Annotated in this window: 56 protein-coding genes, 3 tRNA genes, 1 rRNA gene and 1 riboswitch (1 of these 61 cut by a window edge); of the genes, 22 read left to right on the top strand and 38 right to left on the bottom strand. The window is 60.6% G+C overall.

Features of this window, described 5'->3' with window-relative positions; all coding sequences use genetic code 11:
* Nucleotides 1–1,293 carry the 5' portion of an MFS transporter gene (locus FH975_RS13570; protein ID WP_162321808.1) on the bottom strand. 318 nt of this gene lie to the left of the window's left edge, so the window shows 1,293 of its 1,611 coding nt (coding positions 1–1,293); the start codon lies at nt 1,291–1,293; its stop codon lies off the left edge, out of view.
* A gap of 102 nt (nt 1,294–1,395) precedes the next feature.
* Nucleotides 1,396–2,016 (bottom strand): methyltransferase domain-containing protein, encoded by a 621-nt coding sequence (locus tag FH975_RS13565; RefSeq protein ID WP_162321807.1) that lies wholly within the window; start codon nt 2,014–2,016, stop codon nt 1,396–1,398.
* A gap of 90 nt (nt 2,017–2,106) precedes the next feature.
* Between FH975_RS13565 and FH975_RS13560 the strand changes: the two genes are divergently transcribed.
* Complete coding sequence (locus FH975_RS13560; protein WP_162321806.1) at nt 2,107–2,694, top strand: helix-turn-helix domain-containing protein; 588 nt, start codon at nt 2,107–2,109, stop codon at nt 2,692–2,694.
* A 266-nt stretch (nt 2,695–2,960) separates the two neighbouring features.
* Here the strand turns inward: FH975_RS13560 and FH975_RS13555 are convergent, their stop codons facing one another.
* Nucleotides 2,961–3,266 carry a hypothetical protein gene (locus FH975_RS13555; protein ID WP_162321772.1) on the bottom strand — a complete coding sequence of 102 codons (306 nt, stop codon included), beginning with the start codon at nt 3,264–3,266 and terminating at the stop codon, nt 2,961–2,963.
* Here FH975_RS13555 and FH975_RS13550 point away from each other — a divergent pair.
* Nucleotides 3,194–3,886 (top strand): isocitrate lyase/phosphoenolpyruvate mutase family protein, encoded by a 693-nt coding sequence (locus FH975_RS13550; protein ID WP_162321805.1) that lies wholly within the window; start codon nt 3,194–3,196, stop codon nt 3,884–3,886. The genes FH975_RS13555 and FH975_RS13550 overlap by 73 nt on opposite strands.
* Nucleotides 3,887–3,899: 13 nt before the next feature.
* Here the strand turns inward: FH975_RS13550 and FH975_RS13545 are convergent, their stop codons facing one another.
* Nucleotides 3,900–5,117: an MFS transporter gene (locus tag FH975_RS13545; RefSeq protein ID WP_202923261.1), complete on the bottom strand. Its 1,218-nt coding sequence runs from the start codon at nt 5,115–5,117 to the stop codon at nt 3,900–3,902.
* Between the two features lie 138 nt (nt 5,118–5,255).
* Between FH975_RS13545 and FH975_RS13540 the strand changes: the two genes are divergently transcribed.
* Entirely contained in the window at nt 5,256–5,810 is a 555-nt protein-coding gene (locus tag FH975_RS13540; protein WP_162321804.1) for a TetR/AcrR family transcriptional regulator, read from the top strand.
* Between the two features lie 104 nt (nt 5,811–5,914).
* Complete coding sequence (locus FH975_RS13535) at nt 5,915–6,355, top strand: carboxymuconolactone decarboxylase family protein (RefSeq protein WP_153078425.1); 441 nt, start codon at nt 5,915–5,917, stop codon at nt 6,353–6,355.
* Here FH975_RS13535 and FH975_RS13530 read toward each other — a convergent pair.
* The 3 genes from FH975_RS13530 to FH975_RS13520 all read right to left on the bottom strand — a co-directional run bounded on the left by FH975_RS13530 (nt 6,352) and on the right by FH975_RS13520 (nt 8,918).
* Nucleotides 6,352–7,290, bottom strand: a complete 939-nt coding sequence (locus FH975_RS13530; RefSeq protein WP_162321803.1) for a sigma-70 family RNA polymerase sigma factor — start codon at nt 7,288–7,290, stop codon at nt 6,352–6,354. The two genes, FH975_RS13535 and FH975_RS13530, sit on opposite strands and share 4 nt — an antisense overlap.
* Before the next feature lie 69 nt (nt 7,291–7,359).
* Nucleotides 7,360–8,028 (bottom strand): NAD(P)-dependent oxidoreductase, encoded by a 669-nt coding sequence (locus FH975_RS13525; protein ID WP_162321802.1) that lies wholly within the window; start codon nt 8,026–8,028, stop codon nt 7,360–7,362.
* On the bottom strand, nt 8,025–8,918 hold the full coding sequence (locus FH975_RS13520) for an EamA family transporter (RefSeq protein WP_328821902.1): 894 nt from the start codon (nt 8,916–8,918) through the stop codon (nt 8,025–8,027). Before FH975_RS13520 ends, FH975_RS13525 begins: the two co-directional genes overlap by 4 nt.
* Nucleotides 8,919–9,011: 93 nt before the next feature.
* Between FH975_RS13520 and FH975_RS13515 the strand changes: the two genes are divergently transcribed.
* Together FH975_RS13515 and FH975_RS13510 are read left to right on the top strand one after the other, a co-directional pair.
* Nucleotides 9,012–9,905 (top strand): LysR substrate-binding domain-containing protein, encoded by an 894-nt coding sequence (locus tag FH975_RS13515; RefSeq protein WP_202923260.1) that lies wholly within the window; start codon nt 9,012–9,014, stop codon nt 9,903–9,905.
* 144 nt (nt 9,906–10,049) lie between these two features.
* A complete protein-coding gene (locus FH975_RS13510; protein ID WP_162321799.1) occupies nt 10,050–11,462 on the top strand; it encodes a glycosyltransferase family 2 protein in 1,413 nt (470 codons plus the stop codon).
* Nucleotides 11,463–11,472: 10 nt separating this feature from the next.
* On the opposite strand, the gene FH975_RS13505 is transcribed toward FH975_RS13510, so the two are convergent.
* Nucleotides 11,473–12,306 (bottom strand): response regulator transcription factor, encoded by an 834-nt coding sequence (locus FH975_RS13505; RefSeq protein ID WP_328821901.1) that lies wholly within the window; start codon nt 12,304–12,306, stop codon nt 11,473–11,475.
* A gap of 74 nt (nt 12,307–12,380) precedes the next feature.
* Between FH975_RS13505 and FH975_RS13500 the strand changes: the two genes are divergently transcribed.
* Together FH975_RS13500 and FH975_RS13495 are read left to right on the top strand one after the other, a co-directional pair.
* Nucleotides 12,381–14,093: a sensor histidine kinase gene (locus tag FH975_RS13500; protein ID WP_162321798.1), complete on the top strand. Its 1,713-nt coding sequence runs from the start codon at nt 12,381–12,383 to the stop codon at nt 14,091–14,093.
* 60 nt (nt 14,094–14,153) lie between these two features.
* The gene (locus FH975_RS13495; RefSeq protein WP_162321797.1) at nt 14,154–16,337 is read left to right on the top strand and encodes an MMPL family transporter; all 2,184 of its coding nucleotides are present in this window, start codon (nt 14,154–14,156) and stop codon (nt 16,335–16,337) included.
* A gap of 71 nt (nt 16,338–16,408) precedes the next feature.
* Here FH975_RS13495 and FH975_RS13490 read toward each other — a convergent pair whose 3' ends face one another.
* From FH975_RS13490 to idi, 7 genes are all read right to left on the bottom strand, one after another.
* Complete coding sequence (locus FH975_RS13490; protein WP_162321796.1) at nt 16,409–17,599, bottom strand: ferrochelatase; 1,191 nt, start codon at nt 17,597–17,599, stop codon at nt 16,409–16,411.
* Between the two features lie 67 nt (nt 17,600–17,666).
* A complete protein-coding gene (locus FH975_RS13485; RefSeq protein ID WP_328821900.1) occupies nt 17,667–18,524 on the bottom strand; it encodes a prenyltransferase in 858 nt (285 codons plus the stop codon).
* Nucleotides 18,514–18,852, bottom strand: a complete 339-nt coding sequence (locus FH975_RS13480) for a lycopene cyclase domain-containing protein (RefSeq protein WP_162321795.1) — start codon at nt 18,850–18,852, stop codon at nt 18,514–18,516. Before FH975_RS13480 ends, FH975_RS13485 begins: the two co-directional genes overlap by 11 nt.
* Nucleotides 18,849–19,187 carry a lycopene cyclase domain-containing protein gene (locus tag FH975_RS13475; protein ID WP_328821899.1) on the bottom strand — a complete coding sequence of 113 codons (339 nt, stop codon included), beginning with the start codon at nt 19,185–19,187 and terminating at the stop codon, nt 18,849–18,851. The genes FH975_RS13480 and FH975_RS13475 overlap by 4 nt, the downstream gene beginning before the upstream one ends.
* Nucleotides 19,177–20,739 carry a phytoene desaturase family protein gene (crtI, locus tag FH975_RS13470; protein WP_162321794.1) on the bottom strand — a complete coding sequence of 521 codons (1,563 nt, stop codon included), beginning with the start codon at nt 20,737–20,739 and terminating at the stop codon, nt 19,177–19,179. The genes FH975_RS13475 and crtI overlap by 11 nt, the downstream gene beginning before the upstream one ends.
* The gene (locus tag FH975_RS13465) at nt 20,736–21,623 is read right to left on the bottom strand and encodes a phytoene/squalene synthase family protein (RefSeq protein ID WP_328821898.1); all 888 of its coding nucleotides are present in this window, start codon (nt 21,621–21,623) and stop codon (nt 20,736–20,738) included. Before FH975_RS13465 ends, crtI begins: the two co-directional genes overlap by 4 nt.
* A 2-nt stretch (nt 21,624–21,625) precedes the next feature.
* A complete protein-coding gene (gene idi / locus FH975_RS13460) occupies nt 21,626–22,192 on the bottom strand; it encodes an isopentenyl-diphosphate Delta-isomerase (RefSeq protein WP_162321792.1) in 567 nt (188 codons plus the stop codon).
* Between the two features lie 68 nt (nt 22,193–22,260).
* Here idi and FH975_RS13455 point away from each other — a divergent pair, with 68 nt between their 5' ends.
* Complete coding sequence (locus tag FH975_RS13455; RefSeq protein WP_235928736.1) at nt 22,261–22,812, top strand: MarR family winged helix-turn-helix transcriptional regulator; 552 nt, start codon at nt 22,261–22,263, stop codon at nt 22,810–22,812.
* A 127-nt stretch (nt 22,813–22,939) separates the two neighbouring features.
* Here FH975_RS13455 and FH975_RS13450 read toward each other — a convergent pair whose 3' ends face one another.
* The 5 genes from FH975_RS13450 to FH975_RS13430 form a co-directional block, all read right to left on the bottom strand.
* Nucleotides 22,940–23,149, bottom strand: coding sequence for a cold-shock protein (locus FH975_RS13450; protein WP_138252554.1), 210 nt, complete (start codon nt 23,147–23,149; stop codon nt 22,940–22,942).
* 213 nt (nt 23,150–23,362) lie between these two features.
* Nucleotides 23,363–23,866 carry an HNH endonuclease gene (locus tag FH975_RS13445; protein ID WP_153078438.1) on the bottom strand — a complete coding sequence of 168 codons (504 nt, stop codon included), beginning with the start codon at nt 23,864–23,866 and terminating at the stop codon, nt 23,363–23,365.
* A gap of 184 nt (nt 23,867–24,050) precedes the next feature.
* Nucleotides 24,051–24,914, bottom strand: a complete 864-nt coding sequence (locus tag FH975_RS13440; protein WP_235928747.1) for a C40 family peptidase — start codon at nt 24,912–24,914, stop codon at nt 24,051–24,053.
* 230 nt (nt 24,915–25,144) lie between these two features.
* Nucleotides 25,145–26,086, bottom strand: a complete 942-nt coding sequence (locus FH975_RS16975) for a C40 family peptidase (protein WP_162321790.1) — start codon at nt 26,084–26,086, stop codon at nt 25,145–25,147.
* 254 nt (nt 26,087–26,340) lie between these two features.
* Entirely contained in the window at nt 26,341–27,063 is a 723-nt protein-coding gene (locus FH975_RS13430) for a metal-dependent transcriptional regulator (RefSeq protein WP_153078441.1), read from the bottom strand.
* 138 nt (nt 27,064–27,201) lie between these two features.
* On the opposite strand from FH975_RS13430, the gene serC reads away from it, so the two are divergent.
* Nucleotides 27,202–28,320: a phosphoserine transaminase gene (gene serC, locus FH975_RS13425; protein WP_162321789.1), complete on the top strand. Its 1,119-nt coding sequence runs from the start codon at nt 27,202–27,204 to the stop codon at nt 28,318–28,320.
* Here the strand turns inward: serC and FH975_RS13420 are convergent.
* The gene (locus FH975_RS13420; protein ID WP_153078443.1) at nt 28,302–28,649 is read right to left on the bottom strand and encodes a DUF3027 domain-containing protein; all 348 of its coding nucleotides are present in this window, start codon (nt 28,647–28,649) and stop codon (nt 28,302–28,304) included. The two genes, serC and FH975_RS13420, sit on opposite strands and share 19 nt — an antisense overlap.
* A complete protein-coding gene (locus FH975_RS13415; protein ID WP_153078444.1) occupies nt 28,646–29,029 on the bottom strand; it encodes a cold-shock protein in 384 nt (127 codons plus the stop codon). The genes FH975_RS13420 and FH975_RS13415 overlap by 4 nt, the downstream gene beginning before the upstream one ends.
* A gap of 66 nt (nt 29,030–29,095) precedes the next feature.
* Here FH975_RS13415 and FH975_RS16675 point away from each other — a divergent pair, with 66 nt between their 5' ends.
* From FH975_RS16675 to FH975_RS13395, 4 genes are all read left to right on the top strand, one after another.
* A complete protein-coding gene (locus FH975_RS16675; RefSeq protein WP_153078445.1) occupies nt 29,096–29,320 on the top strand; it encodes a hypothetical protein in 225 nt (74 codons plus the stop codon).
* A gap of 90 nt (nt 29,321–29,410) precedes the next feature.
* Complete coding sequence (locus FH975_RS13405) at nt 29,411–30,151, top strand: response regulator transcription factor (RefSeq protein ID WP_153078446.1); 741 nt, start codon at nt 29,411–29,413, stop codon at nt 30,149–30,151.
* 75 nt (nt 30,152–30,226) lie between these two features.
* The gene (locus FH975_RS13400; RefSeq protein ID WP_153078447.1) at nt 30,227–31,819 is read left to right on the top strand and encodes a sensor histidine kinase; all 1,593 of its coding nucleotides are present in this window, start codon (nt 30,227–30,229) and stop codon (nt 31,817–31,819) included.
* Between the two features lie 204 nt (nt 31,820–32,023).
* Nucleotides 32,024–32,314, top strand: coding sequence for a WXG100 family type VII secretion target (locus FH975_RS13395; RefSeq protein WP_162321788.1), 291 nt, complete (start codon nt 32,024–32,026; stop codon nt 32,312–32,314).
* Between the two features lie 57 nt (nt 32,315–32,371).
* On the opposite strand, the gene groL is transcribed toward FH975_RS13395, so the two are convergent.
* Both groL and FH975_RS13385 read right to left on the bottom strand, forming a co-directional pair.
* The gene (gene groL / locus FH975_RS13390; RefSeq protein WP_153078448.1) at nt 32,372–34,018 is read right to left on the bottom strand and encodes a chaperonin GroEL; all 1,647 of its coding nucleotides are present in this window, start codon (nt 34,016–34,018) and stop codon (nt 32,372–32,374) included.
* Between the two features lie 279 nt (nt 34,019–34,297).
* Nucleotides 34,298–34,936 (bottom strand): LytR C-terminal domain-containing protein, encoded by a 639-nt coding sequence (locus tag FH975_RS13385; RefSeq protein ID WP_162321787.1) that lies wholly within the window; start codon nt 34,934–34,936, stop codon nt 34,298–34,300.
* 84 nt (nt 34,937–35,020) lie between these two features.
* Here FH975_RS13385 and FH975_RS13380 point away from each other — a divergent pair, with 84 nt between their 5' ends.
* Nucleotides 35,021–35,719, top strand: a complete 699-nt coding sequence (locus FH975_RS13380; protein ID WP_328821896.1) for a uracil-DNA glycosylase — start codon at nt 35,021–35,023, stop codon at nt 35,717–35,719.
* Between the two features lie 46 nt (nt 35,720–35,765).
* On the opposite strand, the gene FH975_RS13375 is transcribed toward FH975_RS13380, so the two are convergent.
* The 4 genes from FH975_RS13375 to FH975_RS13360 form a co-directional block, all read right to left on the bottom strand.
* Entirely contained in the window at nt 35,766–37,760 is a 1,995-nt protein-coding gene (locus tag FH975_RS13375; protein ID WP_162321785.1) for a threonine/serine exporter family protein, read from the bottom strand.
* Between the two features lie 114 nt (nt 37,761–37,874).
* A tRNA-Val gene (locus tag FH975_RS13370) sits at nt 37,875–37,948 on the bottom strand.
* A gap of 43 nt (nt 37,949–37,991) precedes the next feature.
* The gene (locus FH975_RS13365) at nt 37,992–38,681 is read right to left on the bottom strand and encodes an SDR family oxidoreductase (protein ID WP_162321784.1); all 690 of its coding nucleotides are present in this window, start codon (nt 38,679–38,681) and stop codon (nt 37,992–37,994) included.
* A gap of 34 nt (nt 38,682–38,715) precedes the next feature.
* Nucleotides 38,716–39,402 carry a TenA family protein gene (locus FH975_RS13360; protein ID WP_162321783.1) on the bottom strand — a complete coding sequence of 229 codons (687 nt, stop codon included), beginning with the start codon at nt 39,400–39,402 and terminating at the stop codon, nt 38,716–38,718.
* Nucleotides 39,397–39,509: riboswitch (TPP riboswitch) on the bottom strand. (Overlaps the previous gene by 6 nt.)
* Before the next feature lie 287 nt (nt 39,510–39,796).
* Between FH975_RS13360 and FH975_RS13355 the strand changes: the two genes are divergently transcribed.
* Entirely contained in the window at nt 39,797–40,660 is an 864-nt protein-coding gene (locus FH975_RS13355) for an alpha/beta hydrolase (RefSeq protein ID WP_162321858.1), read from the top strand.
* A 16-nt stretch (nt 40,661–40,676) separates the two neighbouring features.
* Here FH975_RS13355 and FH975_RS13350 read toward each other — a convergent pair whose 3' ends face one another.
* The 4 genes from FH975_RS13350 to FH975_RS13335 all read right to left on the bottom strand — a co-directional run bounded on the left by FH975_RS13350 (nt 40,677) and on the right by FH975_RS13335 (nt 44,959).
* On the bottom strand, nt 40,677–42,164 hold the full coding sequence (locus tag FH975_RS13350) for a DHA2 family efflux MFS transporter permease subunit (protein ID WP_162321857.1): 1,488 nt from the start codon (nt 42,162–42,164) through the stop codon (nt 40,677–40,679).
* A 171-nt stretch (nt 42,165–42,335) separates the two neighbouring features.
* Nucleotides 42,336–42,408, bottom strand: a tRNA-Thr gene (locus FH975_RS13345).
* Nucleotides 42,409–42,481: 73 nt separating this feature from the next.
* Complete coding sequence (locus tag FH975_RS13340; RefSeq protein WP_162321782.1) at nt 42,482–43,843, bottom strand: heparan-alpha-glucosaminide N-acetyltransferase domain-containing protein; 1,362 nt, start codon at nt 43,841–43,843, stop codon at nt 42,482–42,484.
* A 189-nt stretch (nt 43,844–44,032) separates the two neighbouring features.
* On the bottom strand, nt 44,033–44,959 hold the full coding sequence (locus FH975_RS13335; protein ID WP_162321781.1) for a DsbA family protein: 927 nt from the start codon (nt 44,957–44,959) through the stop codon (nt 44,033–44,035).
* Between the two features lie 115 nt (nt 44,960–45,074).
* Between FH975_RS13335 and FH975_RS13330 the strand changes: the two genes are divergently transcribed.
* The 3 genes from FH975_RS13330 to FH975_RS13320 all read left to right on the top strand — a co-directional run bounded on the left by FH975_RS13330 (nt 45,075) and on the right by FH975_RS13320 (nt 48,857).
* On the top strand, nt 45,075–46,586 hold the full coding sequence (locus FH975_RS13330; RefSeq protein WP_153078463.1) for an alpha,alpha-trehalose-phosphate synthase (UDP-forming): 1,512 nt from the start codon (nt 45,075–45,077) through the stop codon (nt 46,584–46,586).
* Nucleotides 46,587–46,701: 115 nt separating this feature from the next.
* Nucleotides 46,702–47,478, top strand: a complete 777-nt coding sequence (otsB, locus tag FH975_RS13325; protein ID WP_162321780.1) for a trehalose-phosphatase — start codon at nt 46,702–46,704, stop codon at nt 47,476–47,478.
* 56 nt (nt 47,479–47,534) lie between these two features.
* On the top strand, nt 47,535–48,857 hold the full coding sequence (locus tag FH975_RS13320; protein WP_162321779.1) for a DUF4032 domain-containing protein: 1,323 nt from the start codon (nt 47,535–47,537) through the stop codon (nt 48,855–48,857).
* Here the strand turns inward: FH975_RS13320 and ctlX are convergent.
* Both ctlX and FH975_RS13310 read right to left on the bottom strand, forming a co-directional pair.
* Nucleotides 48,819–49,823: a citrulline utilization hydrolase CtlX gene (gene ctlX, locus FH975_RS13315; protein WP_162321778.1), complete on the bottom strand. Its 1,005-nt coding sequence runs from the start codon at nt 49,821–49,823 to the stop codon at nt 48,819–48,821. The genes FH975_RS13320 and ctlX overlap by 39 nt on opposite strands.
* Nucleotides 49,824–49,825: 2 nt before the next feature.
* The gene (locus tag FH975_RS13310; protein ID WP_162321777.1) at nt 49,826–50,854 is read right to left on the bottom strand and encodes an ornithine cyclodeaminase; all 1,029 of its coding nucleotides are present in this window, start codon (nt 50,852–50,854) and stop codon (nt 49,826–49,828) included.
* A gap of 133 nt (nt 50,855–50,987) precedes the next feature.
* Here FH975_RS13310 and FH975_RS13305 point away from each other — a divergent pair, with 133 nt between their 5' ends.
* Nucleotides 50,988–51,419, top strand: coding sequence for an Lrp/AsnC family transcriptional regulator (locus FH975_RS13305; RefSeq protein ID WP_153078468.1), 432 nt, complete (start codon nt 50,988–50,990; stop codon nt 51,417–51,419).
* A gap of 26 nt (nt 51,420–51,445) precedes the next feature.
* On the opposite strand, the gene FH975_RS13300 is transcribed toward FH975_RS13305, so the two are convergent.
* Nucleotides 51,446–52,231, bottom strand: coding sequence for an IclR family transcriptional regulator (locus tag FH975_RS13300; RefSeq protein WP_162321776.1), 786 nt, complete (start codon nt 52,229–52,231; stop codon nt 51,446–51,448).
* A 70-nt stretch (nt 52,232–52,301) separates the two neighbouring features.
* Between FH975_RS13300 and aceB the strand changes: the two genes are divergently transcribed.
* The gene (aceB, locus tag FH975_RS13295) at nt 52,302–53,906 is read left to right on the top strand and encodes a malate synthase A (protein WP_162321775.1); all 1,605 of its coding nucleotides are present in this window, start codon (nt 52,302–52,304) and stop codon (nt 53,904–53,906) included.
* Between the two features lie 8 nt (nt 53,907–53,914).
* On the opposite strand, the gene FH975_RS13290 is transcribed toward aceB, so the two are convergent.
* Nucleotides 53,915–54,565, bottom strand: coding sequence for a hypothetical protein (locus FH975_RS13290; RefSeq protein WP_162321774.1), 651 nt, complete (start codon nt 54,563–54,565; stop codon nt 53,915–53,917).
* Nucleotides 54,566–54,631: 66 nt separating this feature from the next.
* Here FH975_RS13290 and FH975_RS13285 point away from each other — a divergent pair, with 66 nt between their 5' ends.
* Nucleotides 54,632–55,375 (top strand): hypothetical protein, encoded by a 744-nt coding sequence (locus FH975_RS13285; protein WP_162321773.1) that lies wholly within the window; start codon nt 54,632–54,634, stop codon nt 55,373–55,375.
* A gap of 64 nt (nt 55,376–55,439) precedes the next feature.
* Here the strand turns inward: FH975_RS13285 and FH975_RS13280 are convergent.
* Together FH975_RS13280 and rrf are read right to left on the bottom strand one after the other, a co-directional pair.
* Nucleotides 55,440–55,516 (bottom strand) — tRNA-Pro (locus FH975_RS13280).
* Nucleotides 55,517–55,638: 122 nt separating this feature from the next.
* A 5S ribosomal RNA gene (gene rrf / locus FH975_RS13275) occupies nt 55,639–55,755 on the bottom strand.
* Nucleotides 55,756–55,879 lie beyond the last annotated feature (124 nt).

Here is a 55,879-nt window from a genome sequence, read left to right as displayed (position 1 = left end):
AGCCACGAGCAGGCCTCCGAGAAGCGCGATGCCCAGCGCTGCGCCTAGTTCGCGGGTGAGGTCGTTGAGCGCGGAGGCAACGCCCTGCGCCTCGCGTGGGAGCGAGGAGGTGATGGCTTCAGTCGAGGGTGTCATAGCGAGCCCTGCACCAAGGCCCATAACGATCAGCCCGGGCAGTACGCTGAGGTATCCGCCGGAGGTCGAAACGAGCCCTGCCATGAGTGCGAGCCCCGTGGTGGCGACACTCAGACCGCCGACCATGGTTGCGCGGGAGCCGATGCGTGCAGCGAGCCGTGGCGCCAGGCCGGAGGCCAACATCATGAGCAGCGCCATTGGCATCATTCCGAGAGTCGCGAGCAGACCGCTCCATCCAAGAACGACTTGGAAGAAGGGGTACAGCACCAGCGAGACGCCGCCCAGCACACCAAACAGAACGAGCAGGAGCGTGGTGCCGGAGGACAGTCCCCGGGTACGGAAGTATCTGATATCCAGCAACGGGAACGGAGTGCGCAACTCCCAGACCACGAACACAACAGTGGCAGTGACAGCCGTGAGAAGTGGGACCAGCACGAGCGGGTCGCTCCAACCCAGAGAAGGCGCCTCATGCAGGGAGAAGGTGAATCCGACCGCCGCCACAATCGAGGCCACCGCCCCGAGAGCATCGAATCGCCCTGGTGGCATCTCACGGGAGTTTGGCACCGCTCGGAGACCGATCATCAGCGAGACGACGGTGAGCACGATAGGAAGCGCGAACAGCCATCGCCAGGATGCGAGATCCACCAGTAGGGCAGAGAGGTACATGCCGAGGATGCCGCCGCCACCGGCGACCGCAGTCCACATCCCGATCGCCTTGGAGCGCTCTTTGTCCGGGAACGAAGAGGTGATCACCGACAAGGTCACGGGCATGATCATCGCCGCACCGACACCGCTGAGCAGACGAGCCGCGATCATGATCTCCATAGCAGGGGCAACTGCTGCTGTGAGATTCGCGAGGCTGAAGATCATGAGCCCCGCCACCAAAACCGGCTTGCGCCCCAGACGGTCGCCCATCGCCCCAAGCGGCAGGAGCAGGGCGGCCAGGGTGAGAGTGTAGGTGTTGATGACCCAAAGCACCTGCCCCTGCGAGGCGTCAAAGGTGAGTGAGAGCTGAGGCTGGGCGACGTTGAGTCCAGAGACGGAGGCGACCACGGCCATTAAGGCGATGCAGACGGCCCACAGAATGGCACGGCGTCGCTGTGGATCATCGATGACCGGCGTGTTCCCTTCGGCGCCGGGCTGAGTTGATAAGGGCATGGTCACGGTAGTTCCTTTCAGAGTGTTTTCTGCCCGGCCGTGCGGGCGGACAGAAGGAAGAAGCATCGAGGGCAGGCCTCGATGCACAGAGGCAAAGTGCGATCAGAGAAGACGGCGTGCGCGCACGATCACGTCACGCAGCTGCACCGAGTCGCCGTATAGGTCAACTGTGCGGGTGTTCTCGTAGGCGGCTTCGATGGTCCATCCCGTGTTGGTGAACAAGTCGGTGATCCCGTTCAGCGTTGCTGTGGCATCTTCCGGATGGTGATGCCCATGATGCCCCGGGCCATGGAGGTGTCCCACGATGAGCAGCGTGCCGCCCGGGCTGACCCAAGCCGCGATACGTTGGTAGAAGTCGAGCTGGCCCAGATCTGAATGCGCGTAGTGTGTGACCACAAGATCCCATGTACGTGCCGGTTTCCATCGGGACAGGTCAGCCTCCACCCACTCGATGCGGTCTTCGGCGTCGCTGCCGGTTGCGCGACCCCGGGCTCTCGCGAGCGCAGTCGCTGAAATGTCGGCGGCGGTGACGCGCCATCCTTGCTCCGCCAGCCAGAGCGCTTCGGTCCCCGCTCCGCAGCCGGCGTCGAGGGCAGTGCTGGGTTGCAGAGCTGCTGTTTCGGACTGGAGATACGGATTGACCGGGAGAGTTCGAGCATCAGGTCCAGGTTTCGGGCCCGGCGTCCAATGGTCTTCCCAGTAGTTTTTGTCGAATTGGGTCACGCTGTCTCCTTAGGTTCGTCATATCACCAATAGAATGACCCCAGCTCCGTCCCCTGGCAAACATTCTTGCCAAATGGCAAAATTGGCGACATGAATGAATCCTCAGATCAGACCCTCGATACTGTCGGCCCCAGGCTGAAGCATTTGCGTCTACGCAGAGATGTCACACTCACCAGCCTCGCCGAAGAGACGGGAATCTCAACCAGCACCCTGTCCCGACTCGAAGCCGGGCTGCGCCGCCCAACGCTGGAACAACTCCTCCCCCTGGCGCGCTACTACGGGGTAACGATCGACTCCCTCGTCGACGCTCCGCGGACCGCAGACCCTCGCATTGACCTGCGTCCGATGTCTTGTACGGACGGGTCGGCCATCATTCCTCTCACTCGCCGTCCCGGCGGAATACAGGCCTACAAGTTCGTCGTCCCCACCGGCCATGACGACACTACTCCTGACCTGCGAACCCATGAAGGATACGACTGGGCCTATGTTCTCAATGGCACACTCCGGCTCGTGCTCGGCGACCAGGATCTCCTGCTGCAAGCCGGGGAAGCCGTAGAGTTCGATACCCGCACCCCACATTGGTTCGGGGCCACCAGTGCAGGACCAGTCGAATACCTCAGCCTTGTCGGACGGCAGGGGCAACGGGCTCACATCCGAGCCACCACCGACCCCCACTAGCGAGTCCCACCCCCTGCAGCTTCTATTCCATGTCCCAGAATGACTGTGCCTGTTCCTCCGCCCTGAACGAGCCACAAGTGGATCTCAATGCCGTCACTGGTGGCGACATTCGACTCCCGATCCGGTGAGCAAACGCTGTGCTGATCATCTCGCCGGCTATTGAGGGTTCAGCGCCGCCAATGACGCCGCGATCACTGTGTGTTCCAGCCGTGGTGGCGTGCTTTCCACACTGAGGAGGTGCCGAACGGCAGCGTAGGGAATCTCGATCAGCGCAAACCGTGTCCTCGCAAGAGTCTCAGCATTGACCTCCCGAAATGCGCCGCCGTGAACGCGACCACAGCGCCCTTGACGGAGTCGTTGAGCGTGGCGAGCTCGTGGCCAAGTTCGTCAGGCCAGAGCGAGAGGAGCTCCTCACGACGATACATGGCCAGCACCTTCGCCTCTCTCCGATGCGCTGAGGACATGCAGCTGCGGACACTGTCCATGGGACCTCTGAGCCGTGGCATCCACAGCACCACGCTCAACTGGCACCGAGAGTCGACGGCCTGCTCTATCCGGTATTCGACCGTCATGGCACCAAAGGCTCTTGTGGGCCACCCTTGAAGTGCCTGTTTCCGTCGACCTGGAAAACGGCTTCTCACACACCCCTGAGGATGTCGCTGAGACTGTGCGCATGGCCCTCTCTACTGGACTGGCGGGCGTGTCTATCGAAGACTGGAGCGGCCATCACCTCTACGAGAAGGAACTCGCAGTCGAGCGGGGACATGCCGCAGTGGAGGCCGCAGACTCACAACTTGTTGTCACCCTACGTGCAGAAAACCACTTACACGGAGTCGATGATTTTGATGACACCGTTGCGCGCCTGAGCGCTTGTGGACGGGCCGGCGCCGATGTGGTCTATGCCCCGGGCCTCTCCACAACGGAGCAGATTGCCACTGTTGTGAGTGTCGTGGAGACACCGGTCAACGTGCTTGTTCGACCCGGGGTGCCAAAACTTTCAGAACTTACTGAGATCGGGGTAGGGCGCGTGTCAGTGGGAGGAAGCTTCGCATTTGCCGCCTACCAGGCACTGGCTGAGGCTGCCAGTGAGTTCATGCACATGGACACCTATGGTTTTCTCGACGCCGCCTCCACCGGGAGTGCATTATTCCAGGAGGCGTTCCCCCACCGCCCGGAGACTGACACCGCGTAGCGGAAGGAAGCCCTTATTGAGATGGGCTCCCTTCAGCGCTAGCTCGAGTCAGGCGCTGAGCACTGTAGGAGAACCCTAGGGCGAGCAATGCAAAAGTAGCGGCCAGAAGGCTGACGTACTGGTTGCCGAGCAGTTCGATGCCGAACGCGCCGACAAGGCCGGACATCGCGATGGCCAGGTACAACACGCTTTGATTCAAGGAGATCACGACCGGGGCAGTGTCCGGTCGGATACTAAGAAGCCTGTGCTGTTGAGGAGTAGTGATCGCAAAGGCTCCCATCGCATAGAACCCGACAACCGCTAGCGCGGCACCGAAGTTGTCGGTGACCAGCGGCACGAGAAGCAGACCCACACCCAACCAGATGAGCGCTAGCGCGACAACCCGAGCCCCACCGAAACGATCGGTGAGATATCCGGCGGCGAGATTGCCCACTGCACCAGCGATGCCGCCAGTGAGCATCAGTGCCGCCAATGCCACACCATCCCCGCGGGTAGCCGGAGCGTAGATGACACCAATGTAGGTGTAGGGGACAAACACTGCGGTAAAGGCCACCAGTGTAGTGATCAGAAGCATCACCACGCGGCGGTCTCCCAGCGGTCGCAGTCTCGCCCGAAGACCGCCTGCCGAAGGTAGCTGAATGTCCTTGGGAATGAACCGCCAGACACCCGCCAGTCCCAGAATCGCTAAGGAAGCAGCGAACCACATCGTCACACGCCAGTCCAACAGTCCCCCAAGGGCCGTACCTAGCGGTGCACCGAAGGCGACAGCAGCGGTGAATCCGGTGACAACAAGCGCAATCGCTCGGCCCTGCAGTTGTGGGGCGACCAACGTTGCTGCAGTTGCCGCGGCGTTCGGGATAAACAACCCGACCCCGGCGGCGGCAATGATCTGAGCCACGACGATCTGAGCGTATGAACCCGCCAACGCAGTTCCGACTGCTCCACACAGATAAATCACCGTGGCCACGACCAGCACCGTCCGTCTCCGCCACGCCGCGGTCAACGCAGTAAGTACCGGCGCGCTCACCGCGCACGTCAGCGCGAACACGGTGACCACCTGTCCAGCGCGCGCTACAGAAATCCCGAGATCTTCGACCAGCATCGGCAGCAACCCTGCTAACACGAACTCACCGGTACCAACGGCGAATACTCCTATGGCGAGAATTGCCACCCGCGCCATTCCGCCAGTAGCCATCTGCCGAATTTCCTGAGTTTGCGACGAATTCCCCATGCGCTCTACACCTTTCGCGCGCAGACCTGTCGACACGACCGTCCGCACGACCTAAAATGGTAATGATCAGTTCCGTTTTAAGACGGTACCGATCGGTTCCATTAGTGTCAAGACGTCGAAGCCGAGGTGTCCAGAACTATGCCTACAAACGCCCGCCAGCGCCTTATTGATGCTGCGGAGAAGCTCTTCTATGCCGAAGGCATCCATGCCGTGGGTCTGGAACGGCTGCTCTCGCTCTCCGGTGTGGGACGAGCGTCGTTCTACCGGCACTTCTCCAGCAAGGACGACCTCGTGGTGACTATGTTGGACGCCTACGACCAGGCGTACCGCACCTGGCTGACTGAACGTACTGACGCTTTGGGCGCGACTCCACTCGCGGCCTTCGATGCACTGATCGAATACGCCGAGACGTCCGATTTCAGGGGCTGCGCCTTCATCAACGCCATCGCCGAAGTCGCCGAACCCGGCAGCCAAATCCGTGCGATGGCCCGTCAGCACAAGGACGCAGTTGCCGATTACCTGCGCATGCTCCTCATTGAGACCGGCTACCCCGATGATGTTGATCTGGCCAAACAGCTGCTCCTTCTCATGGACGGCGCCTCCGTGACAGAGCTCTACGAACGTTCCGACCAGGCCGCCAAGCGCGCAAAAGCTACGGCTCAGGTCATTCTGGAAAAGGCTCAGCGCGCATGACCTGATCTGTCACATATGAGGGTTCTCGCGCGACAACCTCTGCGAGGGGAACAACTCCCCTACTGGCCCAGAACGCCTGGGTGAGGTGACTACGAGGAGTACCAATGACCAGACTGGCAATCAACCAACATGCCCCTGAGGGATACAAAGCGATCGCACAGCTTGACGGCTACGTACGGCGCAACCTGGATCACGAACTGCTCGATCTGGTCAAGCTTCGCGCTTCTCAGATCAACGGTTGCGCATTCTGCATCGACCTGCACGCCACCGACCTGGAAAGACAGGGTGTGCCGACGCGGAAGATCTACGCTGTAAATGCATGGAAGGAAACCAACTTCTTCACTGCGACTGAACGTGCCGCCCTGGCCCTGACAGAGCAGATCACGCGCATCACTGGAGGGGTAGATGATGACACGTGGCAGGTGGCTGCCGCCGTGTTCCCGGAGCGGGAACTGTCTGACCTGGTGCTGGCCATCGGCACCATTAACCTCTGGAACAGAATCGGTATTTCCACGCACCTCGCCCCTCCAGCACTGGAGGGTTAGGACGTACCGAGCATCGTTACCGGCTCCATCTGCTTCAGCGTCGTGTGCTTGTCCGGGTTGCAGACATCGAATAAACGGTAGATGCGGCCCTGGCGCGCCTCGACTGAGAAAACATGGCACACGTTCGAGAGCATAAGAATCACGCCGGGGGCTCCGTTGACGTTGACAAACACAGCGGAGCCCCCGGCGCGGTGCAGCGCGGCGACCCCGGTGGCGAAACGAGCCACGTTCTGCGCCCCCATAAGGACACGCAGTGCAGCCCGGGTCTTTCCTCCGCCATCTTGATAGGCCTTCACATCAGCGTGGAGCAGCTCGGCAAGTCGGTCCGGGTCCCCATCCCGGGCTGCGTGGAGGAACGCCTTCAGCAGGGCCGACGTCTGCGCAGCGCAGTTTCCTACCGCCCCATCCAGGGCAGCAGGATTTCTCGATCGCGCCGGTGGATCTTCGACCTCCTCCAGACGCTGCATACCCCGCACTAGGTGTTGTCTCGAGGCGTTCGGTGAGACGCCGAGGATCTCTGCGATTTCAGAATGGGAATAGTCCAGCGACCGGAGGACCACCACGGCCCGTTGGGGCGGAGTAAGCGCCTCAGCGAGGACCAGAAAGGCAGTGGTCAGAGTGTCCCAACGTTCCACCATCTCGTGGGGCCCAGAATCCTCCGGCGCAGAACGGGCCGAGTCAACAAGCGGCTCGGGTAGCCAGGGCCCTGGGTATGTCAGCACCTGTTGTCTGGCGCGCAACACATCTATGGCACGGCGTACCGTCACCCTTGTCAGCCAGCCGGCGGGATTGTCTATCTCGGCCTGCACACGAAGCCATTCGACGGCGACCTGCTGGACAACGTCCTCTGCATCGGCCCAAGACCCACAGATCCGATACGCCAACATAACGAGTCGGTGCCGCTCAGCTGTTAGAACTCCGGCTCGCCCAGTCACGTCAGGAGCTCCCCACGGTGACGGGACAGTTGGCTCATTCGTCAGAGTCTATCCGCTGGGCAGGGTCACTCACCGGCTCCGAGACGGAGGTGTCAGGCTGTCTTGAGCAACGGTGAAGTGCCGTTCGGCGGCGGCGGCGTGCGCCAATTCATCTATCACCGCGACCGCCAAATCCGCCGCGGTAATCCGTGAATCTCCGTTGTCATCGGTAAGCAGTGTGGTGGTGCCGCGCCGGTAACGGCCGCTGCGAGGCCCTGGCTCGAGTACGGCCGGCGGACTCAGGTAAACCCATTTCCTGTATGGATGTTCCCGGCAGGCGCGGAACTGTTCCAGGCTGGCCCCCGCAATGATCTTCCACGCTTCAGGTACATAGTCAGGGTCATTGAGCACCAGTCGGTCGGGGCGGGTCGGGGAGCGCAGCGGTGCCGAACCTCCGACAATCAGCACCGGCACCTGGTGCCGCGCAGCACCGTGTAGAAAGCCACGGGTCAATGGCGCAAGCTGGGATTCTTCGCCCGGAGGGAGCCGGATGGTCAACACTGCGGCGTCTACTGCAGCGAGCACCGGGGCGAGCGCGTCAGAATCAGCAACATCGGCGGCTTGGGCAGTCAGCTGCTCCTGACCCCGGTCAGACTTCTGACGCCGGGATAGCGCAACGACGTGGTGCCCGCGCCGGACAGCTTCAGTCACGATGGCGCTTCCGGCCATGCCGGTTGCGCCGAAGACGGCGATTCTCATACTGGTGCCCTTTCCCTCCTGCTCGGAGGCGAGAGTTGGCCGGCGACCATCGCGGTCAGCGCGAAGGCGAAACCGACCAGTTGTAGCAGAGTGAGTCCTTCATGTGCGATCACAGCTCCGAGAACTGCGGCGACCAGCGGGGACAACAGGCCCAGCAGCGCAGTCGAAGTCACCGGCAACCGTCGGATACCTGAGAACCAGAGCGTGTACGTCAGCAGCGCACCAATCAGCCCCAACCACAGGTAGCCAGTGACCGCTCGGCCGTCAATGCCAGCGGGAATGCCGTCAACCAAGAATGCCGGGATGAGAAGCAGGACACCGGCGGCAGTCAGCTGCCACCCAACCAGACCCACCGCCGATACGCCTTCAGGACGGCCCCACCTTTTCATGAGCACGACGCCGCACCCCATAGACACTGCCCCACCGAGACCCGCAAAGATACCGATGAAATCCAGACCAGCCGCAGGCCCTAGAACCACAAGAGCGACGCCGATCACCCCGATGACACCCCAGAGGACCCGCCAGATGGAGAATCTCTCCTGAAGAATCACCACAGCAAGGAAAGCCACCACCAGCGGTTGGGCTGCACCAAGGGTTGCGGCGACGCCTCCGGGCAGGTGTTGCGCAGTGAGGAACAGCAGCGGGAAGAACGCCCCTATATTCAGAGTGCCCAGCACCGCGCTCTTCCACCACCACGACCCGCGAGGCAGCTTTCGCGCGATCAGCAGGGCGATCAGACCAGCCGGCAGCGAGCGCATCAAAGCTGCGAACAAGGGATGCCCCTCAGGCAGCAGGTGCGTTGTCACAATGAACGTGCTGCCCCACACGGCTGGAGCGATTGCCGTCAGACCTGTCCAGCCCAAGCGCGCTGATGTTGGTGTCGTCTTCACAAATCTATCGTCAACGACTCCCAATCATGAGTCCAACACATTCTTCTCATTTTAATAATGAACTGCAATCATAGTTCTGTGGAGCTTCAACAGATGAGGTACGTCGTCGCCCTGGCAGAAGAACGCAACTTCACTCGGGCCGCCCAACGTTGTCACGTAGTGCAGTCTGCCCTGAGCCATCAGATCAAAGCCTTGGAGCACGAGCTAGGCGTCACCCTGTTCGCCCGAACCAGCCGTCGTGTCGAACTCACCACGGCAGGAGAAGCGTTTCTCTCTTCAGCTCGCGCAACCCTCGATGCGGCCGAGCGTGCAGTCGCTGACGCCTCCGCGGCCACCGGACAGGTTCGCGGCACGCTCACCATCGGTGTCATTCCCACCGTCACAGCGATCGATATCCCGAGCGCACTCGGACAGTTCCACCAGCAGCATCCGGAGGTCCGGATTCGTTTGCGCAACGGCAATAGCAATGAGTTCATCTCCGCGATTTCAGGCGGCACGATGGACGTCGCTGTGCTCGGACTGCCTGATTCCGCTCCGCCCCAAGGGATCAACGCGAATATCCTGGCCCGGGAAAGACTCGTAGCTGTAGTTCCCGCTGATCACGCCCTCGCCTCCGAGCACAGTGTGCGACTGCATCAGTTGGTGGGCGAAAAGTTTGTCGACTTCCCCGAGGGCACCCCGGGTCGGGTGCCGTCTGACCTCGCATTTCACTCGGCAGGTATTCAACGGGAAGTGGCGTTTGAGGCGATGAGCACCGACCTTATCCTGGGGCTGGTGAGCTCAGGACTCGTCATCGCGCTGCTATCGCCATCCGTTATTCCTGTTGATGACACCCTCCGGGCTGTTCCTGTGGCCGACGGCCCGACTCGAATTGAATACCTCGCGTGGAGCAGCTTCAATCCCACAGCTGCGGCTCAGGCATTTATCGATGGACTGCCCACCTCTCCAACCGAGACAACGGGACCAGCTGCCCCGGAAACCACCTAGGGGCGAGCTTCTGCACGTTTCCTTCCGGAAAATTGTCCAAATCCTGCGCTTTCGCAGGGAGCGGTCTTGAGCTGATGGTTGGAGACTCGTCAGTAAGAGCCTTCCAGTCGGGATGGCAGATGGGAGCGGAAATTGACCACCACGATGACAACGACGACCGACAGTGGGTTCGTGACCGTCTCGCTGCAGGACGAGGCCGCACAGGCGCAACGCCGCAGCACCATCGCCTGCGTTATTCCGGCCTATAACGAGGAGGAGACCATCGAACAGGTTCTCGACTCGCTGCTGACTCAAACCCGGCCTCCGGACGTGATCCACCTGGTCATCAACAACACCACTGATGAGACGTTCTACATCGCTCGACGGTACGCCGGAGAGCACTTCCACACCCACCACGACACCACATTCACCACCTACGTGTTCATCCATGACATCGGCAAGAACATCGACAAGAAAGTCGGCGCACTGAACTACGGCTTCGCCAAAGTCGCCGAAGACTTCGACTACCTGCTCGGCGTCGACGGGGACACCATCCTTGAAGTCGACACGGTTGAACGCCTCGAGGCCGAGGCGCGATCAGAGCCGCGAATCGGCGGAATCTCCGCCATCTATACCGTGGATCCCAACGCCAGCCGCGGCGTCGTGTCCTCCTTCCTCACCACAGGTCAGCGCGCCCAGTTCGCCGCCTTCACCATGGACAACCTGCTACGCGGCCGGAATATGGCAGTGCTGGGTGGTCAATGCTCACTCTTCTCCATCCAGGCTCTCAAGGACGTCATGGCAGCCAACCGCCAGGCCACACCTTGGGTCAGCGACAGTGAAGTCGAAGACTCCCTCCTTTCCCTCCAACTGCGCAACATCGGCGCAGCCACCAAAGTCAGCGCCACCGCCCGGGCATACGTAGGCGGGATGCACACGGTCCGCGCGCTCGACGGCCAACAGGTGAAATGGAATGTCGGCGCAATCGACCTCATGTGGCCAGGCCAGCGGTCCACGACAGCCGGCCAACCCTTCCACCCGAACCTGAGACTGCGGTGGATGGAAAACCTTTCCATGCTGTTCAACATCAGCATCCGCCTGGGTTTCGTCCTTTTGCTGGCAGCTTCATTGAGCATCGATGCCTTCATCTTCAGTCCCTGGTGGCTCATCCCTCCGGCAGTCGCGACCCTGCTCAATCTCCGCATCGCCCTGTCCATCAAGGGCCGCAGAGCTCGGGACATCTGGTTCGCACTACTGTTTATCCCGGCTGAGGTCTACCTCTGGATGAGGATGGGTCACTTTATTCGCGCGTGGGCCAAGTTCTTCGGCAAAGCCCAAACAGACAACTGGGCTGCTCAAGCCAATGCTGAGCGTGGACGCGGAATGGCGTTCCTGACACCAGTCTTAGTGGGTGCAGGAGTGATCAGCGGAGCCATGTACGCATGGTTCCAACAGTCGGCAGCCATCCAGTCGGCGATCCTCTCCCTAGGCTGGCCCGTCCTCTACATCACCACGATCGCCATGACGCTGATTATGGTCCGGAAAGCACTACGCCGGCACCGCGGATTCACGGTGTGAGCTGCGCACTCTAACGCTGGACGGCCATGCGGTAACCGACTCCGCGCACCGTTTCGATCCACATCGGTTCCTGGCCGCTCTGACCCAATTTTCGGCGAAGGTTCCCAATATGCACCTCGACCGCGCGCTCATCGGCTTCACTGACGAAAGTCTGCGCACCAACGTGGTCAGCGCGCAGGTGACGTACGAGGTTTGCCTTAGTTCTTACCCGCCGACCACTGCTCATCAGCGCCTCCAGCAAATCGAACTCAGTCCGCGTGAGGTTCAGCAGCTGATCATGGACACGTGCCGAACGGGTCGCAGGGTCCAGCGTGACGCCGTTGTGCTGGTAGACAGAGGCCTGGTCAGGCACGGTTGGGGGCTCGGTGTCAGCAGAACTCTTCGTCTGGGGCGCTGGAGTCGCAGCAGAGGCTGGCGACGCCGCGGCCGTAGGGCTGGCAGGGCTGAGCGCACGAGGACGGCGCATCATGGCATCAATACGTGCGCGCAACTCCCGAGGCCGGAACGGCTTCGTGATGAAGTCATCAGCTCCCGCGCCCAGGCCCATAAGAGTTTCAGCTTCATCAGTCCGGGCCGAAATCATGATGAGGTAACAGTCACTCACCGCACGAATGCGCCGAGCTACTTCGAATCCATCGATTCCCGGCAGTCCGAGATCCACGGTGACGATACTTGGAGAATGCACTCGCGCCGCCATCACTCCATTTTCGCCATCCATGGCACTGTGAACAACAAAACCGGCCCGCTCAAAAACTGTGATGATGAGATCACGAATATCTGGATCATCTTCAATCACAACTGCAGCGCTCAGGTGGCTGGCCTGCGCATCGTTAATGTGCTGCACGGAGCCCGTCCTTTGATTCGGATCATTCTCTCCAGCAGACTATCGCATGTATCTATTCAGCAAGAAGGGGCCGCATGATGACCAGCAGACTGAGGCACATGATGCGCGCCGTCGTGGGTGCAGACAGACGATTGCATGAGCTGATGGAGCGTCAACGCGCTATCAGTAACCAACGACCATTTTTCTTTGCTGTTGGGTTCGTTTGCCTGCTCATACTAATCCTCTCACCAGAAGCATATACAAATACCTTTTTTCTCACCGGCCTTGGGCTCACTTTGATCAGTGGCATCCCCGCAGCGGTTCTGTCCTGGGAGAAATTTGCTCTCGCGCTCTACTGGACCATACCGATGCTCCAGTTCGCTGCCATCGCTGCACTCCGCGCCGGCAGCGAGGGATACCTCGTCGGCTTGAGCCTAATCGCCGCTTTTCCGGTCATTTGGTTGGCATGGTTTATGCCAAACTCCTGGTTCGTTCACGCTGTTAACTTTGCGTCTACTTCAATTATTGTATCTTCTCATTTATTGTTTACCGCGCAACCCACCACCTGGCGGGCGCTGGCCGTTCCGCTGCTCGTGCCGGTGGTGTTGACAGTCATCGGCGTGTTCGCAGCCAATGTCAGCCGGAGCGTGGACGCCCACCAGCTCGAGCTGATGGAGAAGGATCACGAGCTGCGGGAGGCCATCGAAGAGAGTCATCGGCATGCGCAGTTGCTCAATACCATTATCGAAACCGTACCTGTGGGCGTGGTGGTGGTCGATGCCGAGGGCAACGATCTGCTGATGAACAGCCAGCAGCGCGCCATGCATCAAATGGGTATTCCAGACGACGTGCCAGACCCCCGGGAGGACCAGTTGCTGGTCTTCGACGAAGATAAAATCACACCGTTGCCTGCAGAGGATCGCCCAGTTCGCCAAGCCATCAATGGCGCTTCCTTCACCGGACAACTGATTTGGCTCGGCGACCAGCGTCGGCGCCGCGCGCTCTCGGTTTCCGCTAATCAGATCACTGATCACGAGGGAGAACCGGCCGGATCAGTCACGGTTTTCAGTGATGTCACAGAACTTGTCGAGGCTCTGGACGCGAAAGACGAGTTTTTGCAGGGGGTATCTCATGAACTACGCACTCCCCTGACGTCCATACTTGGCTATATAGATCTTGCTCTGGAGGAAGCCGAGCAGTCCTCGCAGGCCGAACCGCTGTGTGCCAACCTGCGAGTGGCTGAACGGAACGCCAGACGACTCCTGCATCTGGTCAATGACCTTCTGACCACGGCCTCGAGGCCCACCCTCAAGCTGCGAAACGCCGACCTGGCCGATACTGTCAGGTCGAGTGTGACCTCAGCGTATCCCCAGGCTGAAGCTGCAGGCCTGAGCATAACCGACCAAACATCCTCTCCGCTTTCTGGTCGCTTCGATCCCGACTGGCTGCACCAGGTGGTGGACAACCTGCTCTCCAATGCCACCAAATACACGCCCGTCGGAGGTTCGGTCACCGTGCAGGCGTGGAAGGATCAACAGCACCTTTACGTAAGGGTCGCTGATAACGGTCGGGGCATCTCTGAGGAGGATCAGCGTGACATTTTCGACAAGTTCTTTCGCACCTCTGAGGTGCGTCATTCGGCTATCCCTGGTGTGGGCCTGGGACTGGCAATCTCCAAGCAGATCATCGATGCGCACCACGGGTCGATCACGGTCGAAAGCACCCTTTCCCGCGGCACCACATTTACTGTCGCCATCCCTGTGGGGCAAGCCCGTTCTGACCACGACCAGGAGAGTCAACCCACGTAAGGCGCGTGTGCCTATGCCCGTAGACTTAGCACCACAAAGCCATGTATCGAGAGGCGACAATTGAAAACTCGGCGTGAGGGCGGCAAGGCCCTTCGTGTATTGCGGGTCGTACTGCCGGCTTTGGCCGTCATCCTCTGGGTGGCAGTGACAGCCGTAGGTGGTCAGACGTTCGGTAAAATCTCAGAAGTGGTCTCCAACGATCAGACCACCTTCCTGCCTGCCGACGCCGAGTCGACTCTCGCTCTGGAACTGAGCCAGGAGTTCTCTGACGACGACGCCGTCCCCGCGACAGTGATCACCGAACCCACCGGGAGTGACGTAGGTGATCAGCAGATGTCGGCTCTGGAGGCCGCCGCAGGAGAGTTTTCTGATCTTGACGGCGTCGTCCAGGTATTGCCGCCACAGGTATCTGATGATCAAGAGGCCGCCCAAATCCTGGTGCTGATGGATGAACAAGCTGTCGAAGAAGGCGCCGTGGACGGGCTGCGGACGGCTGTGGATGATCTCCTACCGGCGAGCGAGTGGACTTCGCATGTGACAGGTCCGGCTGCCCTCTCCGACGACTTTGCCGAGGCTTTTTCCGGCATCGATGGCCTGCTCCTGCTCGTCGCGGTGGTCGCGGTGTTCATCATCCTGATCTCGGTCTACCGCTCGGTGATGCTTCCGTTCCTGGTGCTGCTCTCCTCAATGGCTGCCCTGTGCGCTGCGATCGTCGTGATCTTCCACATGGCGCAGATGGGATGGATCCAGCTCAACGGCCAGGCGCAGGGCATCCTGTCAATCCTCGTCATCGGCGCTGCCACCGACTACTCGCTGCTCTTAGTCGCTCGGTACCGCGAGGAACTTCTGCACCGCAGTGATCGCTTCTCTGCGCTGTGGCAGGCATGGCGCCGTTCACTGCCAGCCATCCTCGCCTCCGGTGGAACGGTGGCCGTCGCCCTGTTGTGCCTGCTCTTCTCCGATCTGAATTCCAATCGTGCTCTGGGCCCGGTGGCCAGTGCAGGAATCGTGTTCGCCATGATTGCGACATTGAGTTTCCTTCCCGCCATGCTGGCCCTGCTTGGCCGGCCCGTGTTCTGGCCCAAGACTCCCCGGGTGGCTGAGGTTTCCGAAGAAGGGCCGAGTCGGCGCCAGCGCCGCCAGCAGCGAAAGCAGAACAAATTGTGGTCTGCGGCAGCCGACTTGGTCCGTCGTCGGCCGCGAACGATCTGGATAGTTGTCACACTGGTGCTGTTAGGCGGCTCAGCTGGTGTGCTGGACCTTAGGGCGGAAGGTGTCGCCCAGTCGGAATTGGTCCTCACTGAAACGGACGCTAAAGCTGGCCAAGAGATGCTGGAACGGCATTTCGACGCTGGCACAGGTGCACCCACGGACGTCTTTGCTCCGGTAAATGAGGGTGACGAAGCACTGAGCATTGTGCAGTCCATTGCCGGCGTCGGAGAAGCTTACGCAGTCTCTGAGCAGGGCTCGCCTGCGACTTCGGCCTCAGAGGCCGCTGAAGAGGAGGGCTACATCCAGTTATCGGTGACACTGACCAATGCTGGTGACTCCTTAGAAGCGGAAAACACCATTCGGGAGCTCAGAGACCAACTCGGAAACCTAGACGGCCAAGCCCTTGTGGGGGGCACAACGGCCACTCAATTGGACACCAATGACACGGCCCAAGACGATTTGCTCACTATCATTCCCCTCGTCTTGGCGGTGATTCTGGTCTTCCTCGTGGTCCTGTTGAGAGCCCTCGTGGCGCCGATCATCCTGCTGGTGACGACTGTGTTGTCGTATCTGGCAGCGTTGGGGATTTCCGCGTTGGTCTTCAACTACGTGTTCGGATTCCCCGGCGCTGATCCTACGGTGCCACTGTTCGGATTCGTGTTCCTGACCGCACTGGGCGTGGACTACAGCATCTTCCTCACGACCCGCGCGCGGGAGGAAACTCCCATTCGAGGACCCCGTGAGGGACTTCTCCATTCGCTGGTCATTACTGGCGGGGTGATCACCAGTGCCGGTGTTGTGCTCGCAGCGACTTTCGCCGCACTGGCGGTGCTGCCGCTGATGTTCATGGTCCAGCTCGCCTTCCTAGTGTCATTCGGCGTTCTGATCGACACGCTGATCGTCCGGACACTTCTGATCCCAGCACTCGGAGTAGATCTGGGTCGGCGATTCTGGTGGCCCTCCCGGATCTATAGGCCGTATGAGGAAGCTCAGGCCGCGCCCACCACGGAACAAGTCCCGGAGCGAGTCTAAAGGTGTTGGGCCGGTGCACCTTACGGTCCGCCGGCCCAACACTGCACGTAGATACGCACCCCTTTTGGTCCCTAGGGGGCGACTCCCGCGGCGGCAGGCCGGAAGCCCAGGCGCACGTTTTCGCAACAGCCGGGACGGCACACATCAAACCATGGGCCCAACTCGGTCACGTGAGGGCGGTCTTCAGGAGGAACGGCAGCCATCCGCTCCTGGATGAGGTCGACGGCGCTGCTGACGAAGGCGTGGTGGATACCTGGGGTGGGTGTCCGGGTCGCCTTCAGTCCGGCCTCCTCGGCTGCCTCCAGCGCCTCGTTGTCCAGATCCCACAGCACTTCCATGTGGTCGCTCAGGAACCCGAGCGGCACTACGGCGACAGCTTTGACACCCTCGGCAGGCAACTCGGCGATCCGGTCACACACATCCGGTTCCAGCCACGGCTGCGAAGGGGGACCGGACCGGGACTGGTAGACCAGTTCCCAGTTGGTCTCAGGGTCAGCGGTACCGTCCTCCGTCAACTGCTTCATAATCTGTGCGCCCACGGCTTTGTGCTGGGCTGCATAGGCGCCACCCTCACCAAGTCCTAGCTCGCGTGGACCGGACCGTTCTGCATCGGCGGTTGGAATGCTGTGAGTGGCGAAGAGCACGCGGATCTCGTGTGCAGCGATTCCTTCGGCGGAAAATTCTTGCAGTGCTGCCGCGACTCCCTCAGCGAATGGCTGGACGAAGCCGGGCACATCGAAGAACTGCCGGATCTTGTCGATGCGCACCACTCCGGACAGACCGGTGTCGTTGATGGCTCTGGCGAAGTCCTCCCGGTATTGCCTGCAGCTCGAGTAGGAACTGTAGGCGCTGGTCGCGAATGCCAGAAGACGGGTGTGTCCGTTGGCAGCTGCTTCCTTGACCGCATCTTCAAGGTAGGGGTCCCAGTTGCGGTTTCCCCAGTACACCGGGTGCGTCATCCCGCGTGCGCGCATTTCCTCCACCAACGCCTCACGAAGTTGGCGGTTATGTTCGTTGATGGGGCTGACGCCACCGAAGTGCCGGTAGTGGGTGGCGACTTCTTCCAAGCGCTCATCGGGTATGCCTCGACCCCGGGTCACATTACGGAGAAAGGGAATGACGTCCTCCTGGCCCTCCGGGCCGCCGAAGCCAGCCAACAGAATGGCGTCGTATTCCTGGGGCTTGGGCACGTGCGGCAGTCCCGCCGCCGACGCCTCATTGGCGTGCGGCACTTCTGAAGTACTTTGTGTTGTCTCAGTCATGCTCAGATTCCTTTCTGCATGTCGAGGGGTTGTGGTCTTAGACAGTCACACACATTGGACTGCCACATCAGGGAGAACCGAAGATCACGATGAGGAGCATGGTCAGCGCGGCACCGACGGCGTAATTGATCCATAGGAAGTGCTTCCATCCGCCGTTGGCTCGCTCCGCCTGATCGTCGGTCAGGTTCCAGTAGGGTCCCGCCGCCGCGAGATAGGGCAGCGCCAAGACAGCAGCCAGGGCCCCTGGCCACCCCACGCTTGTCACCAGCAGGCCTGCGGCTGACCAAAGCCCCACAGCGAGGCGGACGGTTCGTTTGGCACCCAATACCGTAGCAATGGAGCTGATCCCAGCCTCCCGGTCCGGGCCGATGTCTTGAACAGCGCCGAATGCGTGGCTGGCCATTCCCCAGAGCAGGAACGCTCCCAACACGCCGAATACTGCCGCGCTGGCACTCGCACCAGCCAACACAAGTCCATATGCGGCAGGGCTCACGAAATGCACACTCGAGGTCAGCGAATCCAGAACCGGGACTTCTTTGAAACGCATCGGAGGCGCGGAGTAGGCCACGACGGCAAAAAGACTGAGGCCAAGGACGATCCATGATTGCCAGGTTCCCAACAGGATCAGTACGGCCACAAACGGAAGGCAGACGGCGGCGGAGGCAAGAAGGACCGGCCTATGCAGACTGGGCGCAAGCAGGGCGCCTTCCGCCCCGCCCTTCCTGGGATTGGCGACATCGGATGCGTAGTCAAAGACATCATTGATGCCATACATCGCCAAGTTGTAGGGAATAAGGAAGAAAAGAGTGCCGATGATCAGAGCGGCGTCGATATCCTCTGCAACCAGTACGTACGCCACGGCGAACGGATAGGCGGTATTGATCCAGCTCACGGGGCGTGAGGATCGAAGCATGTCACTGAGCACGAGGTCTCCTCCGGCTCTGTGCCCGTCCGAGAAGCACCCACAGCGCGGGCAGCAGAATCACTGCGGCAATCGAGTAGCTGAAGTCCTCGATCGGCGCCACGCCAATCTTCAGGCCGGAAATCTGCTCTTCAGAGTAGTCAACGAGTCCTACCCCAATGATGACATTGTCGAAGATGGCGGTCAGAACCAGCAGCACCACTGCCGCGGCAGCTACCGCTTTCCAGGAGAAGTCCGCGTTTGACCCGTCACGACGTTGGACCGCGAACGCCCAGAGCCCCACGACGCCGGCAACTGCTACAAATCCCAAAGAGAGAATGACATACGTCATAATGCGGCCCTCCACGTCAGCACACGTTGAGCGCCCAATACGAGCACCATGGTGACATGGCAGAGAAACAGCAGGAACACCAGCTCTTCGAGAGGAAGCTCAGGAGCAAGCATGATTCCAGTCATATACGGCCCTGAGCCCTGGAAGAAGATGCCTAAGGCGATTCCGGCGATGTCCCACAGCAGAAAGAAAACTGCTCCGATGACGAGAATGATGGCCGCACGGAGAGGCTCCCGGAAGACAAACAAACGATGGCGCCAGTCTATGAGCAACATGCACACAGCAGAGATCAGCAGAGCAGCTAGGTAGAGCAGGCTCGTCGGCTCAAATGGCACGCAGGGCCTCCACCGGACCGGTGCCGTTGTCTCCCCGGACCGACTTGAGGACCAGCTCAGCACTTATCAAGCACATTGGCACCCCGATTCCAGGCATCGTAGTAGACCCAGCGTAGAAGAGTCCCGTGACTTTCGGCGAAGCGATGGGACCGCGGAAGAAGGCACTCTGACGCAAAGTATGGGCCGGACCAAGCGCCCCTCCTTGCCATGCACCGAATTCATGGGCGAAGTCTTCCGGACCGACACTCCGCCTGAGGACGACGCGTTCAGCCAGATCCGGAATGTCTGCCCACTGCGCGATCTGCTGAATCGACTCATCCACCACGCGTTCTACAGTCTCATCACCGCCTCCGTCTCTCCCTCCGGACCCCAAGGATGTGTCAGCGCGTAAGGGCACCAGCACAAAGAGATTCTCGTGCCCGGAGGGGGCGACGTCGTCTGAGGCGCTGGGACGACAAACATAAATTGACCGAGGGGGTCCTGCTGGTGGGGTCTTACCCGCGATTTCGTCGAAGCCCTGTTGCCAATCATCTGTGAACAGCAGCGTGTGGTGGGCCAGTTCGGGGAGGTCGCCCCGAACGCCCAGCAGGGCAAGGACGGCGCTTGGCCCGGGGTCTTTGCGATCCCAGGAGCGCTCTGACCGTGCCCTGTCCTGGGACGACAACAGCCTGGTCTCGGTGACATGCATGTCAGCGCTAGAGACGACAACATCAGCGGAGAGGAACTGCCGGGTTCCCTGCTCATCGGTGTAGTGGACGCCGGTGGTACGGCCTCGGGAGGTCGTGATGTGCTGCGCCCTGCTGTTGGTACGGAGGGTCACGCCCTGCCGCTCGGCCATGCGGGTCACGGCCCTCACCACGGCACTGAAACCTCCCTGGGGGTAGAGAACTCCTTGAGTGATATCGAGATGGCTCATGAGGTGGTAGAGGCTTGGAGCCTCGGATGGTGAGGTTCCAAGGAAGACCGCGGGGTAACCGAGTATCTTCTGCAACCGGTCGTCGCTCGTGTGCCGAGCGATAAACCTGTCCAGCGGCTCAGCGAGCAGACGCAACAACCGCGGAAGTCTCTTCAGCAGCGCGGGGTCGAGAAACGCTCTGACACTGGAGAAAGTTGAGTACAACAGCCTCTGAGTGGCCAAGTCATAGGTCTCCGCGGCCGATGATAAGTAATCGTCCAGTGCTTCCGGCGAGATGCCAAGAGAGAGCAGCGCAGCACGGCTTCGATGCGCAGGAAGGTCGAATGCTTCCCGACGGCCTTCAAAGAACACTCGGTAGGCGGGGTCAAGCTCTTGGAGTGTGAGCTCCTGCTCCACTGTGGTCCCAAAAAGCCTGAAGAAGTGTTCAAACACTTCGGGCATGAGGTACCAAGAGGGTCCGGTCTCGAAGCGGAACCCGTCCTGGGTCCATTCTGCAGCGCGCCCACCGAGTTGATCCCGCGCTTCCAGAAGGGTCACCTCGAGTCCGTCGCGCGCCAGCAGGGCAGCTGTGGCCAAGCCGGAGAAACCGCCTCCGATGACTACTGCTCTGCGAGCCGCTGAGCGTCGGCGCCTCATGATGCTCGTGCTGACGTTAGCGGGATGAGCGTCTCGGCCAGGATGCGGGCTTTGACACGATTCGGAACGGAGACCCGACAATGACGCAGCGCTGCCGCATCGGTGCGTCGCAGTCGTTCATTGAGCTCCGCGAAAAGGCCCGCAGCCAGGGCGGTGGCCCGACGCGGACCAGGGGGAAGCAACGGCAGAACGCGGCGTGCTTCTGCGAGGTCCGCATCAATGTCTGCGATGATCTCAGATTTCCTGTGGTCGTTGAGCTCACCCGGCGTGGTACTCGGGAAGTATGTGCGGCCCAGACGTTGGGAGTCTTCGGCGAAATCCCGGAGAAAGTTAATCTTCTGGAACGCTGCTCCGAGCCGAGATGCACCCGCTTCTAGACGCGGCAGCTCCTCTTCGCCAACCTGGTGATCCTGCAAGAACACGCGCAAGCACATGAGACCCACCGCCTCTGCGGATCCATGAACGTAGGTTCTGTATTGTTCTTCACTCAACGACACGACTGGATCAAGGTCGCGGCGCATAGAGCGGAAGAAAGCCCGCACCAGCGCTTCCTCTATGCCGGCGGCACGGCCGGTCACGGCGAAGGAGTGAACCACAAGATTCGCGCTGAATCCCCGCTCCAGCGCGGTGAGCGTCTCCTCTTCGAGCGCGTCCAGGACTCCGCGTCGCAGAGTACCGTCGAGACCAGCCTCTTCCGCAGTTCCGTCGACGATTTCATCGGCGATGCGCACCAAAGCGTAGACGTTGCAAATGCCCGCACGGGTGCTGGTCGGAAGCAGTCGCGTGGCCAGGCCGAAAGATGTTGAGTACTCACGGATGACTCGGGACGATGCTCTCTCCGCAGTTCGTGAGTACTGGCCCAAATGTGTGGAGTGCTGAGACACTTTCACAACCGTCTCCGACCAGCCGAGGAGGCGATTTCACCGTCCCGGTAGAGGGATAACTGCTCGGTCTGGCTGACCAGCCATGGAGAGAACGCCCAGGGAGCTGCCGCCACAGCAGCCGCGAGTGCTGCGGGGCGCACCCACTTTGTCTCCGCCACCTCAGCGGGGTTGGGCTCAGCCACTGAGTCGGCAACAGCTGTGAAAACTGGACAGATTTCATTTTCGACAATCCCGGAGGCGTCAGTGGCTCGATATTGAAAGTCGGGAAGCTCCAGCGACACCTGGGCCACTTTCATTGTCAACTCGTGCGCGGCATGCCGACGCACAGCATCTGTGATGTCTTCGGATGGCTGAGGGTGGCCACAGAACGAATTGGTCCACACCCCTGGCCAGGTGAGCTTGCCCAGTGCCCGGCGGGTGACCAGCACTTCTCCGTGGGAGTTGAGGACATGACAAGAAAATCCGAGGTGCAGTGGCGTTTGCGCCGAGTGAACGTGTTTTTTGAGTTCCGTGCCGCAGGGCTCACCAGTGTCGGTGAGGAGCACGACGTGACCTGCTGAGCTCTGCATTTTGGCAGCACCCCTATAGTTAACTTAGCTAGCATTGTGCTCATCTAATAGTAACCCAAGGAAGACTTATGGCGAAGCATCGATCAGGGCACGGGAACGCTGAGGAGTTCTCCATGGTTGACCCCCGGTTGCTCGACCCCGGCGAGGAAGTGGTCCAGCATGGGCGGCTCGATAGTGACGATCTGAACCAGACGGTCCGGGTGTTGGAATCTCTCAGGCGCTGGCACAGCGCCGAGCGTCGCATGAGCGAAAAAGCTCGGAAGGACATGGAGCTGGGCGAGACTGACATGCGTGCCCTTCGATACATCATCGCAGCGCAGGTCAACGAGCGGTTGGCGACTCCCAGCGAGTTGGCACATCACCTGGGCATCTCCACGGCAGCCGTCACAAAAGTACTCGACCGTTTAGCCGACCGTCACCATATCCGCAGGCTCCCTCACCCTCAGGATCGCAGGAGCACCGCGATCGAGGCGACTGAGGAGACGCGGCGTGCAGCTCGGAAGGCCGTGGGCCGTACCCACGCAGGACGGTTCAATGTGGCAGCCGCCCTGACCGCAGAGGAACGCGAGATCATTATCGGGTTCCTCGATGCGCTCTCCGCAACCGCACCTAGTGATTGAGTTGCGTCCAGCCGTGGTGCCTCTGGGTGCATATCCAGACGGTGGTGGTTGCTCCGCTCTTAACGGAGTCGGCCCCCGGTTCCGCCTCAATGGCGGGCCGGGGGCCGGTCCTTAGGAAGAGTGGGGGTCAGACAGCGCTGACGTTCTCCGCCTGCAGGCCCTTGGGGCCGGATGCAGTCTCGAACTGAACCTGCTGGTTCTCTTCGAGAGTCTTGAACCCACCGTTGCCGGGCTCAATTGCGCTGTAGTGGACGAAAACGTCGTCCGAACCGTCTGAGGGGGCAATGAAGCCGTATCCCTTTTCGGCGTTAAACCATTTCACGGTGCCAGTGGCCATGTGTGTTCCTAACTACTGTGTTACTTGCGATGCACCGATAGATTCACGGTGCTGAGCCGCACCGACCAGGCCAGGTCAGTGCGGAGTATTGTTGAGGCCACTGGGGTAAAGCAATGACGTTCAATGTCTCTAGCCTACGCTACGTATTGGATGAGGCCAATATTAGTGTCCCAAGTACGCGCTTCAGAGCGGCGCTCGGCCACACAGAAGCGTTCACGCCGAGAGCGCTGAAGGGTCCAGGAATGGCATCCATACGTCCCGCGGTGCGTCCAATTCAGCGGGGAGCCACATATGATGAGGCGGGACTTTGGGGGTGACCAGCAGTTTCCATCCCAGCTGGTCGAGAGTTTTGTCACCTTTGCGTACGTTGCACGGCCCGCAGCACGCCAGAAGGTTCTCCCAGCTTGAATCTCCGCCACGAGATTTCGGAATCACGTGGTCAACTGTGGCGGCGGATCTCCCGCAGTAGCCGCACTGCCGTCGGTCGCGGCGAAGAATCCCGCGTCGCGAGGGCGCTCCAGGACTTGTACGGACCACGCGCACATAGTGGTGCAGCAGAATCACGGCCGGACGCGGAATCAGCACCGAGGGAGACATGATCGGACTGCCGTCCTCGGCGAGAACACTGGCCTTTCCACGCATGACAAGGACAGCCGCGCGGCGTGATGTCACCACGTTCAACGGCTCATAGCCTGCATTGAGCACCAAGGTTCGCATGTGGGTTCCTCGGGTTTCTCACCGTGTGTCGCGCTTCTCTCAGGGCGTGTTGTTCCCAAATCACTATAAACCCCCTACGCGACTTCCGACGTTCTGCGTGCCCCAAGGTGAAACGCCTGTGGGGTGCGACTCTTGATGAGTCACACCCCACAGGCGGGAAGCGTTGTGTTTAGTCTGCGTAACCTCAGTATGGACGCAGGATGGCGACGACGTTGTGCCAGCTGTCGTGGTAACCGTGCGTGGTCACTCCGGACGCGGCGAGGGAGCCGATCATCTGTCCGTTGCCGACGTAGATTCCGGCATGATACTGACTGCGGATACCAGTGGCGACGACGATGTCTCCCGGCTGCGGCTCTGAGACTCGAGCGAACGAGGCAAGCATGCCATGGGTGCTGCGAGCACCACCCGGAAGCGGCTGCCCAGCCTGAGCGTATGCCCAGTTGATGAACCCGGAGCAGTCCATGCCTCCTCGTGTGGAACCGGCCCACAGGTATGGCGTGCCGATTGCACTGTAGGCGGCGCTGATCACTGAACTGTTGGCAGCTGGTGCAGGCTCGGGCTCTACTGTGCTGCTTGCTGCCTGTGTTGCCTCAGTGGTCTGAGCTGCGGGCGCCTCGGTAGGCTGTGCAGCCTCAGTGGCCTGCGTGCCGTCGCTGTATGACTGCTCGGTCGCTTCGGAGGTTGCAGGCTCTGCGGTTGCTGTGCTGCTGGTATCAGCCTCGGCGGGGCCCTCAGTGCTCACTGCCGGGCGGTCGAACGCCAGCTCAACCTCAGCCGACGCTGTTACGGCGGCGGGAGCGGCATGGGCGACCAGTTCGGTGCCACCGGCAGGCTCGACCGAGAGAGTTGCCTGTGCGCGCCCCTCAGACTGGGCGTCACCGTCGGCCATAGCTGCCACCGAGGTGGTGAGCAGCAGGCCGGAGGTTCCGAGCACAACACCAACCTTGCGTCCAGTCTTGGCGGCACGGGCTTTGGCGGTGCGGCGAGCGTGGGCTTCAGCGGCCATACGGCGCTCTCGCCGGGTCTGAGTTGGGGTCTGTTCGATCATCACGGGAAAACTTTATAACAGAACAGTCTCGATGTCACATTTAGGTCACGGTGCGCGTAACTTTTCCATCACTAGACCTGGGAGTGAGCTGGTTATCGTTACCTCGTAGAGCCACGTCAGGTCGATATGCAGTCCATTTACGGCCTCGATTTGTGTGCAGAAACGCGTGTGGGGCGCGGCTCGAGAAGAGCTGCGCCCCACACGCGTGGAGTGATGAAAAGTGTCGCGGTTTAGCCTGGGCGGTGGATGCTGGTGACGTTGTGCCAGCCATCGTTGATCCCGTGAACTCGCACACCAGCGGAGGCCGTGGTCGAGATGACCTGACCGTTACCGACGTAGATGCCACCGTGGGAATTGCCGTTGGACAACACGATGTCTCCGGGCTGCGGGCTTGAGACGCGCGGCAAGGAGGCCATGCCGTGGGTAGTCCGGGGAACGCTGATGCCTGCCTGTGCGTAGGCGTACTGGATCATGCCTGAGCAGTCGATTCCTGACCCTGGGGTAGTGCCACCCATCACGTGGGGGGTGCCCAATGTGGAGTAAGCCGCGGAGACTACGCTGCCGCGCCCTCCTGAACTCGACGACGGAGCAGACTGGCCCGATGAGCTAGAAGAGCCGGACTGGCTGGAGGAAGAGCTCGACTGGCTCGAAGAACCGGACTGGCTGGAGGAAGAGCCGGACTGGTTCGATGAGCCGGACTGGCTTGAAGATCCGGACTGACTGGACGATGTGCCAGTGTCGCTTGAGCTCTGAGCGGGCTGGCTGTTCTGCTGGGGCTGCGGTGCTTCCTGAGCGGGCTGCGCGGGCTGCTCAGGCTCGGCTGGCACCTCCGGAGTTGCAGGCTCGGCAGGCGCCTCTACTACGGGCTCTGGCTCTGGAATGCTCTTCGAAGAGACAGCGGGGCGGTCGAAGCTCACCTCTGCTGGTGCGCTGACCACGGATGCGGACTGGACGCTGGCCCGCTCGACGCTCAGAGTAGCTGCGTCGACATCGACCGTCGTGAGTGCGCGTCCCTCAGTGGCGGATGCATCGGCACTAGCTGCGACACCGGTGCCGATGACGAGACCTGCTGAGGCCAGTACTGCAGCAGCGGTACGACCTGCTGTCTTTGAACCGGTGTTCGTGTTGGCGCGGCGGTCACGGCGCGAAACGAAAGTGTTGTTATCTGTCACGTGAATAAAACCTTTCCCTGCAGTGGGCGGTAGTTATAGAAACATTCCTCTGACTGACATGCAGGGTTGGCGCCTGCCAGAGGATTTCGGGGCATTTCTACCAACTGCCCCGAGCACGCGACCGACTTTATAACAGATTGATATAAATGTCACGCTTAGGTCACGGAGGTTATGAAATCCGACCGAATCAGCGCACGATACTGTCACAGAATCGTCACGCGCGACAGCTCATACGGCTGTCTGTGCGGAATGTCTCAGGCGCCCTCATGAACAAAAATGTGCTGGGCGATCTCCAGCGGCAGCTCGACTTCCAGCCTGCCCTCTGACTCGTGCGTGACCACGAGTTCTGTATAGGCCTCGCTCAATCCCGTGACCTCTACGGCAACTCCGGGGCGCAGTCCCACATCCAGGAGCTGGCCCAACACCTCAGGCTCCACCTGGATGGACTCCGCCAGCCGTTGAACCTTCCACAATGAAGTCCCCGTGCCGGCATCGTGATCTTTTGCCACCTGGAGCAAGTTCTTACGTGCTGACTGCGCCGGGTGCGCGCCGACCTGAACTCCAAGCTCTTCCAGCCCGGGGATCGGATTACCGTATGGGGACACGACTGGATCATCAAGGAGCTCCACTAAGCGGCGCTCGACTCGTTCGCTCATCACATGCTCCCAGCGACACGCTTCCTCATGGATATAAGGCCACTCCAGCCCAATCACATCAGAGAGCAATCGCTCAGCCAGACGGTGCTTGCGCATCACCTGCACCGCCCTGGCCCTGCCTTCGTCAGTCAGTTCAAGGTGGCGCGACTCGGTCAGTCGCAGCAGACCGTCTCGTTCCATGCGCGCCACCGTCTGGGAAACTGTGGGGCCTGAATGTTCCAGTCGTTCGGCGATGCGGGCACGCAACGGAACGATCCCCTCCTCCTCGAGGTCCAGAATCGTCCGCAGATACATCTCGGTGGTGTCGATGAGATCAGTCAACGTCTGCGCTCCTTGGTACTGTGATCACCGATGGACGGTGTGCTCGGTCAAGCATATCCGTGCAACGGAATTCCACCATCTGCTTCCCTATATATATACGTCTGTTCGTTCAGACCCACGCTGACCCGAGGAGTGCCTGTGAGCCCTGAGAACATCACCATACCCGCTGAGCTGCTGCCCCAAGATGGACGATTCGGCGCTGGCCCCTCCCGCGTGCGTCCCGAGCAGGTCCGTGCACTGACTGCTGCAGGTCGCCGGCTGCTGGGAACCTCCCACCGCCAGGCCCCGGTGAAAAGTTTGGTCGGCAGCATCCGGGAGGGCCTTGGTGAACTCTTCACCCTGCCGGAAGGGTATGAAGTTGTTCTCGGCGTCGGCGGATCCACTGCATTTTGGGACATCGCTAGCTTCGGTCTCGTGGAGTCCAAAGCTCAGCACCTCTCCTTTGGGGAATTCGGCGGCAAGTTTGCCAAGGCAACAGACAGTGCTCCGTTTCTTGAACCGAGCTCAATCATTTCCTCGGAACCCGGCACCCGACCCACAGCTGAAGCTGAGCCAGGCATCGACGTCTACGCCTGGCCGCAGAATGAGACCTCAACCGGTGTCGCTGCTCCAGTGCACCGGGTACACGGAGCCGACGAGGGGTCGCTCATTGTGATTGACGCGACATCTGCCGCCGGCGGGTTAGCAGTGGACATTGCTCAGACTGATGTCTACTATTTCGCTCCGCAGAAGAACTTTTCCTCCGACGGCGGACTCTGGGTGGCCATCATGTCACCTGCCGCACTGGAGCGCGCCGAGAAACTCGCAGCGCAACGCTGGGTGCCTGCTTTCCTCAGTCTGACGACCGCGATGGAAAATTCTCGGAAGGACCAGACCTACAACACCCCTGCGCTCGCTACGCTGGTCACGCTGGAAGAGCAGATCCGTTGGATCAACGGTTCGGGAGGCCTGGGATTCGCCTCAGCCCGCACCGCTGAATCGGCAGGCCGGGTATACGAGTGGGCTGAGGGCCACCGCCTTGCGACACCCTTCGTGGCACAGCCCGAAGACCGCTCCAATGTCATCACGACAGTAGATTTCTCTGACGCGGTCGATGCGGCGGCAGTGGCCACCACGTTGAGAGCCAACGGAATCGTGGACGTGGAGCCCTACCGGAAGCTGGGCAGAAACCAGCTGCGCATCGCGACCTTCGTATCAACCGACCCAGAGGACGTCAGCGCGCTGCTGAAGTGCATTGACTACGTATTGGACGCCTGAGCCGCCTGGCCCGTCTCCGCCTCAGTCATGCGTTCAGACCAGGGCACCCACTGCGGCGCCGTAAGAGCATCCTCACCGGGAAGCATACCTAGCTCACACACTGTGACCTTCTTGCTGCGCGGAGCCCGGGCCAGGGTCACAAACCACTCCCACCCTCGGTAGCCGGGGCGGTGCGCGGCGAATCTGTGCGTGATGAGCCGCTCTCCGTCGGCCTTTACACCGAGGTGCTCACCGATCTGATCACTGGGCGCGAAGTCGACGATCGCCGAGCGGGCAACACTGACTGCTTCAACCAGAGCTGGGTCCTTCTTGTAGGAGACCATAGTCATGCGTCGAAATCGTCAGCTACACGGCGCAGCAGCGCAGCGATCTTCTTGGACTGCTCGGGCTTAGGGTAGTGGCCGTTGCGCAGCTGGCTCGTGGTGTTGTCCAGCATATTGACCAGGTCCTGGACTAGCTCGCCCATTTCTTCGGCTGGCTTGCGGGTGGCGCGCACCATCGAGGGAGCTTCACTCAGCATACGAACGCTCAACGCCTGCTTACCTCGGCGTCCGTCAGCAATGCCATACTCCAGGCGAGTCCCCGACTTCAGCGCACTGACCGACGATGGCAGAGCCGAGGAGTGCAGATACACCTCTTCACCGTTGTCACCGGTGACAAATCCGAAACCTTTATCAGCGTCGAACCATTTAACTTTTCCCGTGGGCACGTCTGTCCTACCTCCTTTTGAGCAAATACCAGAATACCCCCATTCGACGAGGGATAGAATTGGGGGATGTTCGCCTCCACACCCAGTGTGCTCTCCCGCGCGTCTCTCGTACTGGGCGTCATCATCTCTGCCGCCTCGTTCATCGCTCTGATTGCCATTCTTGGGTTCTACTTCGCAGGAACAGTTCCGCATCCCGGATTTTACTGGGCTGCGCTGTGGGGTTTCCCGATCGGATTCGTCCTCATGTGTGTGTACCTTCTGATCAACCTAGGCCGCCGTCGAGCGCACTGATTTGTCACCCGCCCCGCTGCCCAGGAAAACCAACGTTTCATTCAGCACATATACAGCTGCCGTCCAGTAAGCCGGTCGATACTGAGATTTGTGACTGATAAAACTCCGGAAGCTAAGTTGCTCGTCGTTGACGATGAGCCCAATATCCGTGAGCTGCTCGCCACGAGCCTGCGCTTCGCAGGGTTCGATGTAGCAGCCGCAGCCAACGGGCGCGAAGCCTTGGACATCGCTGAGAAGTTCCAGCCAGATTTGGCCGTTCTGGATGTCATGCTGCCAGATATGGACGGGTTCACCGTCACCCGCAGGCTCCGCGCCTCAGGCAAACACTTCCCCGTGTTGTTTCTGACAGCACGTGATGACACCGATGACAAAATCACCGGGCTAACCGTCGGTGGCGATGACTACGTCACAAAACCCTTCTCCCTCGATGAAGTCGTCGCGCGTATCAAGGCTGTCCTTCGACGCACCGCGCCGTACGACGATGAGGACGCGGTCATCCGCATCGACAATCTTGAACTCGACGATGATGCTCATGAAGTGCGCCATGAAGGCGAGATCATCGAGCTCTCCCCCACCGAGTTCAAACTCCTGCGGTATCTGATGATGAACCCTAACCGGGTGCTCTCCAAGCAGCAGATCCTGGACCATGTGTGGGAGTACAACTTCAATGGGGATGCGTCCATCGTGGAGTCCTACATCTCCTACTTGCGCCGGAAGATCGAATCAGGAGCCGACGGCGCGCCAGCTATTCAGACCAAACGCGGAGTAGGTTATGTGCTCCAGACATGGGAGCGCCGTCAGCGCTCTCAGGGAGCCACTGCTTCGCCATAGTCTCCCGGCGCGACGCCGTCAGCCCGTCCGGATCCCGTGACCACGGGTTTGCATTATGGGCCTAAACTCTTGTCTATGCGTCTGCTCTCCGCGATCTCACGAGCTTGGCGGAGAACATCTCTGCGAAGCCAGTTGGTCACCATCACTTCAGGCTTATTGCTGCTCACGTTGGTCGTGACCACGTTCGTCTCTGCGTCTCTGTACCGGCAGGAGCTTCTGAGAAGTGTCGATGAGGATCTCCGAAGCAACGCTCAAGCCTTGGCCTACTATTTTGAAGACATCCGCGGAGATGACCTGGGAGAAAACGAGGAACAGCCCAGACCGACCTGGGCTGAGTTCCAATCGATCTTCCGTTTCTACGGGTGGATGTTGGATGATCAGGGCGCCCCGATCCCAGGGTTGTCCCTTCGGACCAGCAACAGTGAATCGGCAGACGTTCCGCAGATTCCCCAGGTGACCCCGGAGGAAGCGGCGGACCTGGGTCCCGAGTCGTTCAATGTTCCTGGCACACTGGAAAACTCGCGTGGGTTCAGAGTCCAGGCCCACCCTCTGATGCACGGCGAAGAGACTGTCATCATTGCGCTGCCCCTGGACAACGTTGAGACCTCGGTGGAGCGAGCAAGTTTTCTGGTGGCGACGATCGGCTTGCTTGCGACCTTAGGGGCGTCGATCATCGCCTACTCCCTGACGACCCGAGCATTTAGACCTCTGCTCCGGGTGGAAAAGACGGCCGCGGCAATCGCCGCAGGTGATTTCGCGCAGCGGGTTCATACCACTGCACCCCCGGAGACGGAGATCGGGCGTCTAGCCTCCGCGCTCAATGTGATGCTGGAGCATATTGAGCAGGCCTTCGCGCAGAAGGAGGCGTCCGAGGAAAAGATGCGCCGCTTCATTCAGGATGCCTCCCATGAACTACGCACACCACTGGTCACGATTCGTGGATTCTCTGAGCTGTACCGCCAGGGCGGCCTCAACGACAACCCAGAGGCTGTAGGCACGGCTATGGGGCGGATCGAGTCTGAGGCGACGCGACTGGGCCAGCTCGTCGAGGATATGCTCACCTTGGCTCGCCTCAACGAGCAGCGCGCTCTCGAGCACAAGCCGCTGGATCTGAACATCATCGCCCACGAGGCAGTGATGGATATGACGGTTAATGCACCAGACCGCGAGGTCAAAGTGGTCGGTCTTGAGGGCGGCTCACCATCACCTGCGCCGGTGATCGGCGATGAAGGTCGAATTCGCCAGATAGTCACGAACCTAGTGACCAACGCTCTGCGCTATACCCCCGAAGGCACTCCAATGGAGCTTGCAGTGGGCACGGACAGTCTTGTTGAGGGGTCCGTGGAGTCCGTGCTGGAGGTACGCGATCACGGCGAAGGCATCGACCCCGAGGATGCGGAGAAGATCTTTGAGCGGTTTTACCGGGCTGATAACTCCCGTCAACGCGAAACCGGAGGCACCGGCCTAGGGTTGGCCATCTGTGCCGCCATTGCCGCGCAGCACGGCGGCAGTGTCCGCCATTCCGAGACTCCTGGGGGTGGTGCGACGATGACCCTCCGGCTGCCCACGGACGAGACCTTCGAATCTGACGATGAGCATGAAGTCGAACTTACCGAGGATGAGTTGGAACAGTTCCGCCTGGCTGCACGTAGCCACCAAGACGGTTGAGCGGCTGCAGTCCGGAGACGCTGGAGGATGTCTCACCGGGAGTACGGAGTTCTCCCCAGGTAGCGGTGTCACATCCCGACACGCCCTGCCATCCCCAGACCATTTTACTCTCCGGTGCGAAAGCGCGGGCGTTTCCTAGCCTGAGGAGCGGGAGGGACTTTTCCAGTTCTTCCGCTCCGCTCAGACAAGGAAAGGATTATCATCGTGGCAATATTTCAGATCGACACGGGTGACCTCATGGCCAAATCGGGAACGGTGGAGGCCACCCTGAGCCGCATCCAATCAGATGTGAGTTCAATGGAGGGCCAACTGCGTCAGCTGCAGGAAACGTGGAAAGGCTCAGCCTCAGGCGCATTTCAGGATGTGCTTACCCAATGGCGTGCCACGCAGGTGCAAGTGGAGCAGTCACTGGCCAGCGTCCGTCGGGCGATGTCCGCAGCATCGTCTCACTATGAGGAGACAGAACTGGCCAACGCGCGTATGTTCGGACGCTGACGGCAAAGAAAAACCCGCAGGCGCGCTTGCCTGCGGGTTTTTCTCACGGGAAGGGGGTTACATCATGCCGCCCATGCCACCCATTCCGCCCATCTCGTCCATGCCACCTGCACCGCCGCCGGCTGGCTGCGGCTCCGGCTTGTCGGCAACAACTGCCTCGGTGGTCAGGAACAGGCTAGCGATCGATGCTGCGTTCTGCAGAGCCGAACGAGTAACCTTGACCGGATCGGCGACTCCGGCTTCGAGCAGGTCTTCGTACTCGCCAGTTGCTGCGTTCAGTCCGTGGCCGATGGGAAGTGACCGGACCTTCTCGGCGACCACACCAGCTTCCAGACCTGCGTTGACAGCAATCTGCTTCAGGGGCGCCTCGACGGCGAACTTTACGATGTTCGCGCCAGTTGCCTCATCACCCTCAAGAGAGAGCGACTGGAACGCACGAGCGCCAGCCTGAATGAGCGAGACGCCACCGCCGGCGACGATTCCCTCGTCCACGGCGGCCTTGGCGTTGCGCACTGCGTCTTCGATGCGGTGCTTGCGCTCCTTCAGCTCCACTTCGGTCGCCGCGCCAGCCTTGATGACCGCCACGCCGCCGGCCAGTTTGGCCAACCGCTCCTGCAGCTTTTCACGGTCGTAGTCGGAGTCGGTGTTCTGGATCTCCGCCTTGATCTGGTTGACGCGACCGGTGATCTCGTCCGCACTTCCTGCGCCTTCAACAATCGTGGTCTCGTCCTTGGTGACGACAACCTTCCGGGCAGTGCCCAGCAGGTCGAGAGTCGCGTTCTCCAGGGAAAGGCCAACTTCCTCGGCGATGACCTGACCGCCGGTGAGGATAGCAATGTCAGCAAGCATGGCCTTGCGACGGTCGCCGAACCCGGGCGCCTTGACGGCTACAGACTTGAAGGTGCCCTTGAGCTTGTTGACTACCAGGGCTGCGAGGGCTTCGCCTTCTACATCCTCTGCGATGACCAGCAGCGGTTTGCCTGACTGCATGACCTTCTCCAGGATGCCGATGACATCCTTGACGGAGGAGATCTTCGAGTTGGCGATGAGGATATAGGGATCCTCCAGCACGGATTCCTGACGCTCAGCGTCAGTAACGAAGTAACCGGAGAGGTATCCCTTATCGAAGCGCATACCCTCGGTGAGCTCCAGCTCCAACCCGAAGGTGTTGGACTCCTCGACGGTGATCACACCTTCTTTGCCGACCTTGTCGAGGGCCTGAGCGATCAGCTGACCAATCTGCGGATCAGCAGCAGAAATCGAGGCAGTAGCCGCAATCTGTTCAGTTGTCTCGACTTCCTTGGCGGAGCTCAGCAGTTCCGTGGTCACGGCATCTACGGCCTTGTCGATACCCCGCTTGAGGGCCATCGGGTCAGCGCCTGCAGCTACGTTGCGCAGCCCCTCTTTGACGAGAGCCTGGGCGAGCACCGTTGCTGTGGTCGTACCGTCGCCTGCGACGTCATCAGTCTTCTTTGCGACCTCTTTGACCAGCTCGGCACCGATCTTCTCGAAGGGGTCCTCGAGCTCGATCTCTTTGGCGATAGAGACGCCATCATTAGTGATGGTTGGCGCGCCCCATGATTTTTCGAGCACAACGTTTCGGCCGCGGGGGCCCAAGGTGACCTTGACGGCGTCAGCGAGACTGTTCAGGCCTCGCTCGAGGCCGCGGCGGGCCTCTTCGTCGAATGCAATGGTCTTAGCCATATCGGCACATGTCCTTCCTGGACGTGAGTAGATTCGGACGGTATTAGCGTCTGGGTCCCTGATACCAGAAACCCGTGCAAACGCGGCAGCGTTTGTGCGGGCCACGTCAGGGACGGACCTTGTCAGATGCCCGCGACGGACGGCCCACGCCCGGGTGTCACTCCAGGCGCCAGAAGGGCCTCATCTGATGGGTTCGTCTTAGCAGTCTCAACACGAGAGTGCTAAGACAATTTTTAGCACTCTGTGGCTGAGAGTGCAAGAAAGGTGGGTTCTCCCGACTTACTGGTATTCGGGTCCGACGACCACCACGATGGTGGCCCAGCTCTCATCTTGGGACACCGTGTCGATGCCGAGTTCTGCGGCAATTGCTTCGGCCAATTCCTGTTGATCCTGGCTGGGGTACATGACTAAGGGAGTATTGGGGGTTCCCCAGTTGGCGAAGTCCCAGTCGATCGACTGCTGCACATCGAGTCCGAGATCCTCAAGCTCTGAGCTGAGCTGCCCGGCCGAGCCGTCTGGGGCACCAGCGTTGACCGCGCGGACCGGAAATTCTTCACTGAGTCCATCGGCAGGCTGGTCTTCACCGTTTTCGCCCTCGTCCCCATTTTCGTCGGTTTCACCGTCTTCGCCGTTGCCGTCGGCCTCGTCTTCACCGTTCTCTTCACCGGTGTCAGCATCGTCCTGGGTTTCCTGCTCCTCGGCAGTTGGGGCACCCTCGTCCTCATCAGCGTCCCTGGTAACGAACCAGCCGACAGCGACGATCACGACCACCGCGACCACCAGCAGACCGATCCACTTCAGCATTCCTGAGGATGCAGCAGCGGCTGCGGGGGCCGCACCGGGGGCGCGGTGCTTACCAACTTCGTCCTGCCGGTAGGGCTGAACCTCGTCGAACTCGTCATGGGGGAACTGGCTCATGCCCCCATACTACGGGCGAGGCGGTGCTGGCAGCGGAATATCCGCACACTGTCAGCACCAGTGCGTCGTCTACGCTGGGGTGGTGTGAGCGTCTTTGAGAACTTAGTCGACCCGCTAGACCCGGGCTGGGAACACGCCCTGGCCCCGGCCGAGCCGCAGTTCGCGGCGGTTGCCGAAGAGCTTAAGCAGCGCCGATCCCAAGGTGAGCAGATCCTTCCCGCGCCCGGCGACGTGTTGCGCGCCTTCCGTCAACCCTTTGACGAGGTCCGAGTATTGGTGATCGGCCAAGATCCCTACCCCACGCCGGGGCACCCCATCGGAATGTCTTTCGCGGTCGCAGCAGATGTCAGACCACTTCCCAGGTCTCTGGCCAATATCTTCAAGGAGCTCCAGAGCGATGTTGGTATTGCGCCCAGCGCGCACGGGGACCTCACACACTGGGCTCGTCAGGGGGTGCTGATGCTCAACCGTGTGCTCACTGTCCAGGCAGGGGAACCGGCCTCCCACCGAGGCATCGGCTGGGAGGCCGTCACTGAGACCGCTGTGCGGGCGCTGGCTGAGTCCGGAAGGCCGCTGGTCTCAATCCTCTGGGGCGCCCAGGCGCGGCAGCTGCAGCCGATCCTCAATGCCGGTTCGCACACCGAGGTCATCGTGTCACCGCATCCATCGCCGCTGTCCGCATCGCGCGGCTTCTTTGGGTCACGGCCCTTCAGCCGGACCAATGAGGCGCTCCATCGGCTGGGGGCCGAGCCGATTGACTGGAAGCTGCCGCAGTCTGAGTAAAAGGACGCGCCTTGAGCGAGGGTGGGCGTGGCGTAAGTGTGGTGCTCTAGCGCCGCCGCGCATTGGATCGCTCGTTGGACTGCATCCTCGAGGTGAAGCGCCGCATGACGACGTCGCCCAGCACGATTCCTGCGGCGATAGCCATAATGATGATCAGCGCGTTGAACAGTTCAAACAGCCCGCCCATCATGGACCCGGCCGAATTCTCAATCGCGATCTGATACATGCCGCGGAAGACCATCAGGCCTGGGAGCATGAACATCATCGCTGGAACCGCCACCACCAACTGTGGGGCCCCCAACCGCAGCGCGACCACCCGGCCAAGTGCGCCTACGACGAAACCTCCAATGACCGGTGTGAAGCGGTCGCCGAGACCGGTCAACTCCCCCATATAGAGCGCGCAGAATCCCAAGGCAGCCACGGCCCCGGTGGGAAGGATGAGGCCGGGGCGGGTTTGCTCCACAATCGCGGAGGCACACCCGGCAAAGAACACCAGGATGATGAGCGCCGGGGCCGGATAGAGGCGCGTCATTCCCTGGGCTAACTCGGTCTGCACAATCCCCAACAAATCTGCACTGACGACTGCCGCCATAATGCCGGCTGTCATTCCCGCAAACGCAATCATGGTCGAGACCAACCGACCGGCAGCTGTCATCGGAAATCCATTGATCGCATCTTGGATCGCGCCGACGATCCGCACACTTGGGAGCAGAATCATCAATCCGCCTGCTGTGACCATGGATGGGGTGATATCAGCATCGAGCCAGAAAGCGATCATTGCGAACGCCGAAGCAGCGAAGCCTCCGGCCGCGAGCGCGAAGAACTCCGGAACCCGCCAGGTCGTCAGTGTCCGGGTCGTCCACATGACCAGCAGGGTCGCCGCGAAGCCCGCGGCGGCATCCAAGATCGGGGCCCCGAGGTAGCTCGCGAAGAGACTGGCGAACATGGCACCGCACACCGTCACCATCCACCGTGGGTACGGCTTGGGCTGACGGGTGATGTCCTTCAGCTCAGCCTCCGCCTCTGACCGGGTCAACCGTCCAGAGGTGACATCGGCGACAAGCCGGTGCACTGCCGAGAGAGCTTGGAAGTTCTGCGACCAGGAACGGACGACTCGCACCCGGGAGTAGGGGATCTTCGACTCGGGCGCCCAGTTGAGGCTGATGGACTGGTTGGTGATGTCTACGTCAGTGTTCTTCATCCCAAACGCCGCAGTGACAGCGATGATCGAGGTCTCAACCTCAAGCGCACCGGCACCATAACGGAACAGGGCCTCCCCGAGGTCGAGGACGAAACTCATGGTCTCCAATTCGTCGAGACCCTCGTGGAGCTCCCCTTGAACGGTGTGCTGAAACGGAGTGCCCTGGAGCCGGTCGATAATGGACTGCTCGCCAGTCTTGGGGCGTTCGGTCTGCATGATCTTGTTGAAGACGTACTGCGGGTTGACCCGGCGGTCGAAGACGGTGCTCTTCAGGATCGTGGAAGCCTTGCCGCCTGGCTTAATCTTGGGCCTGAGCCATGAGGGCCGCAGCACTGACCCGCGTCGCATCGGTTCTGTGCCGTTGACCTGCGGAATCGGTGAGGACGGACCTGTGATCGGCAGGTCGATAGGACCAGTCGGAGCCGGAGGGCGCACTGGGGATCCGCGCCCCACAACGGGCATCGCAGAGGTTGCCGTAGGCGGTTCTCTCGTGTCAGCAAGAGTGAAGTCATCGGAGTAGGCGTGGCGAGTGGATTCGGCTTCTTCGGCGACAGCTTGCTGTTCGGCGCGTGCGGCGGCCTCGGCGTCGTATTCTTCCCACTCGAGGTACGTCTCTTCCCCGGCAGCAGCCCATGACGCGGCGATTGAGCCAGTCAGGTTCTTCATGAAGCCTTCATCCTGCTCCTCTGGCTCAGGCTCAGAGGGCCGGACTACGGGAATCATGCTGGTGTCAGTCAGAGGTTCAGAAATGACAGGGTCAATAGGGGCAGTGCGGTGAACTGCGTCGTCGTCGTGCTCCCGCTGCGCGGACTCTTGTGCACGCACTCCTCGCTCCGGCATTCAACCTCCCGCAGACAAGACAATCACAAATAGGCCCGCCAAGGCGGGCTACGCACGATAATGGAAAACTTGCAGCCTGAGAGTCAGCCTGCAAGGGGCAGAGTGCCCCGTTCGTGGATCTGAATGGACTCGAACCATCGACCTCACGCGTGTGAAGCGTGCGCTCTAACCAACTGAGCTACAGATCCGGAAACCTCAGAATCTTAGCACTCGGAGAGCACCTGACCCAACTCAATGGATGGCGTCAGCGATCGGGGTTTCCCCATCGAAGAAATTGACGGTCTGCTGGCGCGCAACGTCAGCAGAGAGTGCATAGGTGATGACCTCCGCGACGTTCTCCCGCGAAGTCGATGTGGACTCTGGGGTGCCTTGGGCGCTGCCCGTTGCCGCACCGTTAGCGTCAACGGTGGTGATCTTGCCGCTGGCAGGCTCATTGGTGAGCCCACCGGGTCCGAGAATGGTGTAGTCCAATGCGGATCCACGGAGATGATTGTCTGCGTGGTGCTTAGCCGCCGCGTAGGGGTAGAAGGAGCTCTCGGGGTCCAGGTTATGGATATCTACCTCGGAGCGGACATAGGAAACCATGACATAGCGGGGAACGCCTGCCTGTGCTGCCGCATCCATCGTGCGAATAGCAGCGTCTTGATCCACCGCTTTGGTCCGTGCCGGGTTCCCACCACCGGCACCAGCGGAGAAGACCACGGCCGAGGACCCGGCGAATGCATCAGCCAGGGTCTCGGTGTCGGAGTTCTCTACATCCAGCACCACGGGGGAGGCTCCCGTTGCGGCAACGTCCTCCGCCTGATCGGGGTTGCGAATCAGCGACTCGACGGAGAAGCCAGCTTCTACGAGCTTAGGGGCAGCCAATAGGGCGATTTTTCCGTGCCCACCGACAATGACAACTTTTCTTTGATCAGCCATACCCTGCTTAACACCGAAGCAGGAAGACTATTCCTCAATGGGCCAGCGGTCTCCCCTGGTCAGCGGCTCCCAAGTCAAGACCCATCTGCCAGAAGGCTGATTCCATGCGTGTGGCAGTAGCGAAGGTTTCGGCGACTTCGCTGAACCGAGCCTCTGGGAGGAAGCGTTCACCGAGGGCGTCGATGGCAGCTGTAGCCTCGGCCGCCAACTGCTGGGACTCTTCGGAGGAGTACTCAGCTATCCACTCGGCGTAGGGGTGGTCCGGATTGGCCTCCAGCGTCGGTCTGAGCCGAGCGCCGATCTCCGCGTAGCCCACTACGCACGGAGACAGCGCAACGTGAAGATCGAGCAGGTCACCCCGCATACCGGTGTCGAGCACGTACCGGGTGTAGGCCACGGTCGCCGGGTGTTCGGGCGTAGCCTCCATCTGCTCACGGCTGATTCCCCATGCCGCACAGAGCCGGACGTGTAATTCCGTTTCCTCGACCGAAGCGTTGAGCCCCCGCAATCCTTGCGTGATGTCGGCAAGTGTGCGCCCCTTGTAGGCGGCCAGAGCATATGCGCGGGCGAACTGGATGAGGAAGAGGTAGTCCTGGATGAGGTAGTTTCGAAATGCTGCCTCCGGCAGGGTCCCGTCTTCCAGTTGGCGGAGGAAACTGTGACCGGTGTACGCCGACCATTCGGGCTCGGCGGCAGTCTTCAGACGGTCAAACAGCGTCATGCGGTGTTCCTTTCCCTACGGCGGTATCAGCCGCGTCAGGTTCATAGGGTCCCGCGCAGTGCACGGCGCGATCTCAGTTCCCCTTGGGAACTCCCCTTGGACAGTCCTGACGGTATCAAAGTGCTCGCTGGACGTGATCCTGATCGCATAGCGAACACGTTTCCCCTGATCAGAGCACGACGCCGCCGACCCACCCCGAGGCGCCTTTAAATTGCGTAACTTCTGTGTTGCTTAATCCGTGAAGCCCAGGGTAATCTAGGGACACTTGGGTGCGACACAGCGAGAGAGACAACTCGCTGAGAGGGGACCAGCTCGGTGCGGGCTGGTCCCCTCTTCTTTTGCCGACGTGAAACAGTGCAGCATGGTGTCCTGGCAGATCAGCGATCATGGTCTTATGGCACGTGATGATCAGGCTCAGAACCCCCGGCGGCGTGGCCGGAAACTCGTTCTCGGGGCGGCTACCATCCTGTCGGTCGTGAGTGTGGTGCTAGCACTGGTGTGGGCCTTCCAGCGCTCTCTGATCTACTTCCCAGACACTGCGGAGGTACCAGCGGCCTCCAGCGCCCTTCCAGGCGGGGAAGACCTAACCCTCAGGACCTCCGACGGGCTCGACCTGGAGGCCTGGTTCGCCCCGGCCTCCCCCGAGGCTGAAGCCCGAGACTTCGCAGTGCTGATGACTCCCGGGAACGCGGGAAACCGTGAATCACGGGCTGGTCTGGCCAGACATCTGCAGGAGGAGGGATTCGCAGTACTCCTGCTGGACTATCGCGGCTACAGCACGAATCCGGGCAGCCCGAGCGAGGAAGGCCTGGTCCGTGATGGGTTGGCGGCTGTTGACGCCCTGGAGACCCAGGGCTATCCGCCAGAGCGCACCATTTACTACGGAGAGTCCATCGGCGGCGGCGTGATAGCAGCACTGTTGACCGAACGCCCGCCTGCCGCGGCAGCATTCCGCTCTCCGTTCACCGAACTCGCCGACGTGGGCAGCGAGCACTACCCGTGGCTTCCCGTGAGCACCATCCTCAGGGACGAGTTCCCTGTGACGACGCACCTCAGTCAGTCCCAGGTCCCGATCTCGGTGATCCGAGCGGAGCACGACTCGGTGGTGCCAGCGCAGCTCAGCGCCGAAGTGGCATCCACGGCTCCACATCTCGTCGAGGAACGGATCGTCGAGAATGCCGACCACAACGACCCGGTCATGTTCGGTCCGGAGGTGGCAGCGGTGGTGGCTCGTCTTGCGGAGTCGGTCGACTCCTGAGCGGAGCTGTGCGGGTTTATTTGACCGCGGAAGCGGGTGAGTTCGCGGGGCCGGCGTCGCTTTCTTCAGGAGGCGTCGCGCGCAGCGTCATGCCGAGTAGCAGTGTTCCTACGCTCAACACGGCAGCACAGCGGAACGCTAGGCGGAATCCGTCCAGTGCGGCCTGGTCAGGGGCAGCTCCATCTGCGGCAGACATGGCAGCGCCGATGCCTACTAGAGCCACCAACGCTGCAGTACCAATGGCTGCCGCCAACTGCTGAAGTGTATTGAGCACTGCAGATCCATGAGAATACAGCGGTTGCGGCAGCGGGTTCATGGCTGTCGTAAACGCCGGAGTGAATAGCAGGGCCAACCCACCGGACAGCACCAGGTGCAAGGTCAACACCATCCACAACTCAGTCTCCGGTCGCAGCAGGCTCATGCAGAACAGTGCGATGATCAGGATCGATGCCCCTGGAATCACCAGCGGCTTCGGGCCCACCCGGTCGTATATTCGGCCTACGAAGGGTGCCATAAACGCCATCAGCAAGCCTCCGGGGAGCATGAGAAGACCGGTCGCCAGGGTGTCGAGACCGCGCACTGATTGCAGGAACAGCGGCAACAGAATCAGCGCGCCGAACAGCGCGACCATCATCATCAGCATCATCATCAGGCTGCGCGTGAACATGGCGTACTTGAAGGGCTTCAGGCTCAGCAGCGCTGACTCGGTCCGCTGCAGGCGCACCTGCAGCAGGGCGAAAGCGACCAGGCAGATGATGCCCACGATGAGAACCACAACGGCCACCGGGTCCACTCCAGGGCCATCGGCTGCAGCCTCGACGTCCTCTGTGCCGTGCCCGCCGCCGATCTGACTGATGCCGTAGACCAGACCGCCGAAGCCGGGCACTGCCAGCAGAAGCGACGGTACGCTGATGCGCTTGCCCACCACGCCCGGTTCAGTGTTCAGCCGTGGCCGACCGAGGAACAGAGCAATGAGCGCGATGGGCAGAATGGTCAGAAACAGCCACCGCCACTCGGCGAAGTGCAGAATGAAGCCGGAGAGCGCAGGGCCAGTTGCCGGGGCCACTGAAATGACGATGGCGATATTTCCCATCACCACACCTCGGCGCCGCAGCGGCACTAGAGTCAGCACGGTGGTCATCAGCAGGGGCAGCATGATGGCCGTGCCGGCGGCCTGGACCACGCGTCCAGCGACCAGGAAGCTGAAACCCGGGGCCGCAGCGCTCAGCGCGGTGCCGGTAATGAACAGGATCATGGCTGCAGTGAAAACGCTTCGCAGACTGAAGCGGCCAATAATGAAGCCCGTGGTAGGAATGACCACAGCAAGAGTCAGCATGAATGCCGTCGTCAGCCACTGGACAGTAGTCTCAGCGACCTGAAATTGCTCCATGAGCGGGGTCAGTGCCACATTCATGATGGTCTCGTTGAGGATCATGACGAAAGCGGCCACCAGCAGGGCCCCGATAGTGAGCTTATCCGCAGTCGGCATCCGGCTGTCGTCCATCACCAACGGGCTGTTGTCAGCAGCAGATTTTCCGGGCGCGCGGGCCCCTGACGTGGATTCCACGGAATACTCCTCGAGGCACAGAGCATGCAGTGCCCATAATCAGATAAAGAGTCAGTGAGGAAAAGCCCCACAGAGAAGTGGCCTAGCAGGTACCCACTCCAGGCTCCGAGCCCCCTCCCGGGTTCGAACCGAGGACCTACTGTTTACAAGACAGTTGCTCTACCAGCTGAGCTAAGGAGGCGTGGGCTGCATCCTCAAGGCGCAGCGCCGACACAGTAGTCTAACGCCGAGTCAGCCATTCTGACCAACTGGCCTCACAGACGCGCCACGACGTCGTGCCGTCCCGAATTCACCAGCCGCGCTGAACACCATCCCGTGAGCCGTTCCAACGGCCCACGGCCGGCTAGGATCGCCCAGGCAGCGCAGCCGATCAACAGGCCTACGGTTATACCCCAGAACAGGCCCGTGCCTTCTGTCCATCCACCCGGACCCAGCATGATCCAGATGATGACGACATGGGCCGAATAGGCAGTCAGCGGCATGGAACCGACCGCTGCGAGCGGTAGGAGGACGTGGCGCAAAGCCTGCCGAGTCAGCGCCAAGAGCCCGACGAGCGCCATGGCCAGCCCGCCTGATCCCAAAATCTCCATAGTGCCTCCTGAATGGGGGCTTCCACTCATGAGCGCGGAGAGCATCGTCAGCCCTGGGCTTGCGACACTGATCTCCTCGATGTAGGTGGCCCACCCATTACTGCCGGAGTCTTCGAAGGAATCGACGAAGCTCTTCTCTTCAAAATCTCCATCCGGATAGCAGGAGATGAAATCATCGCCATAGTCCTCACAGACCAGCCCGTTGAGGTTGACCTCGGCACCGGGGGTGAGTGTGATGTCTTCGTATTTCTCCAGGGACCCCGAGGAATCCTCCCAGGCTGTTTCTTCCGCCGCGTTCCACACAGCGCCCGCCGCGGTACCGAGCACGCAGAGCCCGACGCCGACCGCCGCCGTGAGTGCCGCGACTTTCCTCCGGTTCAGGTCCAAACGCCCGAGCGCCAGTCCAGCCACCATCAGCGCAGTCCACACCACGATCGAGTATGTGCCTCCCAGCACGAAGGCCATCCCATCGCCCCCGCCGAAGGGGGATAGGGCCTGCATTCCCGCGGCAACTGCGGGCCCTGCGACGGCAAGTGCCCCCGCCCAGATGAGGAGGCTCCGGATTCGCATACCGATGAACACAATGGACACGGCGTACACAACACCGAAGAACGTGAGAATGACCGCCACGCTGGTACCCAGCAGTTCCAGAACCAGCCCCATGAGGAATATGACCAGACCGCGGCCGAGCAGTCCGAGCCGCAGCGGAGTGAGCTCAGCGCCGGCCGGCACCCGTGAACGTCCGGTCATCAGCGCGATTGAGATGCCAGCCAGGAGCGCGAAGAGGATGGAGGACCGACCCGAGGCGATTTCTGGCCACGTCGTCGGGTCATTCCAGACCATTCCGCCGTAGACGTCGAGGGTGTGCGCCGCGACCATGCCGATCACGGCTAGGCCTCTGGCGATGTCGAGGGCGACAATCCGTGGTGGCTGGCCGAAACTGCGCACTCTATTCCACACTGTGGACTTAGTCGTGATTTTTGGCTGAGGCGTCAGAGGTGCCTCAGGGGCGAGAGATGTTGCCATGGCTCGTCATTGTCCATTCTGCGCGCGAGCCAGGACCGGTGCGGCACCCTACGGCCGCGCCGACACTCGAAGAGAGTTAGCTCGAGAGGATATCCCAGGCCCAATGGGTCCTGAGGGACAACATCATAAGCCTCTGCTCAGCGAGAAAGTGGCCGACTCCATCACCGGTTGGCTGCAGTGCGCGGCAGACTACTCGTCCTCGGCGGCGTCGTCCTCTTCAACGTCTGCGTCCTCAACGTCTTCAACGTCGTCTTCTACCTCATCGACGACTTGTTCCCCGGTCTCGTCCTGGTACTCCTGAACCGCGGCCAGAATCACCTCACCGGTGTTCATGATGTCTTCGACCTGCTCACCGTCAACAAAGATGGACGGGGTAGCCGTCACACTGTTTGCGCTCGCCAGATCAGTTGTGTAGCTGACGAATGCACGGTAGTCGCCGTCCTCCACACAGTCGGAGATGTCCACTCCGTAGTCATTCTGGGCACGAGCTGCGAGCTCATCGTTGGAATACTCCGCGCCCTGTGCCCGCTCAGCCGTGACCGAACCGAGGAACGACAAGTAGTTCTCAGGGTGATCTTCTGCCATGCAGGCGAACGCGTTTGCCGCGCGCGCCGAGTACGCCATGGGCTGGAACTGCACTGAGCGGTACTCCAACGTGATGGCACCAGCGTCGACCCACTCGGTAAGCATCTGATGGTAAGCCGATTCGAAACTGCCGCAGCCCGGGCACGCAGCATCGGTGTAGATCAGGACATGTGGCGGTTCACCTTCCTCGCGAGGCTCCACCCCAACGGGCATGTCTTCCGGCGATTCGGCAGCCGGGACATCTCCGATGTCTTCCGCGTCGACCGTGCCGATATCCTCGCCTTCGACCAACTCGAAGGAAGAGGTCAGCACGAAGCCACCCTGCTCGTTGGCGGCTGCCGGTGCTGGTCCTTCGGTGTAGCTTCCGTTATCGCCACGGTTGACGACCCAGAGAGTCAGACCCACAACGACGGCCACGGCGACGACTACTACGCCAATGCGCAGCAGCAGGGACTGCATCTTCTGCTTGCGCTCCTGCTCCTGCTGAAGTTTGCGAGCTTGCTCGCGCGCGCTGACGCCGTTTCGTGCCATAGGGGAACTCCGTAAAAACGCTGTCTGAGACTGAGGACAATAGATACCAGGATACCGCGTGTGCCGAACCGCTCAGGGTAGGGTGAAACAAAGAATCGAAAGGGACGGATGCGCGATGACAGAGACTACCGAGAAGGACCAACACCGGACCGGATATGACTTTGTGGTGGTCGCCAACCGCCTCGCCGTCAACCGGGTCACCGCTAGTGATGGTTCCATAGGATGGCAGCGTTCACCGGGTGGGCTCGTGACTGCTCTGGCTCCGATCATGTCCAGCTCCGGCGGCGCATGGGTCGGTTGGCACGGTGCCCCGGATGAGACGCTGGAGCCGTTCGATCACGACAGCATGCACCTTCATCCGGTGCCGCTGAGTGAGCAGGAGGTCGAGGACTTCTATGAAGGGTTCTCCAACGGCACGCTGTGGCCGCTGTACCACGATGTGATCGCTCGGCCTTTGTTTCACCGCCACTGGTGGGACGCCTATAAGCGAGTCAATCAGCGGTTCGCGGAGGCTACCGCGCTTGTTGCAGCTGAGAATGCGACCGTTTGGGTCCAGGACTACCAACTGCAGTTGGTCCCGCAGATGCTGCGCGACATCCGCCCGGATGTGAAGATCGGGTTTTTCAATCACATCCCATTCCCGCCTCCAGGACTTTTCGCGCAACTGCCCTGGCGCCATTCGGTGATGAAAGGCCTCCTCGGCGCAGACCTAATCGGCTTCCAGCGAGAGTCGGATGCCAAGAACTTTCAGCGCGCAGTGCGTGCCCGGCTGGGCTTCTACATCAAGTCCGACCGGGTCTACGTCCCCTTGGAGGCCGACGCCGCGGCACCGCTGGAAGGGTTCACCGCCGACCCTGCCCGCGGCACCGCCCCGCGGCAGCTCTCAGCCCCCGCTGAGGGGACCTACCGCGGTTCGGAGGCAACGGCCTTCCCCATCTCGATCGACACCGACCGGATTGTGGAGCTCTCGAACGACCCCAAGATCATTGCCCGCGCTGCGCAGATTCGAGCCGAGCTCGGCAACCCGGAGATAATCTTCCTGGGCGTGGACCGGCTGGACTACACCAAAGGCATCCGCCACCGCATGAAGGCCTATGAGGAGTTGCTGCAACAGGGCAAGCTTCAGGTCGGGACTCACACCATGGTGCAGATCGCCTCCCCTTCACGTGAAGGCGTGGAGTCGTACCAGCGGCTGCGCGATGAGATTGAGCTTGCGGTGGGCCGGATCAACGGTGAGTTCGACACCATGGGGCACACCGCGATTCGGTACCTGCACCACTCCTATCCCATTGAAGAGATGGTGGCGCTCTATCTGGCCGCTGACGTCATGCTGGTCACCGCTCTGCGCGATGGGATGAACCTGGTGGCCAAGGAGTATGTGGCAGCGCGTAAGGATGGCTCAGGGGTGCTGGTGTTGAGCGAATTCACCGGCGCCGCAGATCAGCTGCGGCAGGCGCTGCTGATCAATCCGCATGACATTGACGAACTCAAGGCCGCCATTGTGCAGGCCGCCGTATTGGACCAGGAGGATGTCCGCAAACGCATGCGTTCCCTCCGCCGCCAGGTGGTCAGCCACAATGTGCAGCGGTGGGCTGAGGAGTTCATGCACCGCCTACATCAGCTGTAGAACCGACTCTCAGCGCGCTAGGTGGCCGATTTCGCCGCTAAATTCTAGAATTTTGCCCCGTTGTGGCGGTGGATTCGGCCACTAGGCCGGTACGACGACGTGAATGGAGACTCACATGCCCCTTGCACCTGATTTGGATACCGCCCTGAGGGAGCTTTCCGCGCAGCATGCTCTGCTGGTGTGCTTGGACTTTGACGGTTGCGTCGCCGAACTGGTCGCAGACGCCGACACAGCGCGACCTGTTCCGGCGAACGCTGAGGCCATCAGCCGGTTGGCCGTGCTGAGCGGAGTCACCCTTGCCTACGTTTCTGGGCGGCCCCTTCAGGCGTTGCGCAGCCTCGCCGAACCGCCAGCCGAGGCTCTTCTGTTCGGCTCTCATGGAGCGGAACGTTGGCTGGGTCCTGACTCGGCAGGACTGGTACTCGATGATGCCCAAGCAGCCGCACGCCGAGAAGTTCTGCGAACCCTTGAGGCGGTAGCAGCTGAGCATGACGGAGCTTGGGTGGAACACAAACCAGCCGGCGGGGCCATCCACGTGCGCCGCATTCCGGACCTGACCTACGGCGAAGCAGTCCTGGACGAGGCACGCAGCGCACTCGCCATGGTCGACCAGGCACACATCAAAGAGGGCAAGCAGATCGTCGAAGCCGTAGTGATCCAGTCTTCCAAAGGAGAAGCCATCGAAGAGCTGCGCGAGCTCACCTCGCCAGATGCAGTGTTCTTCGCAGGCGACGACGTCACCGATGAGCACGGTTTTGCGGTACTGCGCGGCGGTGATGTGGGCGTCAAGGTAGGACCGGGCACAACCAAGGCGGACTTTCGCATCGACGAACCCGCAGATTTGGCGGAAGTTCTGAATCGTATCGTCGAGTGGAGAGTGCGCGCCGAGTAGTCACCGGGCACCTCTGACTCCGCACAACGCAGGCGCTTGCACCTAGACTTTGACCTATGAACCCCGTCTCCGGCTTGAGTCTCACCGCCTCGGGCACCATTCCGCAGGAACTGCTGGACCTTCCGTGGCATCTGCCGCTCATCAAATGGCCTGCCGATGTTCTCGCCGCCCTCCCCCGGGGCATTTCACGGCATATTGTGCGATTCGCCTACCTTGGCGGATCCGTGATCGCGATCAAGGAAACCTCCGAGCGTGCCGCCCGGCATGAGTACCGGATGCTGCGTCAGTTGGGCCGGCTGGGAGCCCCCTGTGTGAAACCCGTAGCCGAGGTCACAGGTCGCACGGACCCTGACGGGGAGCCTTTGTCCCCTGCCCTGGTGACCCGACACTTGCGCTTCTCATTGCCCTACCGTGCGGTCTTCAACCAGATGATGCGCAAGGACACCCTGCAACGGCTCATTGACGCCCAGGCGCTGCTGATGGTGGAGCTGCATCTGCTCGGGTTCTACTGGGGCGACGTCTCCTTGTCCAACACACTCTTCCGCCGCGACGCCGGCAATTTCAAGGCATATCTGGTGGACGCCGAGACCGGTGAGCTCCATCCGAAGCTCTCGGCGGGACAGCGTGAGTACGATCTGGAGATCGCCCAAATCAATATTGCTGGCGAGCTGATGGATTTGATGGAGGGTGGGTTCGTTGACGAAGATGTCGACGCACTGGCCACCAGCAGCCAGTTCATCGACTCTTACAGAGGCCTGTGGCAGGAACTGACCGGGGACACTGCGTTCAACCCTGACCAGCAGTGGCTCATGGAGGAGCGAATCAGACGCCTCAATGAGCTTGGTTTCGACGTCGAGGAGTATGACATCCGCTCGGCTCGCGATGAAGGTCACCTGTTACTTCGGCCCAAGGTGGTGGACCCTGGCCACCACCAGCGCCGCCTGATGGCCTTGACCGGGTTGGATGTCCAAGAGAATCAGGCACGTCGGCTCTTGGGCGCCATTGATGCGTATCGAGCTGCGACGGATCCTCATGGAGACGAAGCCGTGGCAGCGCATATGTGGACACAGCACGTATTCCAACCGCTTATCGGCAAAATCCCCCGGGACCTCCGGAACAAACTGGAGCCGGCAGAGATTATGCACCAGCTTTTGGACTACCGATGGCAGCTGTCGGAACGCGAAGGCAGAGATGTGCCTCTCGAGGAGGCGCTTTCCCCCTTCATCGACGAGGAGCTTCGCGGATACCGTGACGAAGCCGTTCTGATGGTGAATCCGCCCACAGATGTGATGAAGCAGATGGAGCTGGGCGTCAGCCCCTCAGCCACCGGGGAGGACGACTCAGCTCATGATGAGGACTCCTCCGCCTGGTATTCCTGATGGAACACTAACGTTTTGGCGACGCGGGGGTAGGTGGACTCCGGCAAGCATGCATCGCACCGAACCGCCGGAGGCCTCGATAGTGGACACGTCCACAGTCAGAATCCGGGAAGTACGTCTCATGGCTCGCACCTGGTCTGACCGCAGCGCCCCGTAGGCAGTAGTCGACATCACCAAGACAGGCCCCGAGTGGCCGGTCAGCTGCAGCACATTGCCCGCAAAGTGCCTGACCTGTGATTCGGTGAGTTCCACCACCACCTCACTTGAGGCGCTGAGCAGGCCCAGCACCCGATCACGGTCACTGCTGTCAGGGATCAGTCCGCTGCCGATCACAGAGACCGTCTCCCCCACGCTCATCATCACATTGGTGTGATAGATGGGCGTACCAGATGAATCCACCGCATCGAACAAAACCGGCTGAAGTCCAATTTCATCGCAGAAGCGCTGGAACAAACCTGGCGTCAGCCGATGCGACCGGCAACCGTAGGCCAGTTTGTTCCGGTGGTCGATCACCACTGAGCCGGTTCCTTCGAGGAACTCTCCGTGGTTCTCAGCCTCACTGAGATCTACGACATCACTAATTTCGAAACGGAGTCTCAGCAGGTCAACGACGTCGGATCTGCGCTCATGTCTGCGGTTCGGCACGAACATCGGGCACAGAACCACACGCCCGTCCGGGTGGGTCGTAAACCAATTGTTCGGAAAGACACTGTCCGGACTGAGCCCTGACTCATCCTCGACCAGCGACACGCCAATTCCTTCCGCGGCCAGCGCATCAGCCAACTGCGTCGACTCAGCGTAGGCGCGGCGCGCGGCCTGAGTCGCGTTCAGGGGGAGGCCATGTTGAAAAGCGTTGTCGGCTGCAGTATCCGGGTTGACCGAAAAATGGTGCGGACGCACCATCACCACATGAGCCGGAGCTTGCAGGGTAGAAACACTCGGGGCGGCCAACAGTTGAGGGCTCATGATTAGCTCACCGGTTTCATGGAATTGACCAGAGAGAACAGATCTTTGGGGTCTTCAGGATCAGCAACGAGGTCGATGTGGCTCTGCAGGTCCGTCCCAGCGGTCGCATCGCGCAGACAGCGAAGCGCTGAGAAGTCCGCGATCGCGAAACCTACAGAGTCAAAGACTGTGACCTCTCCTGCGGAGCGCCGTCCCTGTTCTTCTCCCGTCAGCACTTTCCAGAACTCCGTCACGGGAAAATCCGCAGCCATTTGCTGGATTTCTCCCTCGATACGGGTCTGCTCGGGGTACTCCACGAACACCCTGGACCGCTTGAGGATCTCCGCGTCCAGCTCCGTCTTACCAGGACAGTCTCCGCCCACTGCGTTGATATGGACCCCATCCTGCACCTGATCGTTGCGCAGGATTGTGTTGCGCGCCTTGTCCGCCGTGCAGGTGGTCACCACATCTGCGCCAAGAAGTGCCTCATCTATCGATCCGACAGCCACAATGTTGAAGCCGAGAGGCTGAAGATTCCGCCGGAGCTTCTCCACAGCTGCGTAATCGACGTCAAACACACGCAGGTGATCGATGCCCATGATTGCTCGGAAAGCCAAGGCCTGGAACTCCGCTTGGGACCCCGCTCCAATCATCGCCATCACTGCCGAGTCCGGGCGCGCCAGTCGACGAGCCACCATGGCTGAGGTTGCCGCAGTTCGCAGCGCGGTGAGCAGAGTCATCTCAGCTACGAATGTGGGATACCCATTGTCAACTTCGGCGAGCATCCCAAAGGCAGTGACAGTTTGAAACCCTCGAGCAGGGTTCGACGGGTGCCCATTGACGTACTTGAACGCGTACTCCTGATTGTCAGACGTCGGCATCAGCTCGATCACTCCGAAAGGTGTGTGACTGGCCACCCGCGGAATCTTGTCGAACGCCTCCCACCGGGAGAAGTCAGCTTCCAGATACTCGACCATCGCGGTCAGGATGTCTTCCACGCCGTCGCGCTGGATCCACCGGGTCATGCTTTTCACGTCTACGAACTGAGTCATTGCAGCGCTCCATCGTTGGCGGTTGAGGGTATACATCCAGCGTAAGGATTTCGATGTGCAAACGTAATTACCAATGCGAGCGATTTTTGCGAATATTGTAGTCAAAATGTCACAAGTGATTTAGCATCATGAGATGAAGAGACTCACAGACTTGGATCGAGCGCTGATTTCTGAGTTGCGGCGCGACGGACGCGCACCAGTGTCGAGCCTTGCGGATCGGCTAGGAGTTTCACGCGCCACGGTGACTAAGCGCATCGACAGGCTCACCGCAGAGGGGGTGATCGTCGGATTCAGTGTTCGGATCCGAGACCCGCGGGAGATCTCCGAAATCAGAGCCATCAGTCTCATTGAGCTTTTCGGTCGCGCGACGAGCCAGGTGATTGCCGAACTCCGCGGCTACCCCGAGATCACTGCGCTGCACACCACCAACGGCGCATGGGACATGGTCGCGGAGATTTCCTGTAGGGATCTACAAGAATTCGACGCGCTGCTGAGCCGCCTGCGCGGGGTGAAAGGGATCATGAACTCTGAGACGAGTCTGCTGCTGAGTTCCGTGGTCCGATGACGTAAGCCGGCGGCGTCGTTGTCCCTTCAGCGCCGGGCAAGCTTTCGGCCAATCTCCGCGGCGGTTCGATTCATCAATGGAACTGCGTGCCGGACGAAGGAATCATCCATACGCGCAGTGGGACCGGAGACTGAGAGCCCCATGCGGGTCGGGCCATGGGGAATGGAAACGGCCAGACATCGGACACCGAGCTCCTGCTCCTCGTCATCCAGTGCATACCTCTGGCGCGAAATAGTCGGCAACTGATCGATGAGCGCCTGGGGTTTGGTGAGAGTCTTCGATGTCATTGCTGGCATACCAGTGGAGGCCAGCACTTCTCGCACCCGCTGCTCATCCATGCTCGCGAGCATGGCTTTACCAACCCCTGTGGAGTGCATATAGGCCCTGCGTCCCACCTCGGTGAACATCCTCATCGAATGCGGCGAGGGCACCTGTGCAATGTAGACCACCATCTCGGACTCCATAGCAGCCATGTTCACACTTTCGCCGAGTTCGGAGACCAGCGACTGCATCTGCGGAATCGCCAATCCACCCAGCTGACGTGTGGCACTTTCACCGAGCGGGACGAGGTTGGCGCCCAGAGCGTATCGCTTATCGGGAAGCTGATGGACCACTCCCAGCCCCATCAGGGTATGCAGGAGCCGGTGCACGGTGGGGCCCGCGAGCCCGGAGGCCTCCTTCAGTTGACCAGCAGTGGCACTGCCATCGAACTGCACGAGGTCATCGAGGAGCCCAAAGGCACGCTCGATCACTTGAACCCGCTGAGGCTGGCGATGAGACGTTAAGTCCGTATCGCGGACTACTTCTTCCATACTGTGGATTCTATGGCATAGAAATGAGGGTAGTGGAACTCCCGTCACTATGACCCCCAAAGGAGCAACAATGGCCATTACCCTCAACCCGCCATACGAGGTCGGCGGCACCGACGTCATCCTCACGGAGGAGGCTCTTCGATTTGTGGAGGAGCTGCACGCCAGGTTCGCCGCCACTCGAGCTGAGCTGCTGAGTAAGCGCACTGTCGCGCAAGAACAGGCTGCACGGAGTGGAACCATGGACTTTCCAGCTGAAACTGCCCATGTGCGCAGTGGTGACTGGACCGTCGCTCAGCAGCCGGATAGCCTAGCGGACCGCCGGGTCGAGATCACGGGCCCTCCCGCACCGGCGAAGATGGCTATCAATGCTTTGAACTCGGGTGCAAAGGTGTGGTTGGCCTGCTTGGAAGATGCACTGTCTCCCTCCTGGCAGAATCTCATCGACGGTCAGAAGAATCTCTATGAAGCCGCTCGAGGCTCCCTCACATTCACCTCCGCGGAAGGCAAGCAATACTCTTTGCGTGAGGACGTTCCGCTGCCGGTGGTTGTGGTTCGTCCCCGAGGCTGGCATCTTCCAGAAAAGAACATTGCAATTGACGGTGAGCGAGCCGTCGGTGCGCTCGTCGACTTTGGTCTGCACTTTTTTCACAACGCCAAGGTGCTCAGTGAGAAGGGAACGGGGCCCTTCTACTATCTTCCAAAATTGGAACACTACTTGGAGGCGCGGCTGTGGAACGAGATCTTCACTTTCGCCGAGGAGCGACTGGGAGTGCCCCACGGGACAGTCCGGGCGACAGTTCTCATTGAGACGATCCCGGCCGCATTCCAAATGGATGAAATTCTCTACGAGCTCCGCGACCACGCTTCCGGTCTCAATGCGGGCCGTTGGGATTACCTCTTCAGCATCATCAAGTACTTCCGCGCCTCAGGGGCAGACTTTGTCCTGCCGGACCGCGCTCAAGTGTCCATGACCCAACCTTTTATGCGCAGCTACACTGAACTGCTGGTCAAGACCTGTCACCGGCGCGGCGCTTTCGCCATGGGTGGCATGGCGGCCTTCATCCCGAATCGACGTGAACCCGAGGTCACCGCCCGGGCCATAGAAAAAGTGCGTGAAGATAAGTCTCGCGAGGCTCAGGACGGATTCGATGGATCATGGGTGGCCCATCCCGATCTTGTTGAGCTCTGCTCCGAGGAGTTCAGCAAAGTGCTGGGCACTAAAGCGAACCAAATTGATCGGCAGCGAGACGACGTTGATGTCTCAGCCGCAGACCTTCTCAGTATTGGTGCAGCCCAGGGCGAGGTCACTGAGCATGGCGTGCGGATGAACCTGTATGTGGCCGTGTACTACACAGCGGTGTGGCTTTCTGGGAACGGGGCCGTGGCTATTCACAACCTGATGGAGGACGCCGCCACAGCGGAGATTTCACGATCACAGGTATGGCAGCAGATCCACAATGGGACCATCACCGCCGATACCGACGTTCCCGTCACCACTGAGCTGGTCGAGAAACTGTTGGTGGAGGAAGTCAACCGACTGCGCTCCGAGATCAATGACCCAGAGACATTCGGCAAATACTTTGAGCCTGCTGCTGACATTGTGAAGGAACTCGTGCTGAACACAGAGTCCTACGAGGAGTACCTGACTACTCCAGCCTACGAGATCCTTCGCTGAGCCGGCCGCTATAGACCTTCGTCTGTGAAGAGGCGCTCATCAGGATCGGTGAGCGCCTCTTCCAGCAGTGCCCGGTTGCTCTTCAACGACTGCAGGTCTTTCTTGACCACTTGATCACGAGTCCTAGCGACCGCTTCAGCAACGAGGTTGATCTGGGCCTTGAATTCTTCCGCATGGCGTGGTTTCGCTGAATCTGGCAGGTCCAGAAACAGATCCAGAGTCCGCGGCAGATGGCGCGAGATGGTGTGGAAAACCGCATCTTGCTGCTCCGGAACACGTTCGAGTGTTTCCCACCGGCTGACGATCTCTTCGAGTCCCACCACTGTCATCCTCAACTGGCCGTGGCTGGAGGGAGGGAGCTGCTGAGACTTAGTACGCACGGTAGATTCGATCGCGCGGAGCCTTTCTCTGAGCGACTCCTGCTGCGTCGTGAGCTCCGCTGTTTTACGTTGGAGACTGAGTTCCCGGCCGAACAGCATGCCGTAAGTGCCCCCAGCTGCGGCGCCGCCGACAACCGCACCGGCAGCAAATGCCCAGGGATTGGGCAGCATCAGGATCAGCAGGACCGCGAAGCCGATAATGAATGCAACCGCAGAGGCGGTGTATTTCAGGTTCTTCTGCTGCGGTCTGTCCTCGGGCGTGGGGCCTTCAAGTGTCACCACATAAGCTTATCTCTGAAACGTGGGCACCACCTTGGCACCCACCTTGGAGGAGGCACTGAACCGATGAATACGACAACTGCGGGTCAAATGGCTCGTCGAGTCTTCTTATGGGCGATGATTGTCTCCTTCTGTCTGGCAGCAGGCGCGGGCATCTTGGTGCTGCTCGGGCTCAGCTTCGATGAAACTGGCGGCCAGGTCCTCCTGACCACCGTGACGGTTGGCCTTCACAGCCTGGCCATGCTGTGCTGCGGAGCGGTGTTTGCCCGTCCATCACGTCTGGTCGGAATCTTTGGCACCGCAGTGTGCGTACTCAGCATGACCTGGAGCATAGTGATCATTTGGGCTGAATGGAGCGAATGGGAGCCGGTCCAAGTTCTCTTATCCGGTATCACTCTTGCAGTTGCTTTCAGCTTCGTGAGCTTGTTGCTCGCGTCGACAACCCACCGAGACAAGCTCATACAAGGACTGCTGTGGTCTGCGGTGGTATTGGTGGCCCTCGGGGCTCTGCTGACTCTGTCGCTCATCTGGGAACTCTGGTGGGAGAGCGAGGCGTTTGGCCGCTTCTATGGGATCGTTCTGATTCTGGCCGTACTCACGGGCGTGGTCGCCCCGCTTCTGTCTGCACTCCGGCATCGCGCAGCTCCCGACCAGGCCTTCCAGACCACAGCGACGGAAACAGAGCCCGACGCCTCCGCGGCCGGAGCGGCTCTGTCTCCAGAGATCGCGGCAGCCTTAGAAGATGAGGCCAGACGACAAGGAGTGACCGTGGACCAGCTGGTGGCACCTCTGCTGAAGAGTTCACGATAGGTCGGGGCAGGTGGCACCACTGTGCGCCGAATACGGACGAGAGTTCTAAGTACGGCCTTTTGTATGGTCGGGGTGACAGGATTTGAACCTGCGGCCTCGTCGTCCCGAACGACGCGCGCTACCAAGCTGCGCTACACCCCGTGATGGCAAATGCCAAGCGCTAATATTACCGTGCCGATACGGCTACGGGGAAATTGCCGCTTAACGCAACTAAGGCCTGAACTCGGCGCCATTGCTGAGTTCAGGCCTTAGTTCTATGTTGTGTCCGGCGGTGTCCTACTCTCCCACACCCTCCCGGGTGCAGTACCATCGGCGCTGTGGGTCTTAGCTTCCGGGTTCGGGATGGGACCGGGCGTTTCCCCCACGCTATGACCGCCGTAACCCTTTCAACCACACCCCCAAACCACCTGTTCTTCATACCAGGTACGGGGGTGGGTAAACCTATTTTGTGGTTACAACCAAACGTGCGTATTCAATTAACTAGTGGACATACGTTGTTGTTTC

Origin of the sequence: Nesterenkonia haasae (assembly GCF_010119385.1) — a bacterium.
Lineage (GTDB): Bacteria > Actinomycetota > Actinomycetes > Actinomycetales > Micrococcaceae > Nesterenkonia > Nesterenkonia haasae.
The sequence above is the reverse complement of the archived record's forward strand: the minus strand, read 5'-3'. Positions and strand labels throughout refer to the sequence as shown.

Bases quoted from the DNA above. Each gene is read 5' to 3' on its own strand.
- FH975_RS13560 (WP_162321806.1), top strand. From the start codon at position 2,107: ATGAATGAATCCTCAGATCAGACCCTCGATACTGTCGGCCCCAGGCTG.
- FH975_RS13555 (WP_162321772.1), bottom strand. From the start codon at position 3,266: ATGACGGTCGAATACCGGATAGAGCAGGCCGTCGACTCTCGGTGCCAG.
- FH975_RS13545 (WP_202923261.1), bottom strand. From the start codon at position 5,117: ATGGGGAATTCGTCGCAAACTCAGGAAATTCGGCAGATGGCTACTGGC.
- FH975_RS13540 (WP_162321804.1), top strand. From the start codon at position 5,256: ATGCCTACAAACGCCCGCCAGCGCCTTATTGATGCTGCGGAGAAGCTC.
- FH975_RS13535 (WP_153078425.1), top strand. From the start codon at position 5,915: ATGACCAGACTGGCAATCAACCAACATGCCCCTGAGGGATACAAAGCG.
- FH975_RS13525 (WP_162321802.1), bottom strand. From the start codon at position 8,028: ATGAGAATCGCCGTCTTCGGCGCAACCGGCATGGCCGGAAGCGCCATC.
- FH975_RS13515 (WP_202923260.1), top strand. From the start codon at position 9,012: ATGAGGTACGTCGTCGCCCTGGCAGAAGAACGCAACTTCACTCGGGCC.
- FH975_RS13510 (WP_162321799.1), top strand. From the start codon at position 10,050: ATGACAACGACGACCGACAGTGGGTTCGTGACCGTCTCGCTGCAGGAC.
- FH975_RS13500 (WP_162321798.1), top strand. From the start codon at position 12,381: ATGATGACCAGCAGACTGAGGCACATGATGCGCGCCGTCGTGGGTGCA.
- FH975_RS13490 (WP_162321796.1), bottom strand. From the start codon at position 17,599: ATGACTGAGACAACACAAAGTACTTCAGAAGTGCCGCACGCCAATGAG.
- FH975_RS13480 (WP_162321795.1), bottom strand. From the start codon at position 18,852: ATGACGTATGTCATTCTCTCTTTGGGATTTGTAGCAGTTGCCGGCGTC.
- crtI (WP_162321794.1), bottom strand. From the start codon at position 20,739: ATGAGGCGCCGACGCTCAGCGGCTCGCAGAGCAGTAGTCATCGGAGGC.
- idi (WP_162321792.1), bottom strand. From the start codon at position 22,192: ATGCAGAGCTCAGCAGGTCACGTCGTGCTCCTCACCGACACTGGTGAG.
- FH975_RS13455 (WP_235928736.1), top strand. From the start codon at position 22,261: ATGGCGAAGCATCGATCAGGGCACGGGAACGCTGAGGAGTTCTCCATG.
- FH975_RS13450 (WP_138252554.1), bottom strand. From the start codon at position 23,149: ATGGCCACTGGCACCGTGAAATGGTTTAACGCCGAAAAGGGATACGGC.
- FH975_RS13445 (WP_153078438.1), bottom strand. From the start codon at position 23,866: ATGCGAACCTTGGTGCTCAATGCAGGCTATGAGCCGTTGAACGTGGTG.
- FH975_RS13440 (WP_235928747.1), bottom strand. From the start codon at position 24,914: ATGATCGAACAGACCCCAACTCAGACCCGGCGAGAGCGCCGTATGGCC.
- FH975_RS13420 (WP_153078443.1), bottom strand. From the start codon at position 28,649: ATGACTATGGTCTCCTACAAGAAGGACCCAGCTCTGGTTGAAGCAGTC.
- FH975_RS16675 (WP_153078445.1), top strand. From the start codon at position 29,096: ATGTTCGCCTCCACACCCAGTGTGCTCTCCCGCGCGTCTCTCGTACTG.
- FH975_RS13400 (WP_153078447.1), top strand. From the start codon at position 30,227: ATGCGTCTGCTCTCCGCGATCTCACGAGCTTGGCGGAGAACATCTCTG.
- groL (WP_153078448.1), bottom strand. From the start codon at position 34,018: ATGGCTAAGACCATTGCATTCGACGAAGAGGCCCGCCGCGGCCTCGAG.
- FH975_RS13385 (WP_162321787.1), bottom strand. From the start codon at position 34,936: ATGAGCCAGTTCCCCCATGACGAGTTCGACGAGGTTCAGCCCTACCGG.
- FH975_RS13375 (WP_162321785.1), bottom strand. From the start codon at position 37,760: ATGCCGGAGCGAGGAGTGCGTGCACAAGAGTCCGCGCAGCGGGAGCAC.
- FH975_RS13365 (WP_162321784.1), bottom strand. From the start codon at position 38,681: ATGGCTGATCAAAGAAAAGTTGTCATTGTCGGTGGGCACGGAAAAATC.
- FH975_RS13360 (WP_162321783.1), bottom strand. From the start codon at position 39,402: ATGACGCTGTTTGACCGTCTGAAGACTGCCGCCGAGCCCGAATGGTCG.
- FH975_RS13355 (WP_162321858.1), top strand. From the start codon at position 39,797: ATGGCACGTGATGATCAGGCTCAGAACCCCCGGCGGCGTGGCCGGAAA.
- FH975_RS13350 (WP_162321857.1), bottom strand. From the start codon at position 42,164: ATGGACGACAGCCGGATGCCGACTGCGGATAAGCTCACTATCGGGGCC.
- FH975_RS13340 (WP_162321782.1), bottom strand. From the start codon at position 43,843: ATGGCAACATCTCTCGCCCCTGAGGCACCTCTGACGCCTCAGCCAAAA.
- FH975_RS13335 (WP_162321781.1), bottom strand. From the start codon at position 44,959: ATGGCACGAAACGGCGTCAGCGCGCGCGAGCAAGCTCGCAAACTTCAG.
- FH975_RS13330 (WP_153078463.1), top strand. From the start codon at position 45,075: ATGACAGAGACTACCGAGAAGGACCAACACCGGACCGGATATGACTTT.
- otsB (WP_162321780.1), top strand. From the start codon at position 46,702: ATGCCCCTTGCACCTGATTTGGATACCGCCCTGAGGGAGCTTTCCGCG.
- FH975_RS13320 (WP_162321779.1), top strand. From the start codon at position 47,535: ATGAACCCCGTCTCCGGCTTGAGTCTCACCGCCTCGGGCACCATTCCG.
- ctlX (WP_162321778.1), bottom strand. From the start codon at position 49,823: ATGAGCCCTCAACTGTTGGCCGCCCCGAGTGTTTCTACCCTGCAAGCT.
- FH975_RS13310 (WP_162321777.1), bottom strand. From the start codon at position 50,854: ATGACTCAGTTCGTAGACGTGAAAAGCATGACCCGGTGGATCCAGCGC.
- FH975_RS13305 (WP_153078468.1), top strand. From the start codon at position 50,988: ATGAAGAGACTCACAGACTTGGATCGAGCGCTGATTTCTGAGTTGCGG.
- FH975_RS13300 (WP_162321776.1), bottom strand. From the start codon at position 52,231: ATGGAAGAAGTAGTCCGCGATACGGACTTAACGTCTCATCGCCAGCCT.
- aceB (WP_162321775.1), top strand. From the start codon at position 52,302: ATGGCCATTACCCTCAACCCGCCATACGAGGTCGGCGGCACCGACGTC.
- FH975_RS13285 (WP_162321773.1), top strand. From the start codon at position 54,632: ATGAATACGACAACTGCGGGTCAAATGGCTCGTCGAGTCTTCTTATGG.